This is a genomic window from Luteipulveratus halotolerans, assembly GCF_001247745.1.
Taxonomy (GTDB): domain Bacteria; phylum Actinomycetota; class Actinomycetes; order Actinomycetales; family Dermatophilaceae; genus Luteipulveratus; species Luteipulveratus halotolerans.
The window spans coordinates 1,300,987-1,356,225 of record NZ_LAIR01000002.1 but is presented as its reverse complement, the minus strand read 5'-3'; the positions used below and the strand labels follow the sequence as shown (position 1 = coordinate 1,356,225).

At 70.6% G+C, this 55,239-nt stretch carries 59 protein-coding genes (2 of these 59 cut by a window edge); 26 read left to right on the top strand and 33 right to left on the bottom strand.

All coding sequences use genetic code 11. The features are described from left to right. Positions 1–1,164 carry the 3' portion of a Stk1 family PASTA domain-containing Ser/Thr kinase gene (gene pknB / locus VV01_RS07025; RefSeq protein WP_050669269.1) on the top strand. Its footprint begins 804 nt before the window's first position, so the window shows 1,164 of its 1,968 coding nt (coding positions 805–1,968); its start codon lies off the left edge, out of view; its stop codon occupies positions 1,162–1,164. A gap of 63 nt (positions 1,165–1,227) precedes the next feature. Here the strand turns inward: pknB and VV01_RS07020 are convergent, their stop codons facing one another. Together VV01_RS07020 and VV01_RS07015 are read right to left on the bottom strand one after the other, a co-directional pair. Next, complete coding sequence (locus VV01_RS07020) at positions 1,228–2,607, bottom strand: class II 3-deoxy-7-phosphoheptulonate synthase (protein ID WP_082221190.1); 1,380 nt, start codon at positions 2,605–2,607, stop codon at positions 1,228–1,230. A gap of 61 nt (positions 2,608–2,668) precedes the next feature. After that, on the bottom strand, positions 2,669–3,571 hold the full coding sequence (locus tag VV01_RS07015; protein WP_071606315.1) for a lysophospholipid acyltransferase family protein: 903 nt from the start codon (positions 3,569–3,571) through the stop codon (positions 2,669–2,671). A gap of 79 nt (positions 3,572–3,650) precedes the next feature. Here VV01_RS07015 and VV01_RS07010 point away from each other — a divergent pair, with 79 nt between their 5' ends. After that, complete coding sequence (locus VV01_RS07010; protein WP_050669268.1) at positions 3,651–4,397, top strand: alpha/beta hydrolase; 747 nt, start codon at positions 3,651–3,653, stop codon at positions 4,395–4,397. Next, positions 4,394–4,909, top strand: a complete 516-nt coding sequence (locus VV01_RS07005) for a hypothetical protein (protein WP_050669267.1) — start codon at positions 4,394–4,396, stop codon at positions 4,907–4,909. Before VV01_RS07010 ends, VV01_RS07005 begins: the two co-directional genes overlap by 4 nt. Positions 4,910–4,921: 12 nt before the next feature. Here VV01_RS07005 and VV01_RS07000 read toward each other — a convergent pair whose 3' ends face one another. From VV01_RS07000 to VV01_RS06975, 6 genes are read right to left on the bottom strand one after another with little or no spacing between them, the layout of a single operon-like run. Then, complete coding sequence (locus VV01_RS07000) at positions 4,922–5,668, bottom strand: endonuclease/exonuclease/phosphatase family protein (protein WP_050669266.1); 747 nt, start codon at positions 5,666–5,668, stop codon at positions 4,922–4,924. Further along, complete coding sequence (locus tag VV01_RS06995) at positions 5,665–6,642, bottom strand: ROK family glucokinase (RefSeq protein ID WP_050669265.1); 978 nt, start codon at positions 6,640–6,642, stop codon at positions 5,665–5,667. Before VV01_RS06995 ends, VV01_RS07000 begins: the two co-directional genes overlap by 4 nt. Further along, positions 6,639–7,592, bottom strand: coding sequence for an ROK family glucokinase (locus tag VV01_RS06990; protein ID WP_050669264.1), 954 nt, complete (start codon positions 7,590–7,592; stop codon positions 6,639–6,641). Before VV01_RS06990 ends, VV01_RS06995 begins: the two co-directional genes overlap by 4 nt. A 12-nt stretch (positions 7,593–7,604) precedes the next feature. Continuing rightward, positions 7,605–8,054 (bottom strand): hypothetical protein, encoded by a 450-nt coding sequence (locus tag VV01_RS06985; RefSeq protein WP_050669263.1) that lies wholly within the window; start codon positions 8,052–8,054, stop codon positions 7,605–7,607. Next, on the bottom strand, positions 8,051–9,058 hold the full coding sequence (locus tag VV01_RS06980; protein WP_050669262.1) for a hypothetical protein: 1,008 nt from the start codon (positions 9,056–9,058) through the stop codon (positions 8,051–8,053). Before VV01_RS06980 ends, VV01_RS06985 begins: the two co-directional genes overlap by 4 nt. A 1-nt stretch (position 9,059) precedes the next feature. Further along, positions 9,060–9,500 carry an SRPBCC family protein gene (locus VV01_RS06975; RefSeq protein WP_050669261.1) on the bottom strand — a complete coding sequence of 147 codons (441 nt, stop codon included), beginning with the start codon at positions 9,498–9,500 and terminating at the stop codon, positions 9,060–9,062. An 88-nt stretch (positions 9,501–9,588) separates the two neighbouring features. Here VV01_RS06975 and VV01_RS06970 point away from each other — a divergent pair, with 88 nt between their 5' ends. Next, complete coding sequence (locus VV01_RS06970) at positions 9,589–11,382, top strand: AMP-dependent synthetase/ligase (RefSeq protein ID WP_050669260.1); 1,794 nt, start codon at positions 9,589–9,591, stop codon at positions 11,380–11,382. On the opposite strand, the gene VV01_RS06965 is transcribed toward VV01_RS06970, so the two are convergent. Genes VV01_RS06965 through VV01_RS06955 form a run of 3 tightly spaced genes read right to left on the bottom strand, consistent with a single transcriptional unit; the run spans position 11,373 to position 13,420 of the window. Further along, positions 11,373–12,176 (bottom strand): hypothetical protein, encoded by an 804-nt coding sequence (locus VV01_RS06965; protein WP_050669259.1) that lies wholly within the window; start codon positions 12,174–12,176, stop codon positions 11,373–11,375. The genes VV01_RS06970 and VV01_RS06965 overlap by 10 nt on opposite strands. A gap of 33 nt (positions 12,177–12,209) precedes the next feature. Further along, positions 12,210–12,428 carry a hypothetical protein gene (locus VV01_RS06960; RefSeq protein ID WP_050669258.1) on the bottom strand — a complete coding sequence of 73 codons (219 nt, stop codon included), beginning with the start codon at positions 12,426–12,428 and terminating at the stop codon, positions 12,210–12,212. Between the two features lie 35 nt (positions 12,429–12,463). Further along, a complete protein-coding gene (locus VV01_RS06955) occupies positions 12,464–13,420 on the bottom strand; it encodes a GNAT family N-acetyltransferase (protein ID WP_050669257.1) in 957 nt (318 codons plus the stop codon). A 111-nt stretch (positions 13,421–13,531) separates the two neighbouring features. Between VV01_RS06955 and VV01_RS06950 the strand changes: the two genes are divergently transcribed. Then, positions 13,532–15,313 carry a DEDD exonuclease domain-containing protein gene (locus VV01_RS06950; RefSeq protein ID WP_050669256.1) on the top strand — a complete coding sequence of 594 codons (1,782 nt, stop codon included), beginning with the start codon at positions 13,532–13,534 and terminating at the stop codon, positions 15,311–15,313. Between the two features lie 39 nt (positions 15,314–15,352). Continuing rightward, positions 15,353–15,631, top strand: a complete 279-nt coding sequence (locus tag VV01_RS06945; protein ID WP_050669255.1) for an Lrp/AsnC family transcriptional regulator — start codon at positions 15,353–15,355, stop codon at positions 15,629–15,631. Between the two features lie 4 nt (positions 15,632–15,635). Here VV01_RS06945 and trpD read toward each other — a convergent pair whose 3' ends face one another. Together trpD and VV01_RS06935 are read right to left on the bottom strand one after the other, a co-directional pair. Continuing rightward, positions 15,636–16,682, bottom strand: coding sequence for an anthranilate phosphoribosyltransferase (gene trpD, locus VV01_RS06940; RefSeq protein ID WP_231635177.1), 1,047 nt, complete (start codon positions 16,680–16,682; stop codon positions 15,636–15,638). A gap of 29 nt (positions 16,683–16,711) precedes the next feature. After that, the gene (locus tag VV01_RS06935) at positions 16,712–17,140 is read right to left on the bottom strand and encodes a response regulator transcription factor (protein ID WP_050669253.1); all 429 of its coding nucleotides are present in this window, start codon (positions 17,138–17,140) and stop codon (positions 16,712–16,714) included. A 194-nt stretch (positions 17,141–17,334) separates the two neighbouring features. Between VV01_RS06935 and ctaE the strand changes: the two genes are divergently transcribed. The 5 genes from ctaE to VV01_RS06910 all read left to right on the top strand — a co-directional run bounded on the left by ctaE (position 17,335) and on the right by VV01_RS06910 (position 22,207). After that, complete coding sequence (gene ctaE / locus VV01_RS06930) at positions 17,335–17,994, top strand: aa3-type cytochrome oxidase subunit III (protein WP_082220860.1); 660 nt, start codon at positions 17,335–17,337, stop codon at positions 17,992–17,994. A gap of 73 nt (positions 17,995–18,067) precedes the next feature. Continuing rightward, entirely contained in the window at positions 18,068–18,847 is a 780-nt protein-coding gene (gene qcrC, locus VV01_RS06925) for a cytochrome bc1 complex diheme cytochrome c subunit (protein ID WP_050669252.1), read from the top strand. Next, the gene (qcrA, locus tag VV01_RS06920; RefSeq protein ID WP_050669251.1) at positions 18,848–19,951 is read left to right on the top strand and encodes a cytochrome bc1 complex Rieske iron-sulfur subunit; all 1,104 of its coding nucleotides are present in this window, start codon (positions 18,848–18,850) and stop codon (positions 19,949–19,951) included. Then, positions 19,948–21,741: a cytochrome bc1 complex cytochrome b subunit gene (gene qcrB / locus VV01_RS06915; RefSeq protein WP_050669250.1), complete on the top strand. Its 1,794-nt coding sequence runs from the start codon at positions 19,948–19,950 to the stop codon at positions 21,739–21,741. Before qcrA ends, qcrB begins: the two co-directional genes overlap by 4 nt. Before the next feature lie 121 nt (positions 21,742–21,862). Continuing rightward, entirely contained in the window at positions 21,863–22,207 is a 345-nt protein-coding gene (locus tag VV01_RS06910) for a metallopeptidase family protein (protein ID WP_050671775.1), read from the top strand. Positions 22,208–22,256: 49 nt separating this feature from the next. On the opposite strand, the gene VV01_RS06905 is transcribed toward VV01_RS06910, so the two are convergent. The 9 genes from VV01_RS06905 to VV01_RS06865 form a co-directional block, all read right to left on the bottom strand. Then, positions 22,257–22,994, bottom strand: a complete 738-nt coding sequence (locus VV01_RS06905; RefSeq protein WP_082220859.1) for an alpha/beta fold hydrolase — start codon at positions 22,992–22,994, stop codon at positions 22,257–22,259. 87 nt (positions 22,995–23,081) lie between these two features. Then, positions 23,082–23,483, bottom strand: coding sequence for a cytochrome c oxidase subunit 4 (locus VV01_RS06900; protein ID WP_050669249.1), 402 nt, complete (start codon positions 23,481–23,483; stop codon positions 23,082–23,084). Continuing rightward, on the bottom strand, positions 23,480–25,237 hold the full coding sequence (ctaD, locus tag VV01_RS06895; RefSeq protein WP_050669248.1) for an aa3-type cytochrome oxidase subunit I: 1,758 nt from the start codon (positions 25,235–25,237) through the stop codon (positions 23,480–23,482). Before ctaD ends, VV01_RS06900 begins: the two co-directional genes overlap by 4 nt. Next, positions 25,237–26,109, bottom strand: coding sequence for an aa3-type cytochrome oxidase subunit II (gene ctaC / locus VV01_RS06890; RefSeq protein WP_050669247.1), 873 nt, complete (start codon positions 26,107–26,109; stop codon positions 25,237–25,239). Before ctaC ends, ctaD begins: the two co-directional genes overlap by 1 nt. Before the next feature lie 116 nt (positions 26,110–26,225). Beyond that, on the bottom strand, positions 26,226–26,903 hold the full coding sequence (aat, locus tag VV01_RS06885; RefSeq protein ID WP_050669246.1) for a leucyl/phenylalanyl-tRNA--protein transferase: 678 nt from the start codon (positions 26,901–26,903) through the stop codon (positions 26,226–26,228). Between the two features lie 15 nt (positions 26,904–26,918). Then, a complete protein-coding gene (locus VV01_RS06880) occupies positions 26,919–27,905 on the bottom strand; it encodes a carbohydrate kinase family protein (RefSeq protein ID WP_050669245.1) in 987 nt (328 codons plus the stop codon). Between the two features lie 114 nt (positions 27,906–28,019). Beyond that, entirely contained in the window at positions 28,020–28,385 is a 366-nt protein-coding gene (locus VV01_RS06875; RefSeq protein WP_050669244.1) for a HesB/IscA family protein, read from the bottom strand. An 87-nt stretch (positions 28,386–28,472) separates the two neighbouring features. Next, positions 28,473–29,591: a glycerate kinase gene (locus tag VV01_RS06870; RefSeq protein ID WP_050669243.1), complete on the bottom strand. Its 1,119-nt coding sequence runs from the start codon at positions 29,589–29,591 to the stop codon at positions 28,473–28,475. Then, a complete protein-coding gene (locus VV01_RS06865; RefSeq protein WP_231635176.1) occupies positions 29,591–30,313 on the bottom strand; it encodes a M50 family metallopeptidase in 723 nt (240 codons plus the stop codon). Before VV01_RS06865 ends, VV01_RS06870 begins: the two co-directional genes overlap by 1 nt. An 88-nt stretch (positions 30,314–30,401) precedes the next feature. Between VV01_RS06865 and VV01_RS06860 the strand changes: the two genes are divergently transcribed. Then, positions 30,402–31,598, top strand: a complete 1,197-nt coding sequence (locus tag VV01_RS06860) for a MarP family serine protease (protein WP_050669241.1) — start codon at positions 30,402–30,404, stop codon at positions 31,596–31,598. Between the two features lie 4 nt (positions 31,599–31,602). Here the strand turns inward: VV01_RS06860 and VV01_RS06855 are convergent, their stop codons facing one another. From VV01_RS06855 to VV01_RS06840, 4 genes are all read right to left on the bottom strand, one after another. Continuing rightward, positions 31,603–32,292: a class I SAM-dependent methyltransferase gene (locus VV01_RS06855; RefSeq protein ID WP_050669240.1), complete on the bottom strand. Its 690-nt coding sequence runs from the start codon at positions 32,290–32,292 to the stop codon at positions 31,603–31,605. Next, positions 32,289–33,299, bottom strand: a complete 1,011-nt coding sequence (locus VV01_RS06850) for a glutathione S-transferase family protein (protein WP_050669239.1) — start codon at positions 33,297–33,299, stop codon at positions 32,289–32,291. The genes VV01_RS06855 and VV01_RS06850 overlap by 4 nt, the downstream gene beginning before the upstream one ends. A gap of 40 nt (positions 33,300–33,339) precedes the next feature. Next, positions 33,340–34,641, bottom strand: coding sequence for a dipeptidase (locus VV01_RS06845; RefSeq protein WP_231635316.1), 1,302 nt, complete (start codon positions 34,639–34,641; stop codon positions 33,340–33,342). A 79-nt stretch (positions 34,642–34,720) separates the two neighbouring features. After that, a complete protein-coding gene (locus VV01_RS06840) occupies positions 34,721–36,109 on the bottom strand; it encodes a hypothetical protein (protein ID WP_050669237.1) in 1,389 nt (462 codons plus the stop codon). Positions 36,110–36,221: 112 nt separating this feature from the next. Here VV01_RS06840 and VV01_RS06835 point away from each other — a divergent pair, with 112 nt between their 5' ends. Continuing rightward, entirely contained in the window at positions 36,222–36,812 is a 591-nt protein-coding gene (locus VV01_RS06835) for a DUF3043 domain-containing protein (RefSeq protein WP_050671773.1), read from the top strand. A 4-nt stretch (positions 36,813–36,816) separates the two neighbouring features. Here VV01_RS06835 and VV01_RS06830 read toward each other — a convergent pair whose 3' ends face one another. The 3 genes from VV01_RS06830 to VV01_RS06820 form a co-directional block, all read right to left on the bottom strand. After that, positions 36,817–37,032 (bottom strand): hypothetical protein, encoded by a 216-nt coding sequence (locus VV01_RS06830; RefSeq protein WP_050669236.1) that lies wholly within the window; start codon positions 37,030–37,032, stop codon positions 36,817–36,819. 88 nt (positions 37,033–37,120) lie between these two features. Then, positions 37,121–37,936, bottom strand: coding sequence for an ABC transporter permease (locus VV01_RS06825; protein WP_050669235.1), 816 nt, complete (start codon positions 37,934–37,936; stop codon positions 37,121–37,123). Next, a complete protein-coding gene (locus VV01_RS06820) occupies positions 37,933–38,829 on the bottom strand; it encodes an ABC transporter ATP-binding protein (protein ID WP_197275006.1) in 897 nt (298 codons plus the stop codon). Before VV01_RS06820 ends, VV01_RS06825 begins: the two co-directional genes overlap by 4 nt. On the opposite strand from VV01_RS06820, the gene VV01_RS23810 reads away from it, so the two are divergent. The 4 genes from VV01_RS23810 (at position 38,828) to VV01_RS06805 (ending at position 41,543) form a co-directional block, all read left to right on the top strand. Next, positions 38,828–38,965 carry a hypothetical protein gene (locus tag VV01_RS23810; protein WP_197275005.1) on the top strand — a complete coding sequence of 46 codons (138 nt, stop codon included), beginning with the start codon at positions 38,828–38,830 and terminating at the stop codon, positions 38,963–38,965. The genes VV01_RS06820 and VV01_RS23810 overlap by 2 nt on opposite strands. Before the next feature lie 9 nt (positions 38,966–38,974). Next, positions 38,975–40,153, top strand: coding sequence for a sensor histidine kinase (locus VV01_RS06815; RefSeq protein ID WP_082220857.1), 1,179 nt, complete (start codon positions 38,975–38,977; stop codon positions 40,151–40,153). Beyond that, positions 40,150–40,824, top strand: a complete 675-nt coding sequence (locus tag VV01_RS06810) for a response regulator (protein WP_050671771.1) — start codon at positions 40,150–40,152, stop codon at positions 40,822–40,824. The genes VV01_RS06815 and VV01_RS06810 overlap by 4 nt, the downstream gene beginning before the upstream one ends. A 101-nt stretch (positions 40,825–40,925) precedes the next feature. Then, positions 40,926–41,543 carry a DUF937 domain-containing protein gene (locus tag VV01_RS06805; protein WP_050669233.1) on the top strand — a complete coding sequence of 206 codons (618 nt, stop codon included), beginning with the start codon at positions 40,926–40,928 and terminating at the stop codon, positions 41,541–41,543. A gap of 78 nt (positions 41,544–41,621) precedes the next feature. Here VV01_RS06805 and VV01_RS06800 read toward each other — a convergent pair whose 3' ends face one another. Continuing rightward, entirely contained in the window at positions 41,622–42,779 is a 1,158-nt protein-coding gene (locus VV01_RS06800; RefSeq protein ID WP_050669232.1) for an NAD(P)-dependent malic enzyme, read from the bottom strand. 467 nt (positions 42,780–43,246) lie between these two features. Here VV01_RS06800 and VV01_RS06795 point away from each other — a divergent pair, with 467 nt between their 5' ends. From VV01_RS06795 to VV01_RS06770, 6 genes are read left to right on the top strand one after another with little or no spacing between them, the layout of a single operon-like run. After that, positions 43,247–43,936, top strand: coding sequence for an SCO2322 family protein (locus VV01_RS06795; RefSeq protein ID WP_050669231.1), 690 nt, complete (start codon positions 43,247–43,249; stop codon positions 43,934–43,936). A gap of 18 nt (positions 43,937–43,954) precedes the next feature. Then, a complete protein-coding gene (locus tag VV01_RS06790; protein ID WP_082220856.1) occupies positions 43,955–45,076 on the top strand; it encodes an energy-coupling factor transporter transmembrane component T in 1,122 nt (373 codons plus the stop codon). Next, on the top strand, positions 45,073–46,680 hold the full coding sequence (locus VV01_RS06785) for an ABC transporter ATP-binding protein (RefSeq protein WP_050669230.1): 1,608 nt from the start codon (positions 45,073–45,075) through the stop codon (positions 46,678–46,680). Before VV01_RS06790 ends, VV01_RS06785 begins: the two co-directional genes overlap by 4 nt. After that, the gene (locus tag VV01_RS06780) at positions 46,680–47,519 is read left to right on the top strand and encodes an ECF transporter S component (RefSeq protein ID WP_082220855.1); all 840 of its coding nucleotides are present in this window, start codon (positions 46,680–46,682) and stop codon (positions 47,517–47,519) included. Before VV01_RS06785 ends, VV01_RS06780 begins: the two co-directional genes overlap by 1 nt. A 31-nt stretch (positions 47,520–47,550) precedes the next feature. Further along, positions 47,551–48,111: a bifunctional adenosylcobinamide kinase/adenosylcobinamide-phosphate guanylyltransferase gene (locus VV01_RS06775; protein ID WP_050669229.1), complete on the top strand. Its 561-nt coding sequence runs from the start codon at positions 47,551–47,553 to the stop codon at positions 48,109–48,111. Continuing rightward, positions 48,104–48,868: an adenosylcobinamide-GDP ribazoletransferase gene (locus VV01_RS06770; RefSeq protein ID WP_071606313.1), complete on the top strand. Its 765-nt coding sequence runs from the start codon at positions 48,104–48,106 to the stop codon at positions 48,866–48,868. Before VV01_RS06775 ends, VV01_RS06770 begins: the two co-directional genes overlap by 8 nt. 1 nt (position 48,869) lies before the next feature. Here the strand turns inward: VV01_RS06770 and VV01_RS06765 are convergent, their stop codons facing one another. Both VV01_RS06765 and gcvT read right to left on the bottom strand, forming a co-directional pair. After that, positions 48,870–49,448: a GNAT family N-acetyltransferase gene (locus VV01_RS06765; RefSeq protein ID WP_050669227.1), complete on the bottom strand. Its 579-nt coding sequence runs from the start codon at positions 49,446–49,448 to the stop codon at positions 48,870–48,872. After that, positions 49,445–50,551 (bottom strand): glycine cleavage system aminomethyltransferase GcvT, encoded by a 1,107-nt coding sequence (gcvT, locus tag VV01_RS06760; RefSeq protein ID WP_050669226.1) that lies wholly within the window; start codon positions 50,549–50,551, stop codon positions 49,445–49,447. The genes VV01_RS06765 and gcvT overlap by 4 nt, the downstream gene beginning before the upstream one ends. Positions 50,552–50,641: 90 nt before the next feature. Between gcvT and VV01_RS06755 the strand changes: the two genes are divergently transcribed. Next, positions 50,642–52,144 (top strand): leucyl aminopeptidase, encoded by a 1,503-nt coding sequence (locus VV01_RS06755; protein ID WP_050669225.1) that lies wholly within the window; start codon positions 50,642–50,644, stop codon positions 52,142–52,144. Positions 52,145–52,237: 93 nt separating this feature from the next. On the opposite strand, the gene VV01_RS06750 is transcribed toward VV01_RS06755, so the two are convergent. Then, positions 52,238–52,429, bottom strand: a complete 192-nt coding sequence (locus VV01_RS06750; protein ID WP_050669224.1) for a DUF5302 domain-containing protein — start codon at positions 52,427–52,429, stop codon at positions 52,238–52,240. Positions 52,430–52,637: 208 nt separating this feature from the next. On the opposite strand from VV01_RS06750, the gene lpdA reads away from it, so the two are divergent. Further along, positions 52,638–54,017, top strand: coding sequence for a dihydrolipoyl dehydrogenase (gene lpdA / locus VV01_RS06745; protein ID WP_050669223.1), 1,380 nt, complete (start codon positions 52,638–52,640; stop codon positions 54,015–54,017). Positions 54,018–54,088: 71 nt separating this feature from the next. Continuing rightward, positions 54,089–55,239, top strand: partial view of a 2-oxoglutarate dehydrogenase, E2 component, dihydrolipoamide succinyltransferase gene (gene sucB, locus VV01_RS06740; protein ID WP_050669222.1) — the 5' portion only. The gene runs 766 nt beyond the window's last position; only the first 1,151 of its 1,917 coding nucleotides appear in the window; the start codon lies at positions 54,089–54,091; the stop codon falls past the right edge of the window.

Here is a 55,239-nt window from a genome sequence, read left to right as displayed (position 1 = left end):
GGCGAGATGCTCTCCGAGACCCGCCAGGCCCGCAGCCGGCTCGACGACGCCGACCTCGACCACCGCCCCGGGCCGGCCCGTACTCCTGACTCGGCGCCGACCTCGACCGCGGCGATCGATCGCCGCGACGCCACGAGCAGGCTGCGCCGCCCTCCTGCGGCCGCACGTCCGGCATCCGCACGGACGACCGGTGCCCGGGCCGTCGGAGCGCGGCCGGCCCCGCGGCGTCCGGCTGGTGCCCGCGCCGACCGGTCGGGTGCACCGCACCGCGACGGTCCGCGTACGGGCTGGTGGGTCGCCGCGGCGATCGCCGTCGTGATCGCGGTGGTCGGCGGCGGAGCGGTGTGGTGGTGGGGCGCCGGCCCCGGCGCGTCCGCCTCGGTACCTGACGTCACGCACCTCAGCCGAGGCTCGGCCGTACGCGCGATCGACCAGTCCGGACTGTCGGCCCAGGTGCGGGAGGTCTTCAGCGAGACCGTGCCCCGCGACACGGTCGTGCGCACGGTCCCGGGCGCAGGCAGCGACCAGCGCAAGTCCGAGGCGGTGGTGCTGGAGGTCTCCAAGGGCCCCGAGCGGTACCTCGTCCCCCAGCTCACCGGGGTCGACCAGGCGACTGCTCGACAACGGCTCACCGCCGGTCATCTCGCGGTCGGCACCGTGACGCAGGCCTTCCACGAGACCGTTCCCGCCGGACAGGTCGTGAGCAGCCGTCCCGGCACCGGCGCCGAGCAGAAGAAGGGCGCTCGCGTCGACCTGGTGGTGAGCAAGGGACGGCAGCCGATCACCGTGCCGACCGTCACCGGACAGACGCAGGAGCAGGCTTCGGGTGCTCTCACCGACGCCGGGCTCGCGGTGTCGCTCGCGCCCCAGGCGTTCAGCGACACCGTCCCGAACGGCAGCGTCATCAGCCAGAACCCGTCGACCGGAACGCTGTTCCGTGGCGAGACCGTGACGCTCACGGTCTCCAAGGGCCCGCAGATCATCGCGGTCCCCCGCGTGATCGACATGAAGGTCGGCGAGGCGCGTCGCACGCTCGAGGCGGCCGGCCTCAAGGTGAAGGTGTCGCGGGTGTTCGGAGGCATCTTCGACACCGTGCGTGACCAGAACCCCGCCCCCGGCAGTCAGGTGCCCCGCGGCACGGAGGTCACCCTCTCGGTGGTCTGACCGACCGCGAGGGGCCCGGCCACCCGCAGCGCGGATGGCCGGGCCCTCGTGTCGGACAGCGACTCAGGCCAGGCGCTGGCCCAGCATCTCGGCGACGAGGAACGCCAGCTCGAGACTTTGCTGGTGGTTGAGACGCGGGTCGCACGCGGTCTCGTACCGACGCTCGAGGTCGGCGTCCAAGATCTTCTCCGAGCCACCGATGCACTCAGTGACGTCGTTGCCGGTGAGCTCGACGTGGATGCCTCCGGGAATCGTCCCGAGCGACTGGTGCACCTCGAAGAAGCCGCGGACCTCCTCGACCACGTCGTCGAAGTCACGCGTCTTGTAGCCCGTGGACGACTCGAACGTGTTGCCGTGCATCGGGTCGCTGACCCACACCACCTGGGCACCGCTGGCCGTGACCTTCTCGACCACGCGCGGCAGCGCCTCGCGGATCGTGCCGGCGCCCATGCGCGTGATGAACGTCAGGCGCCCCGGCTCGCGCTCGGGGTCGACCTTGTCGATGATGCGCAGCACCTCGTCGGGGTCGACCGTTGGTCCGAGCTTGACGCCCACCGGGTTGTGGATGCGCGAGACGTAGTCGAGGTGGGCACCATCGAGCTGACGGGTGCGCTCACCGACCCACACGAAGTGGCCCGACGTGGCGTACGGGTTGCCGGTGCGCGAGTCGATCCGCGTCAGCGGCTGCTCGTAGTCGAGCAGCAGCGCCTCGTGGCTGGCGAAGAACTCGACCGTGCGTGCGTTCATCGCGTCGAAGTCGGCTCCGCACGCCTGCATGAACCGCATGGCCTTGTCGATGTCACGCGCGGTCGTCTCGTAGCGGGCGTAGGCGGAGTTGGCGATGAAGCCACGGTTCCACTCGTGCACGCTGCGCAGGTCGGCGAAGCCGCCCGTGGTGAACGCCCGCACGAGGTTCAGCGTGGCCGACGAGGTGTGGTACGCCCGCAGCAGCCGCTCGGGGTCGGGGCGACGCGCCTCCGGGGTGAAGGCGAAGTCGTTGACCATGTCACCGCGGTACGCCGGCAGGGTCACCTCTCCCCGCGTCTCGATGTCCTTGCTGCGCGGCTTGGCGTACTGGCCCGCGATGCGCCCCATCTTGATGACCGGCGTGCTCGCGCCGTAGGTCAGCACGGCTGCCATCTGCAGGATGGTCTTGACCCGGTCGCGGATGTTGTCGGCCGTCGCGGACTCGAACATCTCGGCGCAGTCGCCGCCCTGCAGCAGGAACGCCTCGCCGCGGGACGCGTCAGCCAGTCGCGAGCGGAGTACGTCGCACTCCCCGGCGAACACCAGCGGCGGATACGAGGCCAGCGTCTCGCGCACACGGTCCAGTGAACCGTCCTGCGGCCAGGTGGGCTGCTGCGCAGCCTCGAGCTCGGGCCACTGCAGGCCCGCGCTGGCGGTGAGGGATGCCGATGGGGTCGTCGGAAGGGTGGTACTCACCCGACCAGGGTAGTTGGCGTTCGCGTCCGGGTCCGACGTGCCCAGCACGCGGACCGACTCGTCAGGCCGTGGCGCGCGAGCTGCCGCCCGCCGGCTGGGCCGGTCCGGCTGCTGCGGACTCGTCCTCGACGGAATCCTCGGTCGGGTCGGCCTCGCCGGCGTCCGACTGCTCGGCCTTCTCGGCGGCCTCGGCACGCCGCTGCTGGACGCGCTCGATCCGCGCGGCCGCCTCCTCCTGGAGGTGATGGGCCAGGGCAGCCGCACCGCTGCCGATCTCCTTGGCCCGGGCCGCGACCCGGTCCTTGACCGATGCGGCGTAGACGTCGACGTACTCCTGACCGGAGAGCAGCATCAGCTCGTACATGATCTCGTCGGTGATCGACCGCAGGACGAAACGGTCGTCCTGCATCCCGTCGTAGCGCGAGAAGTCCATCGGGCGACCGATGCGCACCCCGATCCGCATGATCTTGGGGATGACACGGCCCGTCGGCTGGGCCTTGTCGGTATCGATCATCGCGACCGGCAGCACCGGGACCTTGGCCTCGAGCGCCATCCGCGCCACGCCGGTCTTGCCCTTGTAGAGGCGGCCGTCGGGCGAGCGGGTGCCCTCGGGGTAGATGCCGAACAGGTCACCGCGGCGCAGCACCTTCAGGCCCGCCTCGATCGCCGCCTCGCTGGCCTGACCGCCGGACCGGTCGATCGGGATCTGGCCGACGCCGCGGAAGAACGCAGCGGTGAGCCGGCCCTTGATGCCCGTGCCCGTGAAGTACTCCATCTTGGCCGGGAAGGTGATGCGACGCTCGACCACGAGCGGCAGGAAGAAGGAGTCCGAGAACGACAGGTGGTTGCTCGCGAGGATCGCACCGCCCTGCTTCGGCACGTGCTCCTCGCCGTCGACCCAGGGTCGGAACAGCACATTGAGAAGAGGACCGAGAAGGATCTTCTTCAGGAACCAGTAGAACACCGCACCTCCGCTGCCGGTCGTGACGGCTGAACTCTACGGCACCCTCGCACGGGCATGGCGACGATGGAAGGATGCACGTATGCGCATCCTTCCGGGCGCCGAGCCCTGGTCCGTCGACGGCTCCGAGATCGGCGTCCTCGTCTGTCACGGGTTCACCGGGACCACCCAGTCCGTCCGTCCGATCGCCGAGCGCTGCGCCGCCGAGGGCTGGACCGTACGCATGCCTCGTCTGCCCGGTCACGGCACCACCTGGCAGGACCTCAACCGCACCGTCTGGACCGACTGGTACGCCGAGGTCGAGGCGGCGTACGCCGAGCTGCAGCAACGCTGCTCGCAGGTCGTCGTCGCGGGGCTGTCGATGGGCGGCAGTCTCGTCACCCTGCTCGCCGAGCAGCACCACGAGGTCGCCGGCCTGGTCCTGGTCAACCCGATGTACGAGCCGAAGGACCCACGCCTGCGGGCGCTGCCCGCACTCAAGCACGTCGTCCCGTCGCTGGCCGCGATCGGCAACGACATCAAGAAGGCCGGGGCGACCGAGCTGGCGTACGACCGGACACCGTTGAAGGCGCTGCACTCGGCCACCGAGCTGTGGCGACGTACGGCGCGCGACCTTCCCCAGATCACCCAGCCCGTGCTGCTGATGCACTCGCCGGAGGACCACGTGGTCGAGCCGTCCAACTCCGAGCTGCTGCTCTCGCGGGTGTCCAGCGCCGACGTGACCGAGATCCTGCTCGAGGACTCCTTCCACGTGGCCACCCTCGATCACGACGCAGGGCGCATCATGGATGAGACCGCCGACTTCGTCCGCAGGGTGTGTGCCTCATGACCTCTGATCCTCGAGACAACGAGCGCACGGACTACGACGCGCGGTTCGCCGCGATCATCGCCCAGTTCGACGACGACCCGCTGGACTCCTCCGCGCTCGACGAGCGACCGTCCGGCGCGGACGACGATGCCGGCGCGGGTGCCACGCCCGCACCCCTGCAGCCGGAGGACCCCCAACCTGCTCCCCCGGTCGACCCGATCGCCGAGCTGCCCGCTCAGTGGCGGATGCCCAGCCGCGAGGAGTCGGCCGCGCTGCTGGAGGACGACGGCACGTACGAGCCGCCTCCGCCTCAGCCGCTGCCCGCCGGCGACCTGCACTTCTGGGCGATCCTCGCCGGCCTCGTCGGCGGACCGTTGTGGCTGCTCTACCTGTTCCTGCTCGACCGCATGGCCAAGCCGATGTGGTGGGTGCTCGCCTGCGCGACCACGGCGGCCGGGGTCGTGCTGCTCATCCTGCGCCAACCGCACAGCCGCGAGGACCAGGACGACCACGACGACGGCGCAGTCCTCTAGCGAGAGCGCCGCTCAGCCACGACGCAGGGTGCTGAGGTCGAGGTCGAGGAAGAGCGGTCGATGATCGGTCGCCGCCACCAGGTCTGCCTCGTCGAGGTCGACCTGCGGGCGTACGGGCCGCAGCTGCGGCGAGGCGAAGATCGCGTCGATCCGCTTGACCGGGTTGCGACTCGGGAACGTCAGGACATCGCCGTTGGCGTCCTCGAGCTCACGCGAGAGCTCGGTCCAGGCCTTGCCCTGATGGGTCTCGTTGATGTCGCCGGCCACGACGAGCGGCACGTCGTCACCGAGCTCGGCCGCCTGTCGCAGCAGCGCCGCGTGCGCAGGACGCTCTGCGGGGCGCAGGCTGAGGTGCAGGCTCACCGCGGTGATCGGCTGGTGGCCCGGGAGCTGCAGTCGTGCGAACGCCCAGCCACGCGGCTCGTCCGGGCGGCGTACGGGCAGCTGACGGTGGCCGCTCGCGAGCACCTCGACCCGCAGAGCCGTGAACAGCGTCGTGCTCATCCGCCCGCGGTGACCACCCGCCCAGTAGAGCCCGAGGCTCGCGGCGAACTCGGCGATGCGGTGGCCGGAGAACGGGTGGCGAGGGACTTCCTGCAGGCACAGCACGTCCGGGTCGAGCCGGCGGATCACGCGGCGCAGGGCCTCGGTGTCGTCCTTGAACGCACGCACGTTGTAGGACACCACCCGCAACGTGCTCGTCCCCGTTCCGGCGCCCTTGGCGTCAGGGACGTCGTCAGCGCTCAGCGGGGTGCTCATGCCGGGACCACCGCGGCGCGAGCAAGGTCAGCGGCGCCGACCAGGCCCGCCTCGTTGCGCAGGCTCGCCTGCTTGATGCGTGCCTCCGGGCGGTAGCCACGGCCGGCGAGATGCTTGCGGAAGGACTCACGTGCCGGCTCGAGCAGCAGGTCGCCCGCATCGCTCACGCCTCCACCGATGATGAACGAACCCGGGTCGAAGGCGTTGGCGAGGTTGGCGAGACCAGTGCCGAGCCAGCCACCGATCTCGGCGAGCAGCTCAGCGGCGATCGGGTCTCCGTTACGGGCAGCCTCGGTGACCATCGGGCCGGTCACCGCACCGACGTCACCCTCGACCGAGGCGATGAGGTCGGCCGCGAGCGGCGACTGGGCGGCGACCAGCGACCGCGCTTCGCGGACGAGAGCGTTGCCGCTGGCGTACTGCTCCCAGCAGCCCCGGTTGCCGCACTCGCACCGGTGACCGCCGGGCATGACCTGCATGTGGCCGAACTCGCCGGCGATGCCGAACCGGCCACGCTGAATCCGGCCGTCGTGCATGACAGCGCCGCCGATGCCGGTGCCGAGGTTGACCATGACCAGGTGCGTCTCACCCTGGCCGGCTCCGAACCGCCACTCCGCCCAGCACGCGGCGTTGGCGTCGTTGTCGACGAAGACCGGCTGCTCGACCCTGCGCGAGAGCGCCTCGCGCAACGGCTCGTGGCGCCACGACAGGTGAGGGGCGAACACGACGGTGGCACGATCAGCCGCCACGAAACCGGCGGCGCCGATGCCGATCGCCGCGACCTCCTCGTCGCTGCCCTCGAGCAGCTCCTCGACGACGCTGACGATCATGTCCTCGACGACCCGTGGGGCCGTCGAGCGATGCGGCGTGTCACGACGCGCACGCAGCAGGACGGTGCCCTCGTGATCGACCAGTCCCCCGGCGACCTTCGTACCGCCGATGTCGATGCCGATCGCCCGTGGCGACCCGCTCATGTGCGCTCCTCCCGTGCCAGTGCAGCCGCACCGATCATGCCAGCGTCGTTGCCCAGCCGTGCGAGCACCATGTCGGCCACCGGCCGATGGGCTCCCCCGGTGAGGTGCTGCGCGTACGCCGTCCGGGCCGGCTCGAGGACCAGGTCGCCGGTGGCGCTCAGCCCGCCCCCGACCACGATCAGGCCGGGGTCGACCACTGCCGCGACGGTGGCCAGGCCCTCGCCGAGCCATCGACCGACATCGGCGAGCAGCTCGACAGACAGCACGTCACGCTCGGCCGCGAGACGGGAGACGTCGTGCCCGGTGAGGGCGGTGACATCGCCGTCGCAGGCGTCACTCAGCGCCGCTGCACCTGCCGCGCCCGATGCGACCGCCTCACGCGCACGAGCGAGCAGAGCCGTGCCGCTGGAGTAGGCCTCCAGGCAGCCGCGGTTGCCGCAGCCGCACAGGCGGCCGTCCCGCTCGACACGGACGTGGCCGAGCTCGCCGCCGACTCCGAAGGCGCCGCGATGGACCTGCCCGCGGTGCACGACCGCGCCCCCCACACCCGTCCCGAGCGTCACCATGACCAGGTCGTCGCTGCCCTGTGCGGCTCCACAGATCAGCTCGCCGTACGCCGCGGCGTCCGCGTCGTTCTCGATCACCACCTCGTGACCGGTCGCGTCGGCTAGCAGCCGCCGCAGCGGGAAGTCGCGCCAGGCGAGGTTGGGGGCGAATCGCACGGCCTCGCGTTCGGCGTCCAGGTATCCGGCGCAGGCGGCACCGACCGCGGGTCGGGTGCCCGCAGGTGACAGCTCGGCGACCAGGCCGGCCAGCGCGGCCACGATGGCGTCCGGGTCTGCTGCGGGTGAGGCCACGGTGCGACGCTGCAGGACGGTGCCTGCTGGGTCGATGAGCGCGCCCGCGATCTTCGTACCGCCGACGTCGAGGCCGATGGTCGGACCGGTCATGGTGTGTCGTCCTCAGGCCTTCGGGTCGGTCGGCGGTTCGTCGGCATCGGTCACCTCTACGACCTCGTCGCGGTCGCTGCGCGAGCGCGAGGGCTGCTGCGCGGCGGCCTCACTCGGGCGACGCCGGTCAGCGGCCATCGCCTGCAGCGACCCCGCCACCATGCCGAGCAGGTCCGCCAGACGTTCCATCGTCTCGGGCTGCACGCTGTGCAGCAGCCCCACCACGCGACACACCGGGCACACCCGGCACACCGAGGCGACCACGGGAACCTCGTCGCACGTGCATCCGGGAGAGGTCCGGGACGCGCGGTCCGCGGGCTCAGGCCCCGGCGGAGCGTCGGCGTGGCCGTCCTCCTGCGTACGGGCTCCGCCGAGTCCTGCGAGTGCCTCGACCAGACGCACGGCCTCGTCCGCCACCGAGGAGGACGGCGGCACGGGCGGGTCATCGGGCGGGCGGGTCACGGGGTCTCCTGCTGGTCGGGTACGAAGCGCACTTCGAGCGTCTGGTCACGGACGACGGCTGCCCGCGCCCGACATCGTCGAAGCGCGGTCGGCAGCACGGCCACCCGTCGTACGCCGACCGCCTCGATGACGAGGTCGTCGCCGGTACGGCGCACGGTGACGTCACGAGATCGTAGGTGCGGCAGGGGTATTCGCCACAGCCAGTCCTCGCCGTCGGCCGCAAGGCACTCGCGTCCGCGGCCGGGGCCCCGCTCGATGCGTTCGATGAGACGTTCCGTCGGCAGCGGCTCATCGGGGCTGACAGGGATCGCCCGCTCGTCACCGGTCGGCGCCTGCGGATCGAGCACGGCGCGGACCTCGACCCCGTGCAGAGCCAGGCCCACCTCGAACGACCGTGCCCGCTCGCGACCGTGCTGGGGCCTGACGAGCACGGCCACCGAGCGCGCAACGGACTGCTGGACGAGCGCTGCCGTCTCGTGCGCCGCGTGCAGCTGCGTGCTGAGCGCCTCGCCGGGCCACCAGCGTCCGAGCGCGGTCGCGACCAAGGGACGTGCTGAAGCCAGCCAGCCGCGGTGGGCGGGCAGCACCCGCCCCGTCAGCCAGGGCAGCCGGTCGGCCATCACGCACAGGTCGAGCGTCCTCGCCCCCGCGTCGACGACCACCAGGTCGGCACGCTCGGCATGATGTGCCGCTGCGACCAGCGCACCGACGAGATCAGCGCCCGGCAAGGACGCGACCTCATCGACGAGACGTGGGTCGAGGCCCACGCCGTCGAGCAGGTCGCGCAGGGTCCGGGCGCTCGGCCCGTCGGTGGTCGGACGGGCCTCGACGAGGGCGGGTGCGGGCTGCCCGGGCGCGAGGTGGTCACGTGCGCCGTACGACGGTGCCAGGTCGAGAAGTCCGACCGTGCGTCCACGCGCGACGGCCACCGTGGCGAGCGCGGCGGCGGTGGTCGACGACCCTGCACCACCCGGACCAGCGACCAGGACGAGCTGTCCCGGCACCTCAGGCCTCGGCGCGCTTCTTCAGTCCTTTGAGCGCGGTGTCGATGATGATCGACTCGGCCTTGCGCTTGAGCACACCGAGCATCGGCAGCGACACGTCGACCTTGAGCTGGTAGTCGACCTTGGTGCCCGCGCCCTCGGCGGTCAGGGTGTAGGTGCCGTCGAGGGTCTTGAGCAACGACGCCTTGACCAGGGTCCAGCTGACGGTGCCGGTGCCGTCCTCGACGACGTCCCAGTCGTACGACAGCGTGTAGGTGTCCTTGATGGGGCCTGCATCGAGCACGAACTCGACCTGCTCGGGCCAGCCGTCCGCGTCCTCGGCAACCACGGTGGCGCTCTTGAACTGCGTCCACTCGGGGTATCCGTCGAAGTCGGCGATGATGTCCAGGACGGCCTCGGGCGCGGCCTGGACCACGACGGAGGACTGGGTGCTCTCGGCCATGGGCGCACTGTAGTCCGCTGCTGCCGGCCGTGGCCGGATCCGACAGATACGCTGCGCATGACCGACCATCGGGCGAGGAGGCACTGCTGTGCGGGAGTTCGACGTCCCACCACTCGTCGTACCGACCCAGCAGGGCAACCTGGCCCTGCTGCCGGTACGCAACGCCGAGGCCGAGCCGCACGGTGTCGGATACGTGCGGCGTGCGTCCGACGGCAGCTGGAGCGAGGTCACCCACGCCGAGTTCGCCGCAGCTGTCGACGCTCTCGCCAAAGGATTCATCGCGGCAGGCATCAGCGCCGGCGACCGCGTCGGCCTCCTCTCCCGCACCCGCTACGAGTGGACCCTGACGGACTTCGCGCTGATGGCGGCCGGTGCGGTCGTGGTCCCGGTCTACGAGACGTCGTCGGCCGAGCAGGTCGCCTGGGTGCTGCAGGACTCCGGGGCGGTCGCTGTCGTCGTCGAGTCGAGCGCTCATGCCGCGACCGTCGCCTCCGTGCGCGACGACCTGCCAGCACTGCACGACGTGTGGCTGATCGACGGTGGCGGGCTGGACGAGCTGGTCGAGGGCGCGAGCGAGGTCACCGACGCCGAGCTGCGCAGCCGTCGTACTCTCGCCGACCGCTCGACCCCGGCGACGATCATCTACACCTCCGGCACCACCGGACGCCCCAAGGGTTGCGTCCTCACGCACGGCAACTTCCTCACCCTCACCGAGAACGCCGTCGAACGGCTCAAGACCGTCGTCGAGGCACCGGGCTCGTCGACGCTGCTGTTCCTCCCGCTCGCCCACGTGTTCGCGCGACTCATCCAGTGCGTCGCCGTGTACTCGCGGGTCCGGCTGGGCCACGCCGCCGACGTGCGGTCCGTGGTCGACGACCTCGGCTCGTTCCGACCGACGTTCGTCCTCGCCGTGCCGCGCGTGTTCGAGAAGATCTTCAACCACGCCGAGCAGGAGGCCGTGGCGAGCGGAAAGGGCCGGGCGTTCACGGCCGCGGTCGAGACCGCCGTCGCGTGGAGCACCGCGGTCGACGCCGGACGTCGTCCGTCCGTCCTGCTGCGCACGCGCCGTGCGGCGTTCGACCGGGTCGTCTACCGGCGGCTGCGCGACGCCCTCGGCGGGCGCCTCGAGTTCGCCATCAGCGGCGGGGCTCCCCTCGGCGAGCGACTGGGCCACTTCTTCGCAGGCGCGGGCATGCCGGTGCTCGAGGGCTACGGCCTCACCGAGACGACGGCGCCGGCGACGGTCAACACCCCCGAGCTGCGCAAGATCGGCACGGTCGGTCCGCCCCTGCCAGGCGTCGCCGTACGCATCGCCGACGACGGCGAGGTCCTCGTCTCGGGGGTCGGGGTGTTCAGCGAGTACTTCGCCAACCCCGACGCCACCTCTCGTGCCCTGCAGGACGGGTGGCTGCGGACGGGCGACCTCGGCAGCCTCGACGCGGACGGCTTCCTGCGGATCACCGGCCGCCTCAAGGACATCATCGTCACCGCCGGCGGCAAGAACGTCGCACCGGCCGGCCTCGAGGACGCCGTCCGCCTCCACCCGCTCGTGTCGCAGTGCGTCGTGGTCGGCGACCAGCGGCCCTACGTGGCTGCGCTGATCACCCTCGACGCCGAGATGCTCCCCGTATGGGCCCGGGCTCGCGGCATCGAGCCGATGTCGGTCGCAGAGGCACGCGAGCACCCTGCCGTTCTCGCCGCGCTGCAAGAGGCCGTCGACGGCGCCAACGCCGCGGTCAGCCGGGCCGAGTCCATCCGCAGGTTCCACGTCCTGCCGGTCGACCTCACCGAGGACAACGGCTATCTCACGCCGTCTCTCAAGGTGCGTCGGACGCTCGTCAGCAGGGACTTCGCGGGCGAGATCTCCCAGCTCTACGCCTGAGCCCGCAGCCAGGTCCGGTACGCCGCCGTCAGGCCGTTCGGCTCGACACCGTAGGCAGCACGGAACGCTCCGGGCTCACGGGCGTCCGCGCGTCGTACGAACGCCGTGAACACCTCGAGTCCACGACGCTGTGCGAGGAAGGAGCACCACGCCCAGGCCTTCTGGTACGCCAGCGTCGGCGACCCGTCGGTCGACCGGACCTCGTCGTCGGGCGGCGGGCCCGTAGGAAGCTCCCCGCTCGCCACCGCGCGGAACAGGGACGGTGCGACCTGCCGCGGCGACAGGCCGGTGCTCCGGTAGGCCGTCACCTCCGCCGAGCCCTCGATGACCCACAGGGGTACGCCGGTCAGTCGCCCCTGGCCGAGCGCCACGTGCGTGAGCTCGTGGGTGATGACGACCTGCCGACCGTCGGCGGAGGTCGAGGTCCACAGGGCCGGGTGGACGACGACCACACCGGCAGCGGTGGTGACCGCTGGAACGGTTCCGTTGGCAGGTCGACCGGTCAGACGGGCGAACTCCTCACCGCTGGTCGCGACGACCAGCCGCACACCGACAGTGCGCCAGTCGGTGTGCCACAACGAGGTGACCTCACGCATCGCGGTCGTCACGTGGGAGCGATAGGCGCGACGGCGTTCGAGCGGGATCGCACCGGTGACCTCCACCGAACCGGGCGGCGCCGACGGACGCGTGATGGTCGGCGAGGTGGAGGCGGGGGCTGCTCGCGTCGTGCGCGAGCAACCGGTGAGTGCCAGGGCGACCGCGCCGGCGATCACGGTGCGTCGGGCAGTGGCCACGTGCTCAGGCTACGAGCACGTCGCGCGCCTCTCTCAACCGGCGGATGCCAGACCCGGCCAGGGCTCGCGGCGAGCGGTGGCTCGACCGGCCTCCTGCGGATCCAGCAGGCCGACACCGACCAGTGTGGCCAGCGCGTCGTGCTCAGCCCGGTCGACCGGGAGGTCGTGGGTCGAGATGGTCAGCATCGCGTTGACGACGCAGTCCTCGCAGTGGGTACCTCGTACGGGGCAGGTCTGGCAGTCGACGATCATCGCCGTCCTCCTTCCGTCGTGTCCTGCTCCGCACGCTAGGCGGCACCACTGACAGCGCCGACCCGATAGGTCCTCGTCCGGGCGACCGGCGTCATCCCGAGGGTCGCGTACAGATGACGGGGCACGGGATACCCGTCGTCACCACGGGGGCACACCACGGCCTGGGTCGCGCCGGCCCTCGCAAGCGAGATCAGCAGCGCGGCGCACGCCGCCCTGCCCAGCCCACGGACGGCGTAGGACGGGTCGGTGCCGACGGGTTCGATCAGTCCGCTGCGCGACATCGGGTCGAACCAGCCGAGCGCCGATGCGACGAGCTGACCGTCGGGCGCCTCGACGACGAGGTCGAGGTCGCGCCGGTACAGCGACGTCGCGGTGACCCTCTCGTACGCGTCGCGCCCGAACGGCGACGCGGCGCCGGTGTCGACGACCGGACCGCCGACCATCTCCTGCAGGCGCGTCGGCGCCCACGACCGACGGTGGACCACGACCCGCGCCTCCTCCTCACCCGGATGCACCGCGCGTACGTGGTAGCCGCCCGGCAGGAGAGGCTGCGGGAGGGGCCCGCGCAGCGCCCGCACCTGGTGGACGAACCACGGGGCAGCCGTGTCCTCCTCGGCGCTGACCGTTCGCAGCGCGCTGAGCAGGTGCTGCTCGCGGTCCAGGACAGGGACCTCGACCACGGCCGAGCGTTCGTGGCACCAGGCGACGACGTCCTGCACCAGGCCCGACGGCGCCTCTGGAGACACGTGCAGGTCGACGTGACGGCGCGTCGCGTCTCCGTCGGCGTACGCCCAGGCGACGACCCGGTCCGCGACCGTCCACAGCCGTCGTACGGTCTCCCTCGCCGGATCGGCGGCCGACCACGCCACATCGCCGGCGTGGACCCGCTGCCGCGAGGACCAGGTACGACCGACGCACCGGATGCGCGCTTCGCGCACGTCCGCGCCCTCGCCCCCGATGGGCAGGTCGATCGTCGCCCAGGCCCTCGTCATCGCACGATCGTGACTCCGAGCACGCCCGCACGCCAACGGTTTTCCGGCTCTCGACGGCCAGGACGGGCGTGGCGCCACGACGCTGTCAGACCTCCCGCCTAGCGTCGACGCATGCCCTCCAGCAAGGCCCCGCTCGCGATCCAGGCGACGTTCGACGACCTCGGTACGCCGCTGCGCGACGTCACCTTCGTCGTGGTCGACCTGGAGACCACGGGTGGCAGCGCGACGGCGTCGGAGATCACCGAGGTCGGCGCGGTCAAGGTGCGTGGCGGTGAGGTTCTCGGAGAGTTCCAGACACTGGTCAACCCCGGCCTGCCCATCCCCGCGTTCATCTCGGTGCTCACCGGCATCACCGACCGCATGGTGGCGTCGGCGCCGCGGATCGACACGGTGCTCCCGGCGTTCCTGGAGTTCGCGCACGACACGGTGCTCGTCGCTCACAACGCACCGTTCGACGTCACCTTCCTCAAGGTTAACGCCGAGCGGCTCGGACTCCCCTGGCCCGGGCACCGCGTCGTCGACACCGCCCATCTGGCACGACAGCTGGTGACGCGCGACGAGGCGCCCAACCGCAAGCTGTCCTCTCTCGCTCAGCTGTTCGGGGCCGCCACGACACCGGACCACCGGGCCCTGCACGACGCCCGCGCCACCGTCGACGTGCTGCACGCGTTGCTCGGGCGCGTCGGCAACCTGGGCGTCCACACCCTCGAAGAGCTCGGGTCGTTCACCTCTCGCGTCAGTCCGCAGCAGCGGCGCAAGCGGTTCCTCGCCGACGGCCTGCCGTCCGCTCCGGGCGTCTACGTCTTCAAGGACTCCCAGCAGCGTCCGCTCTACGTCGGCACCTCCGTCGACATCCGCCGCCGTGTCCGCAGCTACTTCACGGCGAGCGAGCAGCGCACCCGCATGGCCGAGATGGTCGGGATCGCCGAGACCGTGACACCGATCGTGTGCGCGACGCCGCTCGAGGCCGAGGTGCGCGAGCTGCGTCTCATCGCCGAGCACAAACCTCGCTACAACAGGCGGTCCCGCTTTCCCGAGAAGTCCGTGTGGGTCAAGCTCACGGTCGAGGCGTTTCCGCGGCTGTCGGTCGTCAAGGACGTGCGCGACGACGGGGCCCAGTACGCCGGTCCGTTCGGCTCCCGGGCACAGGCGACCGAGGCGATCGCGGCGCTGCACGAGGTCGTCCCGCTGCGGCAGTGCACGGCGCGGCTGTCCACGCGCGGTCAAGGCAAGGCGTGCGCGCTCGCGGACATCGGCCGGTGCGGGGCGCCGTGCACCGGCGAGCAGTCCGTCGAGTCCTACGGCGACGTGGTGGCCCGGGCCACGGAGGCTCTTGCGGGTGACGCGCGCGCGGTGGTCGAGGCGCTGGAGCAGCGCATGAGCCGCCTCGCCGACAAGGAGAGGTTCGAGGACGCGGGCCACCTGCGCGACCGTCTGATGGCACTCGTCCGTGCCGCCGCACGCGCCCAACGCATCGCGCCACTCGCGGCGAGCCCCGAGGTGGTCGCGGCCCGCCGTCGTGACGACGGTGGCTGGGAGGTCGTCTGCGTACGCCACGGGCGGCTCGCCGGCACGACGATCACCCCTCGTGGTGCCGACCCCATGCCGGCGATCGAAGCGCTTCGCGCGGGTGCCGAGATCGTCCCGCCTCCGGTCGCGCCGGCACCGGCGGCGCTGCCCGAGGAGACCGAGAAGGTGCTGCGCTGGCTGGAGGCGCCCGGCGTGCGCATCGTCCATCTCGACGGCGAGTGGACCTGTCCGATGCACGGCGCCGGGGCAGCACGCGACCGCCTCGAGCCCCTGCTGCGATCGCGTGGTGAGGTCGCGGGTTTCGGCGAGGTGCCCGGCAGGTTCGAGACCCGACCGGCAGCAGCGGTTCCGTCGGCAGGGTGACGTGTGCCGCCGGGCGTCGGCACTGACTAGGCTGCCCGTGTGATCTCCGCCATCGTGCTCATCAAGGCCGACGTCAGCCGCATCCCCGAGGTCGCGCAGGCCATCGTCCAGATCGACGGGGTGACCGAGGTCTACTCCGTCACAGGCGATGTCGACCTGATCGCCGTGGCCAAGGTCGCGCGCCACGAGGACTTCGCCGACGTCATCGCCGACCGTCTCAACAAGGTCGAAGGGGTGCGCGACACGCAGACCCACATCGCCTTCCGCACCTACTCCGACGAGGACCTCGGCGCGGCGTTCAGCATCGGCGGCGACTGACCCGCTACTCCTCGCCGTACGCCGCCTGGGTCGCGTCGACCCAGGAGTCCAGCACCTGCGCAGCCCTGCCGGAGTCGATCGCCGACGCCGCTGCCTGCACCCCTGCCCCCACGAGACCGCTGAGGTCGTCGTACTCACCGAAGAGCGTGGTGTGCCCGTCCAGGCGGGTGAGGGCGACCGCGATGCCGGCGTTGAGCAGTACCGCGTCGCGGACCGGGCCGCCCTTGCCGCCCACCAGGTCGCGGACGACAGCGGCGTTGTGGGCGGGATCGCCGCCGCGCAGCGCCTCGATCGGAGCAGTCGGCAGGCCGACGTCAGACGGCCCGAGGCGATGCTCGGTGACCACCCCGTCGCGCACCCACCACACCGTGGACGAGGTCGTGAGCGTCAGCTCGTCCAACCCGTCGTCGCCACGGAAGACCGCGGCGTCCTTGCCGCGCCCCGCGAACACTCCCGCCACCTCGGGTGCGAGCCGACGGTCGGCGACCCCGACCGCGGCGAACCGCGGCTGGGCCGGGTTGGTGAGCGGTCCGAGGATGTTGAAGGCCGTCGGTACGCCGAGCGCACGCCTGGTCGAACCCGCGTGCCGGAACGACGGGTGGAAGGTCTGGGCGAAGCAGAACGTGATGCCGGCGCGTTCGCCGACGCGCTGCACCTGCTCGGGCGTGAGGTCGAGACGGACCCCGAGGGCCTCCAGCACGTCCGCCGACCCCGACGACGACGACGACGCGCGGTTGCCGTGCTTGACGACGGTCGCGCCGGCGGCCGCAGCGACGATCGACGACATGGTCGAGATGTTGACCGTGTGGGCCTGGTCGCCGCCGGTACCGACGATGTCGAGGGTCCGCCCGGGCACCTCGATGCGCACGGCGTGCGCGAGCATGCCCTCGGCCAGGCCCAGCATCTCGCCTGCGGTCTCGCCCTTGGCACGCAGCGCGATCAGGAACCCGGCGAGCTGGGCCGGGTCAGCGCGTTCGGTGAGCACCTGGTCCATGACCCACTCCGTCGTGCGGGAGTCGAGGTCGACACCGCCGAGCAGCGACGTCAGCACCTGTGCCCACGTGGGGCCGGCGCCCACGGCTAGGCCCGAGACGTCGTACGAGCCACCGATGCCATCGTCGACCCCAGCGTCAGCGGGTCGATCGGGTGCGGCACCGCGGCGTCGGCGAGAGACCAGGACGCGAGCCAGGCGTCCTGCGGCCGACCGGTCAGCACGATCACGGGCGGGCAGTCGGTGACCTCGTTCTTGAGCTGGCGGCACAGGCCCATACCGCCGACCGGGGCTGCCTCGCCGTCGAGCAGCAGGAGGTCGTATCCACCGGCGTCGACAGCCTCGATGACGGCATCGGCGGTCGCGCACTCACGCCAGCTGCTGACCTCCACGTCACGCGCGGGGCGGCGTCCGACCCCGACGCGCACGGCGTCGCGAGTCGCGATGTCGTCGCTGTAGAGGAGCACGGAGAGGCTGCGCACAGCCGGGCTGGTTGCGACGGAAGCGGTCGAGGCCATGGCCGCGATGCTACTCACCCGGAGCGGGAACTCGCGGACAGGCCGTCACGTTGGCCGACTCGAATGTTCTCGTCGGCGACCGTGTGTCGTACTACGCTTTGTCGTATGTGTTGTCGCACCGATGCCCGTCATGCCGGGCCAGGGGCGATCCCACCGGGGGGTCGCCCGCACGTCGCTGCGCGGATGGGGCCATAATGACCGACGTGGCGACCGCGACTGCTCAGACGAGCCAACCAGCAATCCCCGCCGGACACGGTCCGGTGACCCGCCCGAACATGACCGCCGTCGGCACGATGGTGTGGCTCGCAAGTGAGCTCATGTTCTTCGCCGGGCTCTTCGCGATGTACTTCACCATCCGCTCCGTGGCCCCGGACCTGTGGGACAAGAACACCGAGGTGCTCAACGTCCCGTTCGCCCTGGGCAACACGTTGATCCTGGTGATCTCCTCCATCTGGTGCCAGCTCGGCGTGTTCAAGGCCGAGCAGGGCGTCCCGTTCCGCACGGGCAAGCTGACGCAGGTCGGCCAGTGGGGCATGCGCGAGTGGTACGTCCTGACCTACCTGTTCGGCTCGGTCTTCGTCGCCGGCCAGGTCATGGAGTACTCCGAGCTGGTGCATGAGGGCATCCGCCTGGACTCCGACGCCTACGGCTCGATGTTCTACCTGACCACCGGCTTCCACGGCCTCCACGTCACCGGTGGCCTCCTGGCCTTCCTGCTGATCATCGGCCGCACGTTCACCTCGCGCCGCTACACCCACCACCAGGCCACCGGCGCGATCGTGACCAGCTACTACTGGCACTTCGTCGACGTCGTCTGGATCGCGCTGTTCGCCACGATCTACTTGCTCCAGTGAGCCACGTCATGACTGCGACTCACCTGCAGCATCACCCCTTCGCCCTCCGTACCGACGAAGACAGGACAACCACGTGAGCTCCCTTGCCGCTCGCCGCCGACACCCAGCAGCCATCGTGCTCGTGCTGCTGCTGGGTCTGGTCGTGACCGGCGGCCTGTACGCCGCACTCGCACCGAAGGACGCCAAGGCCGCGACGGCCACGGCGGACGACGTCAAGGCCGGCAAGGACCTGTTCCTCGCCAACTGCGCGAGCTGCCACGGCACCAACGCCAGCGGCACCAACGCCGGGCCGTCACTGGTCGGCGTGGGCGCTGCCGCCGTCGACTTCCAGGTCGGCACCGGTCGTATGCCGCTGACCCAGCCCGGCGTGCAGGCGCAGCGCAACAAGGTCGTCATGAACGACACGCAGACCAAGCAGCTGTCCGCGTACGTCGCCTCCCTCGGCCCCGGCCCGTCGGTGCCGGCCGAGAAGTACACCGAGGGTGGCGGTGACATCGCCAAGGGCGGGGAGCTCTTCCGCGTCAACTGCGCCATGTGCCACAACGCCGTCGGCTCCGGCGGTGCGCTGACCCGCGGCAAGTTCGCCCCGAGCCTGCGCGACGTGGAGGGCAAGCACATCTACGAAGCCATGGTCACCGGCCCGCAGTCGATGCCGGTGTTCAACGACAACAACCTGTCCCCCGAGGACAAGAACGACATCATCAGCTTCCTGCACAACATCGACAACGAGGCCAATGCCGGTGGTCACAACCTCGGCAGCCTGGGCCCGGTCTCCGAAGGCATGTTCGCCTGGACGATCGGGATCGGCCTGCTCATCGGTGCCGCAGTCTGGCTGGGACGGAAGGCTGCCTGAATGAGCGAGCACGACGACAACCTCCCGGAGCAGAGCACCGGGTCCTCCGTTGTCGATCTGACCCAGGGTCACGTCGAGGGCACCGGCCAGCTGCCGGAGCGCTTCGACAACCCCGGACTCCCGCCCCACGTCCACCGCCACGGTGACGACGACGAGGCGGCGGCCAAGCGTTCCGAGCGTCAGGTCGCAGCCCTGTTCATGATGTCGATGCTGGCCACCGTGCTGTTCGCGGTCGCCTACTTCGCGATCGACAAGAACGACGTCATCACGCTGCCGATCATCGGGCGCGCGAACGCCCTGCACGCCGCCCTCGGCGTCACGCTCGGTCTGTCGCTGCTCGGCATCGGCCTCGGTGCGGTGCACTGGGCCAAGACCCTCATGTCCGATGAGGAGATCGCTGAGGAGCGTCACCAGCTGCGCTCCGACGACGAGACGCGCCAGGGTGCTGTCGACGTCGTCATGGAAGGTGGAGAGTCGGCTCAGGTCCGCCGTCGTCCGCTGATCGTCTACACGCTCGGTGGTGCGCTCGGCCTGTTCGCCGTGCCGCTCGGACTGCAGCTGGTCGGTTCCCTCGGACCGCTGCCCAAGAACGACCTGTCCACCTCGCTGTGGAGCACGCGCCTGGGCCAGAAGGACGGCAAGGGCGGCCGAAAGCGTCGTCTGATGCGCGACCCCGAGAACACCGCCATCCGTCTGTCCGACGTGACGATGGGCTCGGTCTTCCACGTCCTGCCCGAGGGCATCAACGACACCGAGCACCCGCTCAACGAGAAGGTCAAGGCATCCGTCCTGCTGGTTCGGCTGGACGAGGCCAAGATCAAGAGCCAGCGTCAGCGTGACTGGGGTGTCGACGGTGTCGTCGCCTACTCCAAGATCTGCACGCACGTGGGCTGTCCCGTCGGTCTGTACGAGCAGCAGACGCACCACCTGCTGTGCCCGTGCCACCAGTCGACCTTCGACATGACCGACGACTGCAAGGTGATCTTCGGACCGGCCAAGCGCCCGCTGCCGCAGCTGAAGATCTCCGTCGACACTGATGGTTACCTCGTTGCTGACCAGGGCTTCGTCGAGCCCGTCGGCCCGAGCTTCTGGGAGCGTGGATGAGCACCGAGAGCCCCACCCGCAGCGCTGACGCGTTGCGCAAGGACGATGACACCGCTCCCCCCGCCAAGGGTGGAGGCGCCGTAGGCGCACTGGCCGGCTGGGTCGACGACCGCACCGGGACCGCCAAGGGTTTCCGGTACTTCATGAAGAAGGTCTTCCCGGACCACTGGTCGTTCATGCTCGGCGAGATCGCCATGTACTCCCTGGTGATCCTGCTGCTGACCGGCACCTTCCTGACGTTCTGGTTCGTGCCGAGCGCGGGCCACACCGTCTACGACGGCAGCTACGAGCCGCTCAAGGGCATCGCGATGTCCGAGGCGTTCGCCTCGACGGTCGACATCTCGTTCGACGTCCGTGGCGGCCTGATCATCCGGCAGATCCACCACTGGTCGGCGCTGCTGTTCATCGTCTCGATCATGCTGCACATGTTCCGTGTGTTCTTCACCGGAGCGTTCCGCAAGCCGCGTGAGATCAACTGGATCATCGGCCTCACGCTGCTGATGCTCGCGCTGGTCGAGGGCTTCGCCGGATACTCCCTCCCGGACGACCTGCTCTCCGGAACGGGTCTGCGTGCGGCGCAGGGCTTCATGCTCTCGATCCCGGTCCTCGGCTCGTACATCTCCTACATGGTGTTCGGTGGAGGGTTCCCGGGCGAGGCGATCATCCCGCGCTTGTTCACGGTGCACGTGCTGCTGCTGCCGGCGATCATCGTCGGCCTGTTCACCGCGCACATCATCCTGGTGATGGTCCACAAGCACACCCAGTACCCCGGCCCGGGCAAGACCGAGAAGAACGTCGTCGGCTTCCCGATGATGCCGGTCTACCTCGCCAAGGCCGGTGGGTTCTTCTTCATCGTCTTCGGCATCACGGCACTCATCGCCGGCCTGGTCACGATCAACCCGATCTGGGCGTACGGACCGTACGAGCCGACGCAGGTCACCGCTGGTGCCCAGCCGGACTGGTACATGGGCTTCGCCGACGGTGCGTTGCGACTCCTACCCGGCTTCCTGGAGTTCGAGCTGTTCGGGACGACGTGGAGCTTCAACATCTTCCTGGGTGCGATCGCGCTGATCCCGGTGCTGTTCACCATCGCGGGCGCGTACCCGTTCGTCGAGGCCTGGATCACGGGCGACAAGCGTGAGCACCACCTGCTCGACCGTCCGCGCAACGCTCCGACGCGGACGGCCCTGGGCATGGCCGCGATCAGCTTCTACGCGATCCTGTTCTTCGCCGCCGGCAACGACATCATGGCGATCAAGCTCCACCTGTCGATCAACGACATCACCAACGCTCTGCGGATCGCGTGCGTCGTGGTGCCGCCGCTGGTGTTCTGGGTGACCAAGCGGATCTGTCTGAGCCTGCAGCGGCGTGACCGTGACCTGGTGCTGCACGGTCGTGAGACCGGCCGCATCGTGCGGACCGCCGACGGCAAGTTCTTCGAGGCACACGAGCCGCTGGACGCGCACACGCGCTGGCCGCTCGTCGCCTTCGAGACCAACCGTCCGCTGGAGCTGTCCGAGGCCGCCGACGGCAACGGCGTGCGCCGGCTCGGTGCTGCCAAGGGCCGCCTGCGCGCGAAGCTCTCGAGCTTCTACTTCAGCGACCGCATCGAGGCAGTCACACCGGCCGAGCTCGCCGCTGCTCACCACCACGGTGAGCACGAGGCGCTCGAGACCGCGGTCGTCGAGGACAGCCACCCGAGCGAGTTCGGCGGCCACCTGCACGGTGGTGCCGAGGAGATCGGTGCTGGCCACGCATACGGCCACGTCGGTGACAAGCACGACGACTGATCAGTCCGTCCTCGTCGGGCGCTGATCGCGAAGGGCGGGCCGCACCTGCGGCCCGCCCTTCGTCGTACCCGCCGACGAGGCCGACCGCGTCACCGGCGACAATGCGAGGGTGGCCGTTGACGTGAGTGACGACGAGTTCGATGTCATCGTGGGTGAGGCCCTCGATGCCGTGCCCCCGGCCTTCCTGGACCGGATGGACAACGTCGCCATCCTCGTCGACGACGAACCCCCCGCTGACGGGCCGGTGCTGCTCGGGCTGTACGAAGGCACTCCCCTCCCCGAACGCGTCGGCGGCTGGGGCTACGGCTCACTCCCCGACCGCATCACGGTCTTCCGAGGCCCGCTACGACGGATGGCGCGCGACGTCGAGGACCTCCGCCACGAGATCACCGTGACCGTCGTGCACGAGCTCGGTCACCACTTCGGGATCGACGACGCGAGGTTGCACGAGCTCGGATGGGGCTGACTGCTCGCAGCGCGGACGCAGCGCGGGACGTCGGCCGGCATCCGCCCCGTCACGATGGGCGGGCGTGCTCCCTCGACGCGATCGACGCAACGGCTCGCGTACAGACGTCGCGCCACGTGTCCGGGTTCGCCGACCAGAAGTCGTGGCCGACGCCCTCAACGACCTCGAGACGCCCTGCTGGCAGCAGCGCCGCCAGCTGCCGAAGGGGCCAGTCCGGTCGGATGTCCTCCCCCGCGGCGACGAACGTCATGGGCACGCTGCTGTCAGCCAGGCGCCGCCACAGCGGCGGTTCGTGGATCCAGTCCTTGAACGAGCCCCACAGCGCAGCGTGGACCTGCGGCACGAAGTCGATCTCAACCGGGGTCTCCACCGCTTTGCCAGCCTCGTAGGCGGCCGACCACTCACAGTCGCGATGAAGCCCGTGCCCGGCAACTCCCACGACCCCTCTCACACTGCTCGGATGATCCAGGGCGTATCGGACCGCCAGATCCGAGCCCCACGAGTGCCCGAGAACGATCCAGCAGCCGAGCCCGATGGCACTCCGGACCGCTTCGAGGTCGGCGATCGCACGGGCCATGTCGTGAGGGCCGCCGTCCGAGGCGCCGACTCCGCGAGGATCGGGGAACCAGCACCTGACGCCGGACGGTGCCAGATCCTGGTCTGCCAGGTAGTGGACACAACCTGGTCCGCCGGACAGCACCAGCACGTCCGCGCCCCCACCGCACGTGCGTACGTGCAAGGCTGCTCCGTCGTCGGCAATGACTCTGGTCGACTCCACGTGCGGCATTCTCACAGCCCGCGGCCAGTCCATCTAAGCAAGAGGGCCTCACCCGTCACGGGTGAGGCCCTCTTGCTGCTAGATGGAAGAAGCTGATCAGATGGCGTTCTCGCCGCGGAAGTACTCGAACACCCAGCCGACCGTCGAGATGGCGAGCAGCGGCATGCCGAGGATGACCAGCCACCAGCCGACCGCCAGGCCGAGGAAGACCAGCGCACCCGACGCGGCCAGGAACAGCGGCCACCAGCTGTGCGGGCTGAAGAAGCCGTAGTCGCCCTCGACGTCAGAGATCTCGCCGTCGAGGTCGTCGTCCGGACGCGCACCGAGCTTGCGGGAGGTCCACCAGATGAAGCCGCCGATCATGGCGCACAGACCGAACGTCAGAAAGAGTCCGACCGCGCCCACCGGCTCCTTCCACTCGGTCCAGATGCCGTACCAGATGCCGACTCCGAGGCAGAAGACCGCCAGGACGGTGAAGAGCTTGTACTCGACCTTCATCGGTCACTGTCCTCCGTGTACGTGCCGTCGGCCGAACCGTGGTCGGCCGGACCCATGACCTTGGCCAGGGTGTCGGGCGCGGGGACGACCGAGGTGGCCGCGGCCTCCGGGTGGTTGATGTCGAACGCGGGCCGCTCGGAGCGGATGCGCGGGATGGAGTCGAAGTTGTGCCGCGGCGGCGGGCACGACGTCGCCCACTCCAGCGAACCGCCGTAGCCCCACGGGTCGTCGGTCTCGACCAGCGGCGCCGTGCGCCACGTCTTCCAGACGTTGTAGGCGAACGGGATCATCGAGGCGCCCAGCAGGAACGCACCGACCGTGGAGACCTGGTTCATCCAGGTGAACCCGTCCTCAGGCATGTAGTCGGCGTAACGACGCGGCATACCCGCGACACCCAGCCAGTGCTGGATGAGGAACGTCATGTGGAAGCCGATGAACAGCATCCAGAAGTGGATCTTGCCCAGGCGCTCGTCGAGCATCCGACCGGTGAGCTTGGGCCACCAGAAGTACCAGCCCGAGAACATCGCGAACACGACGGTGCCGAACACCACGTAGTGGAAGTGAGCGACCACGAAGTAGGAGTCGGTGAGGTGGAAGTCCAGGGCCGGGCTGGCCAGGATGACGCCGGTCAGACCGCCGAACAGGAAGGTGACGAGGAATCCGAGCGCCCACAGCATCGGCGTCTCGAACGTGATCGAGCCTCGCCACATCGTGCCGATCCAGTTGAAGAACTTCAGACCGGTGGGCACGGCGATGAGCATCGTCATGACGGCGAAGAACGGCAGCAGGACCTGGCCGGTGGCGTACATGTGGTGAGCCCACACGCTGACCGACAGGGCGGCGATGCCGATGACGGCGAACACCATCGTGCGGTAGCCGAACAGCGGCTTACGGCTGAAGACCGGGATGACCTCGGAGATGATGCCGAAGAACGGCAGCGCAATGATGTAGACCTCGGGGTGACCGAAGAACCAGAACATGTGCTGCCACAGCATCGCTCCGCCGGTCGCGGCGTCGAAGACGTGGGCATTCATCACACGGTCAGCACCCAGGCCGAACAGTGCGGCGGCCAGCACCGGGAAGACGATCAGCGCGAGCAGCGACGTGATCAGCACGGTCCAGGTGAACAGCGGCATCCGGAACATGGTCATGCCCGGAGCGCGCATGCAGATGATCGTGGTGATGAAGTTGACCGAGCCGAGGATCGTGCCGAAACCACCGAGGGCGAGTCCGAAGACCCACAGGTTGCCACCGAGACCGGGGCTGTAGGTCGTGTCCGACAACGGCGAGTAGGCGAACCAGCCGAACGCAGCCGCGCCCTGGGGCGTGAGGAAGCCGGCCGACGCGATGAGGCCACCGAACAGGTAGAGCCAGTACGCGAACATGTTCAGCCGCGGGAACGCGACGTCAGGAGCACCGATCTGCAGCGGCATGAGCGCGTTGGCGAACCCCGCGAACAGCGGTGTCGCGAACAGCAGCAGCATGATCGTGCCGTGCATGGTGAACAGCTGGTTGAACTGCTCCTTGTTGTCCACGACCTGCAGGCCGGGGTCGAACAGCTCGGCGCGGATCACCAGGGCCAGGATGCCGCCCAGCAGGAAGAACGCGAACGAGGTGATGAAGTAGAGGTTGCCGATGACCTTGTGGTCGGTGGTGGTGATCCACTTGACCACGGTCTGACCGGGTCGGCGGACCCGCTGCGGCTGTGCCGGCAGGTCGCCGGTGCCCGTCTGGGGCGTCACGATGCTCGCCATTACTTCTTGCCCTCCTCGACGATGCTGGACGAGTCGACGCCCGGCGGCAGGAACTGCTGCTCACCGGGGACCAGCTCGGACCGGTTGAGGCTGTTGCTGAGGAAGCCGGTCTGGCCACGCTGCTTCAGCGACGCGACGTGCTTGTCGTACTCGGCCTGCGGGACGACCTTCACCTGGAAGAGCATCTCGCTGTGGTAGGCGCCGCAGAGCTCGGCGCACTTGCCGGTGAAGGTGCCGACCTCGGTCGGCACGACCTGGAACTTGTTGACACGGCCCGGCATCATGTCGAGCTTCTGCAGGAACTGGGGCACCCAGAACGAGTGGATGACGTCGCGGGCCGTGAGCACGAACTCGGTGCGCTTGTTGACCGGGAGGTACAGGGTCGGGAGGGTCTCCTCGACGCCCTTCTTGCCGGTCAGGTGAGCCTGAACACCGGAGTCGTAGACGCCCGCCTCGACGTAGTTGAAGTCCCAGCTCCACTGCTTGCCGACGACGTTGATGGTCACGTCGGGCTTCTTGGAGGTGTCGGTGAGGGTGTTGTCCATCTCGACGGTCTTGCCGAAGAGGACGGCGACCATGAGCACCGGGACGACCGTGTAGAGGATCTCGATCGGCACGTTGTACTGCATCTGCGGCGGCAGACCGGTGTCGGTCTTGCGGCGGCGATAGCGCACCACGCACCAGAACGTCAGAGCCCAGACGAGGACGCCGACGCCGAGCGCCCACAACCAGGTCTGGTTCCAGAAGGAGGTGAACTCCTCGGACGTGGATGTCACGCCCTTCGGGAGAAAACCTCTCTCGACCAGGTCACTGCACCCGGTCAGTGACGTCATCAGAAGACCTGCAAGACCAGCCGCAGCCAACCGGCGCATACGCGTCGGGGCGGATGGATCGATGGGCCGGCGCACGAGGCCTACCTTCCGCAATTCCGTAGAGGGCACAGGGGAACCCTACCGGAGGTAGTAGACGTTCTGCGTCCGGCCCCACGCTATGTCGCGAACGCCTCCGGGAGCCCCAGCCCGAGGGCCGTGGGGAGGGCCGAGAGGTAGGCCGGACGAGGCATCTCGCGCACCCCCAGTGTCGCCAGATGTGGTGTCTTCCACTGCACGTCGATGATCCGGCCGGCGTCGCCGTCGGCGTAGACCAGCTCGTGCAGGGCGTGCACGGCCGCCTTGGACGCGTCGGTCGCCCGGTGATACATCGACTCGCCGGCGAAGAGGCCGCCGACGGCGATGCCGTAGAGACCTCCGACCAGGTGCCCGCTCTCCCACACCTCGATCGAGTGGGCCCAGCCGAGGTCGTGCAGCCGACGGTACGCACGGTGCACGTCACCCGTGATCCAGCGGCCCGTACGCGCGGGGTCGGCGCACCCGTCGACGACGTCGTCGAAGCAGGTGTCGACCGTCACGTGAAAACGACGCAACGACCGCCGCAACGACCTGCTGACGTGCAGGTCGTCGCGCAGCAGCACTCCCCGGCGTACCGGGCCCCACCACCCGATGGGTGCCCGGCCGTGGGCGCCGAGCCCCATCGGGAAGAGCCCCAGGCGGTACGCCGACAGGATCGTCCCCGGCTCGAGGTCGGCCCCGACGGCGACGAGGTCGTCAGCGACGTCCATCCGAGCCGAGGCGAGGTCCCACGGTGTGGGCGGCGGCTCGACCGGCATCGTGTGGACGGTGGCTCAGCGGCGGTGGCAAGACAGGTGCGGTGCGATGGCGTCGGCCGTGCCGGTGCCGTAGGCCGCGCAGATGCGCTGGAGGAACTCCGCCTGCCCCAGGACGTACTCCTGGGTGCCGACGGTCTCGATGACGTAGGTCGCGAGCATCGAGCCGACCTGGGCGCACTGCTCGAGGTCCAGCTCCCAGGACAGGCCGGCGAGGAACCCGGCACGGAAGGCGTCACCGACACCGGTCGGGTCGGCGCGCTTGACCTCGGCCGCGACCGGGACGTGGATGTCGGGCTGACCCTTGCGCAGGATCACCGCACCGTCCTTGCCCTGGGTGATGACGCGTACGCCGACCCGGTCGAGGATCTCCTCGCCCGACCAGCCGGTCTTCTGCTCGGTCAGGTGGGCTTCGTACTCGTTGGTGAACAGGTAGTCGGCACCGTCGATCAGGCCCTGGATGAACGGGCCGTCGGAGAAGGCCAGCTGCTGGGACGGGTCGGCGATGAAGGGGATCTTGCGGGTGCGGCACTCCTGGGTGTGCCGGCGCATGCCCTCGGGGTCGTTGGCACCGATCAGCACGAGGTCGAGCGCGCCGACACGAGCCGCGACCGGCGCGAGCTCGATCTCGCGCGCCTCGCTCATAGCGCCGGCGTAGAACGTCGCGATCTGCGCCATGTCGTCGTCGGTGGTGCACACGAACCGGGCGGTGTGGCGGGTGTCGGACACGTGAACCGACTCGCAGTCGACTCCGTGACGCTCCAGCCAGGAGCGGTAGTCGACGAAGTCCTGGCCGACGGCACCCACGAGCACCGGCGAGAGCCCGAGGTTGGCCATGCCGAACGCGATGTTGGCGGCCACTCCCCCACGCCGGATCTGCAGCTCCTCGGCGAGGAAGGACAGCGAGATCTTGTCGAGCTGCTCGACGACCAGGGAGTCGGAGAACCGCCCCTTGAAGGTCATCAGGTGGTCAGTCGCGATGGAACCGGTGATGGCGATGTTCACGCGGGCGACCCTACCTGCGTACGACGTGGGACATGAGAAGCCGCCGGCTCCCGAGTCGGGAACCGGCGGCCGTCAGGTCCTGCCGTCGATCAGCTGCTGTGCTGTTGCACCTGATCAGCTGAAGGAGTCACCGCACGCGCAGCTGCTGCCGGCGTTGGGGTTATCGATCGTGAAGCCCTGCTTCTCGATGGTATCGGCGAAGTCGATCGTGGCGCCCTCGAGGTAGGGGGAGCTCATACGGTCGACGACGACCTCGACACCACCGAAGTCGCGGACGAGGTCACCGTCGAGGGTGCGCTCGTCGAAGTACAGCTGGTAGATCAGGCCGGAGCAGCCGCCCGGCTGCACGCCGACGCGCAGCCGCAGGTCATCACGGCCTTCCTGCTCAAGGAGGCTCTTGACCTTGCCGGCGGCGACCTCGGTCAGCTCGACGCCGTGGGTCTTCTCCGCCGTCTCGGCGGTCGTGGTCTCGACGCTCATCGTGTCAGTCCTTCGCTTGTGCATCGTGGCCCGGAGGCTCCCGTCAGGGAGTGCAACCAGGCAGGCCCGGGCAATGTTCCCGAGTCATCAATGTACGTCGTCGGCCCCCGGTGGTGTCCACGTGCCCGCGACACGCCCGACCAGTGCGGCCAGCCTGTCCTCGAGGTCTGTCGCCGTCGGCGTCGCCGGTGCCAGACGTCCCGAGGGGATCACGCTGTAGGACCCGGCGATGCCCAATGCCATGGACTCGCGCCGTCCGACGTGCTGGTCACGGGCGATCATCACCACCGGACGCGCGGCGGCCGCGGCCGCACCGCTCACCGTGGCGACGACGCTGTGCTCCAGGCTGCGCCAGTCGTACGTCGTCTCGCCGGTCACCACGACGTCGGCGGCACGCACCCGGTCCGCGAGCCCGACGGCGTGGGCGAGCACCTCCGCGCCGTTGCGGATCTGCGCGCCGAGGACGGACAGGCCGTACGCGAGACCGCCGCCTGCGCCTGCCCCCGGGACGCGGTGGAGGCGCACGGGCAGACCGGAGAGCAGGTCACGCCGTGGGGGCAGGACCCGCTCGACCGCGTCGATGAGGTCACCCATCGCGCGCTCCCGTGACTGCGCCTCTGCGGAGTCGACGCCGAGGAGTCCATAGGTGGCGCCCTGAGCGCCGACGAGCGGGGTGTCGTGGTCGACCGCTGCCACGAGCTCGATCTCGGACCAGTCGCCGATCACCGCGTCGAGGTGAGCCGGGAGCTCGTACTCCGTTGTCGCCGCAGAGTCAGCGACGCCCCGCAGCATGCCCGCACCTCCGTCGAGAGCTGCCAGGTCACCGACCCCGACGACGATGCGTCGTGCACCCGCGTCGCGCGCGGCCCGCAGGAGCCGACCGACGCCGTACGACTGCAGGGTGCCGTCGTACGGCCCGGGTGCGGCCTCAGCAGCCTCGACGTACGCGACCGGGCCGGACCTGGTCGACACCACCAGGACGGTCGCCGGTCGCTCCTCGCCGTCGGGACCCGGCACCGGTACGACGAGACGACGCCCGCCGAGCGACGCCTCGACGGCGTCGACGAACCCGACCCCGCCGGCCGACATCGGCAGCCGCTCGACCGTCGTACCGGGTGCGCGCTGTGCCCACGCGTCGGCCACGAGCCGCGCCGACTCGACCGGCGACAGGTGACCGATCGTCGTGGTCGCGACGAGGACGGACATCAGCTGATCCGACCGAGCATGAGCAGCGCGCCGAGGACAAGACAGCCGACGGTGACGACGAAGAACACCGTGACCCAGCCGCCTCCGGGCAGGAACGTCAGGCGTCCGAGCTGGTCGGCGTCGGACTCGTAGCCGCGACCGCGCCGCCGTGAGCGCTGCAGGTCGACCACGGCCCACGGTGAGGCGAGCAGCAGGAACCACATGAGCAGGTACGCGAACGCCGTCTGCGCCTCACCCGGCAGCCACCACGTGACACCGAACAGCACCGCGCCCGCGATGAGCATGACTCCGAGGCCCCACCAGTTGCGGATCTGCAGGAGCAGCAGCGCGAGCACCAGCAGGAGCAGCCACAGGAGCGCGACGGAGTAGCCGCGACCCAGGACGAACGCACCGAGCAGACCGAGCAGCGCCGGTCCGACGTAACCCGCGGCCAGCGTGGCGACCAGCCCTCGACCCCTGGCCAGACCGCGCGTGACGGTGAGGCCTGAGGTGTCCCGATGCAGCCGTACGCCGTGCAGCGACCGTCCGCACAGCAGCGCGACGAAGGCGTGGGCGCCCTCGTGGGCGATCGTGATGACCTGCCGCGTGATGCGCCAGGCAGGCGGCCAGGCGACCAGGCCGATCGCGAGCACACCCATCAGCTCGACCACACCGCGTGCCGGCACGGGTTGCACCGTGGTGATGCGGTCCCAGATCTCGCCCATGGCGCCGGATCGTCGCATGCCCGCTTGGGTGCGGTGTGGGCGGTACCTGATGGTTCTCCCAGACCCGGGCGATGTGGTTCACAGCGATGTCCTCCATGATGCACGCGTGATCGACGTCATCCTGGTGCTGGCCATCAGCCTCGCCGCCCTCGGTGGGTGGCGTCGCGGGTTCGTGACCAGCGCGCTGTCTGCGGCCGGCTGGCTCGCCGGGCTCGTCCTCGGGCTGTGGGCCGTGCCCCGCCTGCTCGACCTCGCGGACCTTCGGCCGCAGAGCGAGGTGACCTCGGCTCTCGTGGTCCTGCTCGGCGCCCTGGTCCTCGCGACCGTCCTCGCCGGACTGCTCAGCATGGTCGGGGTCCGGGTGGCCACCGCGTTGCACTGGCGACCCGTGCGACTGATCGACTCCGGCCTGGGAGCCCTCGCGATGGCGTTCGCCGCGATGCTCGCCGGCTGGGCGGTGCTGTCCTCGGCGCGTCCGCTGATGTCCGACGACGTCGTGCAGCACATCGACGGCTCACACGGCTGGCGGGCGCTGGACCGCACGGTCCCCGACAGCGCCCGCTCGGCGGTCGACGACCTCAACACGCGGCTGGAGTCCTCACCGTTCCCGCAGGTCTTCGAGCACAACGTGCCGAGCCACCCGGCGGCGATCCCCGACGCCGCCTCGGTGGCGACCCCGGCGGTCGATCGAGCGCGCGAGAGCGTCCTGAAGATCCGCAGCTCGTCGCAGGACTGCCGCGGCGTGGCGTTCGGGAGTGGCTGGGTCGTGAGCGACAACCGGGTCGTCACCAACGCCCACGTGGTCGCCGGCGGCGAGCGCATCACGGTGCAGCCCGGAGGCGACGGACGACGGCTGCGGGCGACCGTCGTGGCGTTCGACCCGCAGCTCGACCTGGCGATCCTGCGCGTGCCCGACCTCGACGAGCGGCCGCTGCCGCGCGCGGCCGATCTCGCCGAGGGCGCCCCGGCCGTCGCGGCGGGGTTCCCCAACGGCGGCGACTACCACCTGTCCCCGGCCGCGGTCAGCGACGAGTCGGTGACCGGTGGGCGTGACATCTACGACGACCGGCTCGTCAACCGCGACATCTTCACCCTCAGCACCACGGTCATCCCGGGCAACTCCGGTGGGCCGCTGATCACGCCCGACGGTCGTGTCGCGGGCACGATCTTCGCCAAGGCCCAGGCCAACGACACCATCGGCTTCGCCCTGACCGACGACGCGACGGACTCCGTGCTCGACCGTGCGGCAGCGCTGCGCGATCCGGTGTCGACCGGGTCCTGCCTCGCGCACCGGGCCGAGTGACGACTCAGGCCGTACGCCGGACCTCGGCCTCCCAGAGCCGGACGCCCGGCCGCGCGGGGTGCTCGCCCTCGGACAGCCCCTGCAGGTGCAGCCCGTCCGCGTCCGCGAACGCCTCGACCTCCTGACGGGTGAGCGGCCAGGGAGGACCCTCGTCGGGGTCGTCACCCTCCGCCAGCACGGCCTGGACGGCCAGCAGGGTGCCGTCGGGAGCTATCAGCTCGGTGACCGCACGGGTCATCGCGGTGCGCATCGACCGCGGCACCGCCTGCACGGTGTAGATCTCGACGACCAGGTCGAACCCGTGCTGCCACCCCGCCGGCGGGTCGAGGAGGTCGGCCACGACGTAGTCGACCGACGACGACACGTGGCGTGCCCGTGCCTCGGCGACCGCTGCCTCGGACAGGTCGAACGCCGTGGTGGCGTAACCGAGCCGCGCCAGGTGCTCGGCGTCGGCCCCGAGCCCGCACCCGATGACGACGGCCGTCGCGCCTGCCGCCGGCGCGGCCCGTCCGCTGCTCCAGGCGGCGAGCACCGGGTGCGGGTCGTCGTGGTCCCAGGGCATCGTGACCTCGCCGGAGCGACCGGCCTCGTAGAGCCGGTCGAACCAGGCCGTGGGTTCGCCGGCGGCAACGGCCTCGCGAGCCCACTCGTCGGCCTGCTGCTGCCAGCCCTTCGGCTGCGGCGAGGCGGTCACGGGTTCACGCCGTGGGCCGCGGGTATCTCTTCGCCCGATGCGACCGGACCGGGCGGCGTACCGTCGCCGAAAGGCTTGCCGCCCAACGCTTCTCGGCCGTGGCTGGTGAGCCAGCCCGAGAGGTCGGGCCCCTTGGGGACGACCCCGGTGGGGTTCACGTCGCGGTGCACCTCGTAGTAGTGCGACTTGATGTGCACGAAGTCGATCGTGTCGCCGAACCCGGGCGTCTGGAACAGGTCGCGCGCGTAGGCCCACAGCACCGGCATCTCGCTGAGCTTGCTGCGGTTGCACTTGAAGTGGCCGTGGTAGACCGGGTCGAACCGTGCGAGCGTCGTGAACAGCCGCACGTCGGCCTCGGTGATCGACTCCCCCATCAGGTAGCGCCGGCTCTCGAGCCGCTCGGACAGCCAGTCCAGCGCGACGAACAGGCGGTCGTACGCCGCGTCGTACGCCTCCTGCTCACCGGCGAACCCGCAGCGGTACACACCGTTGTTGACCTCGGTGTAGACGCGGTGCATGACCTCGTCCATCTCGTCGCGCAGCGCCTCCGGGTAGAGGTCAGGCGCACCCTCACGGTGGTGGGCGGTCCACTGCGTCGACAGGTCGAGAGTGATCTGGGCGAAGTCGTTGGTGACGACCTCACCGCTCGGCACGTCGACGATCGCCGGCACCGTGATCCCGCGCGGGTAGTCGGGGAACCGCTTGAGGTAGGCGTCCTTGATGCGCGGGATGCGCAGCACCGGGTCGACGCCCCCAGGGTCCAGGTCGAAGGTCCAGCTGTCGGCGTCGTGCGTCGGTCCGCACACGCCCATCGACAGCGCCTGCTCGAGCCCGAGCAGGCGCCGCACGATGATCGCCCGGTTGGCCCAGGGGCATGCCCGGGCCACCACGAGGCGATAACGCCCCGCCTCGACCGGCCAGCCGTCGGCACCGTCGACGGTGATGCGGTCCTCGATGTAGGTGGTGTCGCGCTCGTAGGTCTTCTCGACGTAGGTCCCTTGCGCCATGGTCCGACCGTACGCCGCAGCTCGCCGTGCGGGGCAGGCTTCAGGAGTGCATTCGTCCGAGCCGCTCGAGCAAGACGGTCTCGGCGACGCAGACCTTCTCGAACTCGCCCAGGTGCAGGCTCTCGTTGGCGCCGTGCGCGCGGGTGTCGGGGTCCTCGACGCCGGTCACGAGGATCGCGGCGTCGGGGAACTTCTCGGCGAACGCCGCGACGAACGGGATCGAGCCGCCCACGCCGATGTCGACCGGGTCGGTCCCCCAGGCGTCGGCGAACGCCGCGCGTGCCTCGTCGTAGACCGGGCCCTCGGCGTCGGCGTCGAAGCCGGCGCCCTCGTCGTCGAGGACGACCTCGAGCTGCGCACCCCACGGCACGTGCTGCTCGAGGTGCTTCTTGACCGCGTCGTACGCCGCACGCGGGTCCTCGTCCGGCGCGAGGCGCACCGAGACCTTGGCACGCGCACTCGGCACGAGCGTGTTGGACGCGGTGTCGACCGGCGGAGCGTCGATGCCGATGGTGGTCACCGACGGCTTGGTCCACTGGCGGGACAGGATCGAGCCGGTGCCGATCGTCTCGACGCCGTCGAGCAGCCCGCTCTCGCTGCGGAGCCGGCTCTCGGGGTAGTCCAGGTCGGCGGCCTCACCCTGCGAAAGTCCTTGGACCGCAACGTCGCCCGCGTCGTCGTGCAGGCTGGCCAGCAGACGTACGAGCGCACTGAGCGCATCGGGAACGGGACCGCCGAACATGCCCGAGTGCACCGAGTGGCTGAGGGTCCTGACCGTCACGGCGACACGGATCATGCCGCGCAGGGTCGTGGTGAGGGCCGGCGTACCGATGTCCCAGTTGGTCGAGTCCGCGAGGACGATCGCGTCCGCCTTCAGCTTGTCGCCGTGGCGCTCGAGAATCGTTGCGAGAGAGTCGGATCCGACCTCCTCCTCGCCTTCGACGAAGATCGTGACACCGACCGGAGGCTGCTGGTCGTGGGCGCGCAGTGCGGCGACGTGGGCCATCACGCCGGCCTTGTCGTCAGCCGCGCCGCGTCCGTAGAGCCGACCGTCACGCTCGGTGGGCTCGAACGGCTTGGAGTCCCAGTCCTTCTCGTCACCGGGCGGCTGCACGTCGTGATGGGCGTACAGCAGCACGGTGGGCGCGCCGTCGGGCGCCGGGCGGTGACCGATGACGGCGGGACGCCCTCCCTCACGCACGATCTCGACGTCGAGGCCCTCGGCGCGCAGCAGCTCGGCAACGGCGTCGGCGCTGTCGTCGACGTGCTTCTGGTCGAAGGAGTCGAGCGAGACGCTCGGGATGCGGGTCAGTCGCTCGAGGTCCTCGCGGACGGCGGGCATCAGGTCGGCGACCTTGGTGCGCAGCGCTTCGAGTCGGTCAGCAGGCAGGTCAACGTGGCTCACCGGGCCACCGTAGCCATCAGCGTCGGATCCGCACGAAGCCGGACACCGTGCCCTGGTACTGCGTACCGTCGGGCGCGATGCTGCCGACCATCTGCAGGCTGTCCGAGAACAGGCCCCACCCGATCCAGCGCTCGCCCTTCAGCTCGCCCGTCGCCGAGTCGATCGCCGCGGTTCGGAACGCGCCCCACGCGTCGCGGGTCGTCGTGTAGATCAGCCCGTCAGCCGTGGACAGGCGCGGGACCGCGGCCGAACGCACCTCGTTCGCCCACACGCGGTGGCAGCCCTGGCCGTCGTCGTCGACGTCGATGCGTTCCATGCCACCGGTGAACGGTGCAGCCACCGGGTCCGACGTCCCCGCGCCGTCGGGGTACGCCGGGTACGGGTAGCCGTACGTGCTCGCCACGTAGACCGACCGGTCGTACCCGATGGGCGAGTTCTCCGATCCCGACCGGTCCGGCGTCAGCACCGGGACCCAGCAGATCAGCCGGCCGGTCCCGGCGGCGTAGACCAGGGCGTGGGCCTGCGGCCGCGCGTTGTCGGTGATCGCGACGTAGTCGGCACCCGTGCGCGGGCCGAAGAAGGTCGGGGTCGCTCCACTGCCCCAGCTCAGCTGGCCGGGCTTGCGCGCCGAGCCCCGGTCGTACGCCGCGCGCCACCGCACCGTGGGCACGCCCCGGTCGGTGCGCACGAGATAGGTCGCGTGCGAGGTCGTGATGAGCGCACCGGCTGGTGAGGACGCGATCGTGTTGTCGATGCGCTCGCCGACGCCGAGCGTCAGGGCATGGGTGCTGCCGGTGGTGCCGTCGTGGACCAGGACGCGCCCGGCCGCGGTCGCCATGACCACCCGCCCAGACCAGTCGGGCACCAGGCCGACCACTGCGTCGTCGCCGAGCACGGACGCGAGCGGCGTACGCCGTACTGCCGCGAGCGTGTAGCGGCCGGCGGCGTCTCGTGCGTGGGCGATGCGCAGGAGGTCGCCGTGACCGTCGACCACCACCAGCCGGTCGTCGCGGTCGAGGAAGGCGTAGACACCGCCCAGCAACGAGCCCTTCGCCAGCTCGAGCTCGGCGAGCAGCCGACCGTCGGGAGCCGAGAGCTGGGCCACCGGCGTACGACCGAGGATGCGCGTGCAGAGCGAGACCAGCAGTCCGTCGCTGCCGATCAGGATGGTGGGGCAGGCGGCGCCGCGGCTGACTGTCGTCACCTGCGACGGACTGGCTCCGGGGCCGGCGTACGGCGTCACGTCGGACGACCCCGCGTCGCCGTGCATCGTGGCTGTGCCGACCGGCCCGAGGTAGGGGTTGGTGGGCGGCTCGGGCGCTGCGGCGGCTCGTGCGCTCGTGGGGCCGAGCGGGACGGCAGCGAGCAGCAGGACGGCGAGGAGCCGGGTCAGGTGTGCGGGCATGGCAGCATCTTGCTGTGCCCGCGTTATGATTTCGGTAATTCAGCATTATTCGATGTCGTGAGCCCTGTCACCGATTCCACCCCATCACCCCGCGCGGATTAGGGTGTCCCACGTGTTTCGCCGCCAGAAGGACAACGACAAGACGCCGGTCGACCCTGAGCCCGAGGTGACCGAGCGTCCGGGCGCCAAGAACCGGCCGACGCCCAAGCGGCGAGACCAGGAAGCCGCCCGTCGCAAGCCGCTCGTGCCCACCGACCGCAAGGCGGCGCAGAAGGCCTCCCGCGAGGCGGCGCGCGAGGAGCGCGTGCGCAAGCGTGAGGCCATGAACCGGGGCGATGAGTCGGCACTGCCGGTGCGCGACCGTGGTCCGGTGAAGCGGTACATCCGCAACACCGTCGACTCGCGCTGGAACGTCGGCGAGATCCTGCTGCCCCTGATGCTGCTCGTCCTCGTGATGATCATCATCGGCGGCAGCGTGCCGGTGCTGCAGGGTGTCGCGATGATCGCCGTCTGGGGCATCGTGCTCATCGGGATCGTCGACGCCTACCTGCTGTGGCGTCGTACGAAGAAGGCGATCGTCGCGAAGTTCGGCGAGGAGCCTCCGCGCGGATCGGCGTCCTACACCGTGATGCGGTCCTTCCAGATGCGCATGTCACGGATGCCGAAGCCGCAGGTCTCGCGCGGCGACACGTCGTGGAAGTGACGCCCTAGCTGCCGTCGGACAGACTCATCGGGCCGTAGACCACGGTCTCGCCCTCGTGCAGGGTCACCGCGCTGACGCCGTGCGCGGCGAGCTCGCGCCACTGCTCCCCCAGCCACGACTCGGCATCGCTCTGGGTCGGGAACCCTGCCGTCACCAGCTGGTCTCCGCTGACCGGCGCACCGGTCTCGTCCTCATAGGTCCAGCGCCACGCTCCGGTCATGGCCTCACCCTAGGCCGACCCCGGCACGCGTGAGCCGGTGGGATCCCCCGAGGTTCCCACCGGCTCACGCGTGACTGCGGGCGAGGTGCTACTTCACCTCGCTACGACGCAGCAGCCACATGCCGACCAGCAACGGGACCACGACCCAGACCAGGCCGGCGACGCCGACCTTGGCCCACTGGTCGCCGTGGATCGTGCCGTCGAACATCGGCTGCAGGGCCTGGTTGATGTCGAGCCACGTCGCGGCGTCCTTGAGCCAGCTGACGGACTCGCCCAGCACCGACCACAGCGTCGGGAGGACGAGGTAGGCGACGACTGCGGCCGGGGTGTTGCGCAGGATCATGCCGAACGCCACGCCCTGCAGGACCACGAAGACCTGACCCAGCAGGACCCCGGTCAGTGGCTTCCACTCGACCCACGACGGGTCGCTGCCACGGACGACCTGGCACAGGGCGGTCGCCACGGCGGCGAGGACGAGTGCGGCGACGACGACGGCGAGGCCGAGGATGACGGCGGCGACCAGCTTGGACCAACCTGCTCGGGCCCGGTGCGGCTCGAGCGTAAACGTCACCAGGCCCGTCCGCTGTGACCACTCGGACGTCACCGCCAGGATGCCGAGGATCGGCAGCAGGATGTTCTGCGGGATCACGGTCGCGCTGACGAAGTCTGCGAAGTCCTTGCCGTCCGTCGCGCTGCCGGCGAAGAAGACGATGCCGACGACGAGAGCCGTGAGGGCGCCGATGCCGATGAGCAGCCAGCGTCCGGCCCGGGTGTCGACGAGCTTGCGCAGCTCGACGGCGACCAGCCGGCCGAACGGCACTCCGCCGGCCTCCGGCGGCGCCAGGCGCGACGGCAGCCGAACGCCTCCGGCCCGCGCGGGCGCTGCGGGCTCGACCGTGCTCATGCCGCCACCTCCTCACGTGCGTCGTAGGCGGTGAGCTGGAGGAACATCTCCTCGAGCCCGGCTGAGCTCGCCTGACGCAGCTCGGTGAGGACGACGCCGTGGCGGGCGGCGACCTGACCGATCGCGAGCGGATCCGCCTCGACCTGCAGCCCGGATGCCGTCGGGGTCACGCCCAGTCCGGCCTGCTGGAGCAGCCCGGCGAAGGCGGCGTCGTCGGTGGTGCGCACCGTCGTACCGGAGGCCGCCATGAGCTCGGCCTTGGTGCCCTGGGCGACGATGCTGCCGCGCCCGATGACGACGAGCTCGTCGGCGACGACCTCGATCTCGTGCAGCAGGTGAGAGGACAGCAGCACGGCGCCGCCCTCGTCGGCGTACCCACGCAGCAGGCCGCGCATCCAGCGGATGCCCGCCGGGTCGAGTCCGTTCGCCGGCTCGTCCAGGATCAGCACCTGCGGGTCACCGAGCAGCGCGTGCGCGATGCCGAGCCGCTGCCTCATCCCCAGCGAGTAGTTGCGGATGCGTCGGCTCGCCTCGGACTCCGAGAGCCCGACCAGGTCGAGCATCTCGTCCACCCGGCTGCGGTCGATGCCCATCACCATCGCGCCGAGCGTCAGCACCTCGCGGCCGGTACGCCCGGCGTGCTGCGCCGAGGCGTCGAGCAGGACGCCGACGTGACGTCCGGGGTTGGGCAGGGCGGCGTACGGCTTGCCCAGCACGGTGGCCGTGCCCGAGGTCGGCGGGGTGAGCCCGCACATCATCCGCATGCACGTCGACTTGCCGGCGCCGTTCGGTCCGAGGAACCCGGTCACGGCCCCCGGACGGACAGCGAAGCTCACATCGTCCACGGCGGTGTACCCGCCATAGCGCTTCGTCAGGTTCTCTACCGAAATCATGACCACCAGCCTGCTGATCGACTCCTCCGAGCGCATCGGCCGCGGGTCGGGGACAGGGCAGACTTTCGTCGCGACCTGGCTGCCCTTGGTCCACCCTCGGTCGAACGACGGCGACCCGGCCCCGCAGCCGTCGTAGCCTCAGGGCGTGTCAGTCCTGCCGATGAGTCGACGCCGCCGCGTGTGGGGCGAGGTGTGGCGCCTCGGCCTCGGCGGGTTCTGCGGAGTGATCGCCTGGCTCGGAGTCATGGCCGAGGGCAGGACGCGGTTCTACCAGGACGGCGACCTGTGGCCGTTCGTCGACCTCGCGCTCGGTGCGCTCAGCCTCGTCGTGCTGCTGTACCGCCGGCGGTGGCCGTGGGCGGTGGCGACGGTCCTCGCCGTCATCTCGGCGTTCGCCCTCAGCCCGGTCGGTGCGGGCGGCATCGCCATGATCTCGCTGTGCACGCACCGCAACTGGCGGCAGATCGTCCCCACCGGCGTGATCTGGACGGTCGCGGGCATCGTCTTCGCCGTCATCTTCCCCAGCGACGACACGTTCACCGACCGGCTCACCAACCTGGTGTTCGCGGTGCTCGCCAGCGCGTTCTGCATCGCAGCGGGCCTCGCGATCGGCGCCCGACGAGAGCTCGTCGCCGGGCTGCGCGAACGCGTCGAGACCGCCGAGCGGGAGCAGTCGCTGCGGGTTGCGCAGTCCAAGGTCGCCGAGCGTGCCCGCATCGCGCGCGAGATGCACGACGTCCTCGCGCACCGGATCTCGTTGGTGGCGATGCACTCTGGCGCTCTGACCTATCGGGAGGACCTCAGCCGCGACGAGGTACGAGAGGCAGCAGCCGTGATCCAGAGCAACGCTCACACTGCGCTCACCGAGCTGCGCGAGGTGCTCGGCGTCCTGCGCGCCACTGACCAGGACGACGCCCGGCCCGAGGCGCCACAGCCGATCCTCGGCGACTTGCCCGATCTGATCGATGCCGCCCGGATGGCGGGCACCGACGTACGACTCGACCTCGCCGCCGATGTCGCCTCCATGCCAGAAGTGTTGTCCCGTAATGCATTTCGCATCATCCAGGAGGGTCTCACCAATGCTCGCAAGCATGCGCCGGGCCAGCCGGTGACCATCGCGGTGCACGGTGAGGCAGGTGACCGGCTCTCGCTCGAGGTGACCAATCCCGTACCCCACGAGGACACCGCGACCGCCGTCCCCGGTGCCGGTCTCGGGCTGCTCGGCCTGACTGAGAGAGCGGTGCTCTCCGGGGGCGAGCTGCGCTATGGCGTCGACCGCAAGCAGGACTTCACTCTCAGCGCGTGGCTACCGTGGTCGACGTGAACGACGCCCGCTCCACCGTGACCCGTGTCCTCCTCGTCGACGACGACGGACTCGTCAGGGCAGGGCTGCGGATGATCCTCGGCGGCGCTCCGGACATCGAGGTGGTCGGCGAGGCAGGCAACGGCGAGGACGCCTTGAGCGCCGCGAGCGAGAGCGCGCCCGACGTCGTCCTGATGGACATCCGGATGCCACGGATGGACGGCATCGCCGCGACCGAGCGCCTCGTGGCCGAGCACGGCGACGACCTGCGCGTCATCGTCCTGACGACCTTCGACACCGACGACATGGTGGTCCAGGCCGTCCGCGTCGGCGCCTCGGGATTCCTGCTCAAGGACACCCCGCCGGAGCGGCTCGTCGCGGCGGTGCGGGCTGTGGCCGACGGTGAACCGATCCTCTCGCCGCAGGTCACCGCCTCGCTGATGGCGCGCATCAGCAACGGCGGCGACACCTCGCGCCCCGAGCGCGCCCGACAGCGGCTCGCCGTGCTCACCGAGCGCGAGCACGAGGTCGCGGTCGCCGTCGGCCAGGGGCTGTCCAACGCCCAGATCAGCCAACAGCTCTACATGAGCGTGCCGACCGTGAAGGCCCACGTGTCGAGGCTCCTCACCAAGCTCGATGCCGCCAACCGGGTGCAGGTCGCGATCCTGGTGCACGACGCGCAGCTGAGCTGAGCGATCGGCGTACGCCGCGCGCCGGGTGACGTGGCCGACACCTGTCCCTACTGTGGGGGCTCACGGTCGGCACCGGGCCGACCACGTGAGTGAGGACCGTGATGAGTGCAGTCGAGGACATTCTCGCGCAGGTTCCGATCAACCAGCTGGCCCAGCAGGTCGGCGCGGACGAGCAGGCAACGCGTGGTGCCGTCGAGCAGGCCGTTCCCGCCCTGCTGAGTGGTATGCAGGCCAATGCCCAGGACGAGGGCGGCGCAGCGTCGCTCACCGAGGCTCTCGGTCAGCACCAGGGCGGCATCCCCGCTCCCGACCAGGTCGACCCGGCTGAGGGCGACACGATCGTCAACCACGTGTTCGGCGCCAACCGCGACGCGGTGGTCAACCAGCTCGGCGGCATCGGCGGCGCGGGTGGCAACGACCTGATCAAGAAGCTGCTGCCGATCCTCGCGCCGATCGTCCTGTCGTACCTGTCCAACAAGATCCTCAAGGGCGGGACCGCCGGCGGTCAGCAGCCGGCGCCGCAGACCCCGACGCCCGCACCGCAGCAGACGCCCGCGCCGCAGGACCAGCAGGCGCCGGCGCCCCAGCAGGGTGGTGGCGGCCTCGGTGACATCCTCGGCGACCTGATCGGCGGTGGTCAGCAGGGCGGCGGGCAGTCCGGCGCGGGCGGCCTCGGCGGCATCCTCGGCGATCTCCTCGGTGGTGGCCGCAAGGCCTGAACCCACCGAACGGCACGAAGGCGCCGTACGCGCGGAGCATCTCCGGCGTACGGCGCCTTCGTCGTGCTGTGGCCCGGCTCAGGCCAGGTCGGCAACCGCCTGCGCGACCGCGGGAGCGACCCGCTCGTCGAACACCGACGGCACGATCTCGCCCGCGGTCGGTGTCTCGACCAGCGCAGCGATCGCGCGAGCCGCGGCGACCTTCATCGGCTCGGTGATCGCCGACGCACCGGAGTCGAGAGCGCCGCGGAACAGACCGGGGAAGGCGAGCACATTGTTGATCTGGTTGGGGAAGTCCGACCTTCCGGTGGCGACGACGGCTGCGTGCCGCGCGGCGACGTCGGGGTGGACCTCGGGGTCGGGGTTGGCGAGGGCGAAGATGATCGCGTCATCGGCCATCGTCGCGACGAGCTCCTCCGGCACGGTGCCACCGGACACCCCGACGAACACGTCCGCGCCCTCGAGCGCCTCGCCGATGGAGCCCTGCAGACCGCGTGGGTTGGTCGTCGCGGCGATGCGGCGCTTGTGGTCGGCGAGCTGCTCACGGCCGGGCTCGATGATCCCGCGCGAGTCGCAGACGACGATGTCGTGCACGCCGCTGCGACGGAGCAGCGCCGCGATGGCCACACCCGCGGCCCCCGCTCCCGAGATCACGACGCGCAGGCCCTCGAGCGACCGATCCACGACCTGGGCCGCGTTGATCAGCGCGGCCAGCACCACGATGGCGGTGCCGTGCTGGTCGTCGTGGAAGACAGGGATGTCGAGACGCTCCTGCAGCCGGCGCTCGATCTCGAAGCACCGCGGCGCCGAGATGTCCTCCAGGTTGATGCCGCCGTAGGTCGGCGCGAGCCGGGCGATCGCCTCGACCAGCTCGTCGACCGACCCGCTCTCGAGGCACACCGGCACGCTGTCGACGCCGCCGAAGTGCTTGAACAGCACCGACTTGCCCTCCATCACCGGCAGGGCCGCGACCGGACCGATGTCACCCAGGCCGAGCACGGCGGTGCCGTCGGTCACGACGGCCACGGTGTTGCGGCGCGTGGTGTAGCGGAAGGACAGCGACGGGTCCTGGGCGATCGCGCGGCACACGTCGGCAACACCGGGGGTGTACAGCAGCGAGAGGTCCTTGCGGTCGCGCAGGGCCTTGGTGGGCGTGGACTCCAGCTTGCCGCCCTCGTGGGCGTCGAAGACGGGTCCGGTGGTGTCGGGGCCGGGCTCAGGGGCCAGTGCCGTCATGGCAGATCACCTCGGGAAGCAGATCGAGCAGATGGCAGGCGTGCGCGACTCCGGGAAGGAGTCGGGACCGGTGGGCTGCCTGGTGTGGCGATCGGTCGAGGCGGGGTCATCCGCGGCTGCCGCCACTTTCGCACACCGGTCGAAAGAACTCCAGAACTTGCGGTCTGCGCGTCTCGTCAAGGGAGATGCGAACCAGCGCCGCGGTCAACATCGGGCCTTCTTGACGGACCTGCGGGACTTTGACAATCGCAGGGGCGAGTGGGACCGTTCAGCCACCGAACACCTGTCGGACGAGGGAAAGCCGGTGAGACGCCGGCGCTGACCCGCAACCGTGTGCGCCTCACCGCGCGAGCCGGAGCACCTCCCGTCAGGCTCGGCTCCATCGAAGATCCGTCGCGGAGTGCGGACGAGCCGGCCCCTGAGACCTCGGTCTCTCCTGCCGCCCTCGATCCGGCAGGAGGCTCATCATGACCGTTCGTCCCCTCACCCGTGCGGTGCCCGTGCTCGCGGCCGCCGCTGCCCTTGCGGTGCTGCTCGGGCTGCTGAGCGCGCCGACGGCGTCCGCGGCTGCGTACCGCTACTGGGGCTACTACCAGCTCAAGGGCACGACGTGGTCCTTCTCCCCCAAGGGCGCTGCTCAGACCCGTCCGGCTGACGGCTCGGTGGAGGGCTGGCGTTTCGCCGTCGCCGGCGAGACCGACACCCGTACCCCGCGTGGCGTGGTCACCTTCGAGGCCGCCTGCAAGGACACCCCGGCCAAGGACGGTACGAAGCGGGTCGCGGTGGTCCTCGACTACGGCCGGGCCGCGGATGCCGAGTCGGGCACCCCGCCCCAGCCCAAGGCGGCCTGCGCTCAGGTCCCGACCAACGCCACCGGCGCCGACGTGCTGTCGGCCGTCGCCACTGTGCGCACCGAGAAGGCTCAGGTCTGCGGTGTCGACAGCTGGCCGGCGTCCGGGTGCAGCGGCGAGGTCAAGAACGTCAGCGCGGCGGCCAAGGCCGCCGACGACAAGATCGCGATCAGCACCGACGCCGCCTCGTCGTCCGACGACTCCAGCAACCGCACCCCGCTCCTGATCGGTGGCGCGGTGCTCGTCCTGCTGCTCGCCGGTGCCGCGCTGACCCTCGTGCGTCGGCGGCGTACCGAGTCCGCCTGAGGCGTCGACCGTCCTGTCGTGAGTCCGGCCGACCTGCTGTCCCGACCGCGTCTGCTGCACCCAGCGGCGTGGTGGGTCTGGGGTCTGCTGCTGGCCGCGGCCGCGTCCCGCACGACCAACCCCGTCTACCTGCTGGTGCTGCTCGCCGTCGTCGGCTGGGTGGTGCTGCTGCGCCGCGAGACCGGCGCGAGCGGCACGCTCGGGGTGTTCCTCACCATCGCGCTGGTCGCGATCGTCATCCGTGTGGTGATGACGGTGCTGCTCGGCAGCGGCGTCGGCGGTCGGACGACGCTGCTCACGCTCCCGGAGGTCCCGCTGCCCGACTGGCTCGCCGGCGTACGCCTCGGCGGACCCGTCCAGCTCGAGGGTCTTCTCGACGCGGCGTACCACGGGCTCCAGCTCGCGACGATCCTCGTGTGCGTCGGTGCCTGCAACGTGCTCGCCGACCCGCGTCGCCTCCTGCGCTACGTCCCCGCGACGCTGTACGACGTCGGCACGGCTGTCGTGGTCGCCCTCACGTACGTGCCGGCGCTGGCCGATGACGCGGCCCGCATCCGCACGGCGCGTCGGCTGCGCGGTCACAGCGGCAACGGCATCCGTGAGATGTCTCGCCTCGTCGTCCCCGTGCTCGAGAGCTCGTTGGAGCGTTCGCTGTCGCTCGCGGCGTCGATGGAGTCGCGCGGCTACGGTCGCATGACTCTCGGTCGCGCCGCGCACCGGCGTTCGGTGGCGCTGACGATGGTCGGGCTCGTCGGCGTGCTCGTCGGTGTCTACGGCCTGCTCGACGCCTCGACGCCCACCGCTCTCGGGCTGCCCGTGCTGCTGCTCGGCTGCCTGTGCGCCGGCGCCGCGCTGCTGACCGGCAGCCGACGCGACCGCCGTACGCCCTACCGCCGTGACCCGTGGAGGCTGCCCGAGACGCTGGTGGTCGCGAGCGCCGGTGTCGCCACGACGGCAGTGTTCGTCGTCGGCGCGCGCGGCAGCGCCGGGATCACTCCGCCGCAGGTACCGGCGACGTGGCCGGTGGTGTCCACCACGCTGCTCATCGCGCTCCTGGTGCCGCTGCTGGCCGGCGCGCTGGCCCCTCGCCCGCCACGCCGTGCAGCGCTGGAGGACCGCGCGTCGGAGGCGGCCTCATGATCGAGCTCGACGACGTGCGGGTGACGTACGACGACGCGCCCCGACCCCATCTGAGCACCGGTCGCGTCCGGGTGCCCGAAGGCGACCTGGTCGTCGTGGTCGGACCGACCGGCAGCGGCAAGTCGACACTGCTGCGCTCGCTCAACGGGCTCGTCCCCCACTTCACCGGAGGCCACCTGCAGGGCCGCGTCGTCGTCGACGGACGTGACACCCGGGACCACCGCCCCCGCGACCTCGCCTCGGTGGTCGGGTTCGCCGGGCAGGACCCAGCCGCGGGTTTCGTCACCGAGACCGTCGAGGAGGAGATCGCCTACGGCATGGAGACGATGGGACTGCGTCCGACGGCGATGCGTCGACGGGTGGAGGAGAGCCTGGACGTCCTCGGCGTCGCTGACCTGCGCGACCGACCGCTGCGCGAGCTCAGCGGTGGGCAGCAGCAGCGGGTCGCCGTCGCGTCCGTACTCGCTGCAGGGCCACGTGTACTCGTCCTCGACGAGCCGACCTCCTCGCTCGACCCCGTCTCCGCCGAGGACGTCCTCGCCGCCGTCCACCGGCTCGTGCACGACCTCGGCGTGACCGTCGTGCTCGCCGAGCACCGACTCGAACGCGTCGTGCACCACGCCGACAGCGTGCTGCTGGTGACGGACGGTGTCCTGTCGCCCCTGCTCGACCCGGCCGAGGCGATGGCGCAGTCCACCATCGCGCCACCTGTGGTCCGCCTCGGCCGCCAGCAGCGCTGGGCTCCGCTCCCCCTGTCGATCCGCGACGCCCGGCGACGAGCCGAGCCGCTTCGGGCGAGCCTGCCGTCGCCCACGGATCCGGTCGGGCCCACGGCAGCGGACCCCCTCGTCACGACTCGTCGTCTTCACGTCCGCCGACGGGGCACGACCGTGCTCGGCGAGGTCGACCTGGCACTGCCGCCAGGTCGAGTGACGGCGCTCATGGGACGCAACGGGGCCGGCAAGTCGACGCTCCTGGGCTGCCTCGCAGGCGTCGTCTCACCGACATCAGGCACTGCGCGGGTCGACGGTGCGGACCCCACTCGTACGCCGCCACGCCGCCTGATCCACCACGTCGGGCTCGTCCCCCAGGACGCCGCGTCCTTGCTCTACCACGACAGCGTCGGACGCGAGTGCTCCGCTGCCGACGACGACTTCTCCCGACCTGCGGGCACCTGCGCAGCGCTCCTGCACCGGCTCGCCCCGCACCTGTCCGCCGACCAGCACCCGCGTGACCTGTCCGAGGGCGGACGCGTTCTGCTCGCGCTCGCGGTGGTCCTCACAGGCGCACCTGCGGTCGTCCTCCTCGACGAGCCGACCCGCGGACTGGACTACACCGCCAAGGAACGGCTCGGAGCCGTCGTCCGCGACCTCGCAGCCGAGGGCCGCACGGTGCTCATGGCCACGCACGACGTCGAGATGGCTGCCGAGGTGGCCGACGACGTCGTACTCATCGCCGACGGTGAGCTGATCGGCCACGGACCGGCGCGCGAGATCCTGTGCGAGTCACCGGCGTTCGCGCCGCAGGTCGCCAAGATCATGCATCCGCTGCCCTACCTCACGGTGACCGAGGTGCCCGACCCGCCCGGCCTCCAGGAGTCGTGATGCGCCGTCACGAGATCGTGCGCTGGACGTGGACCTCGAGCGTCGCGATGACCCTCGTGACCGTCATCGGCGTCCTGTCGTTCACCTGGCCGTTCTTCGTCGACTCCCAGGCGGCGCTCGCGGGCGACCACTCCATGCCGTGGCTCTTCCCGGCGTTGATCGCCCTGATCGGAGCGGTGCTGCTCGCCGAGCTCAGTCGCGGTGGGATGGACGCCAAGGTCGTCGCCACCCTGGGTGTCCTCGCGGCGATGGGCGGTGCGCTCCGGGTGCTGTCCGCGGGCACCGCCGGGCTCGAGCCGATGTTCTTCCTGGTGGTGCTCGGCGGTCGGGTCCTCGGCCGCACGGCCGGGTTCCTGCTCGGCGCGCTCGCCATCATCACGGGAGCGTTCCTCACCGGCGGTGTCGGCCCCTGGACGCCGTTCCAGATGGTCGCCACGGGCTGGGTCGGTCTCGGCGCTGCGCTCCTCCCCCGGGTCCCCGAGCGGGCCGAACGCTGGATGCTCGCGGCCTACGGGCTGCTGAGCGGCCTGCTCTACGGCGTCGTGATGAACCTGTGGTTCTGGCCGTTCCTCGGCACGTCGGCGCCCGCCGGCGCCGGGTTCGACGCCGGTGACGGACTCACGACCCAGCTCGCGCACTACGCGGTGTTCTACGGTCTGACCTCCCTCGGCTGGGACCTGCCCCGCGGCGTCCTCACGGCAGTGCTCGTGCTCGTGGCCGCGCGCCCGGTCCTCGCCGCGCTGCGGCGCGCCGTACGCCGGGCGTCGTTCTCCCCGACGGTCCGTACCACGGGCGACCGGTCGGCGTACGAGGAACGGCACGAACCGGGGTTACAGTGACTCGCAAGGTCCTCGGGTGACAGGAGGAGTCATGACCACGACGCTGGTGCTCGGTGGTGCGCGCAGCGGCAAGAGCCGCTACGCCGAGTCGTTGCTCGACGATGCCGACGCGGTCACCTACATCGCCACGGGGCCGCTCCCCGACGAGGACGACGGCGACTGGAAGGCGCGCGTCGAGGAGCACCAGGCCCGACGCGCCGAGGGCTGGACCACGGTCGAGAGCACCGATGTGACCCGGGCCATCCTGAGTGCCCGGGCACCCTCCCTGGTCGACTGCATCGGCAACTGGGTGACCGGCACCATCGACGCGGCCAAGGCCTGGGACAACCGCGACAAGGCGCTCACGATCGTCCAGGAGCGCACAGCAGAGCTGGTCGCGCTGTGGACCAACGCGCCCTACGACATCGTGGCCGTCACCAACGAGGTCGGCATGAGCGTGGTGCCCGAGACCGCGTCGGGTCGTCTGTTCCAGGACGCACTCGGGCGTGTCAACGCCACCCTGAGCGCCGTCAGCGACCGCGTCCACCTGATCGTCGCCGGGCGGGTCATCGACCTGAGCAGCAGCCCTGTCGTGCCGGGCGCACTTGCCTGACGCCGCCCGCCTCGCCGTCGGCACGCTGACGGCCTTCCCCGTCCCGGCGCCCCGCTCGGTCGACCGTCGTACGGCCGGCCGCGCGATGCTGCTCGCACCGCTCGTCGCCGTGCTCCTGCTCGTGCCGGTCGCGGTCGTCCTCATGCTCGCACGTGTCGTCGACCTGAGCCCGCTCGTCCAGGCCGTCCTGGCCGTGGCGGTCCTCGCTCTGTCGACCCGCGCGCTCCACCTCGACGGCCTCGCCGACACCGCCGACGGACTCACGGCGTCCTACGACCCCGAGCGAGCCCTCGAGGTGATGCGCACCGGCGACGTCGGACCGGCTGGAGCGTCGACGCTCGTCGTGACCCTTGCGCTCCAGATCGCTTGTGGCACAACGCTTCTCGCCACGACATCGGGTACGACGGTGGCCGCCGTCGCGGTGGTCGCAAGTCGCCTGGCCATCACCTTCGCGTGCACTCGCGGGTTTCGTGCCGCACGGCCCGAGGGTCTGGGATCGCTGGTGGCAGAGAGCGTTTCGCGGTCAGGCCTGGTGGGTGTGGCGCTCGCCGTGGCCGCGCTCGCCACTGCCACAGCCGGCGCAGCCGAGGCACCGTGGTGGTCGGGCCCGGTCGTCGTGTGCGCTGCCCTGCTCGCTGCTGCGACCGTGGCGCTGCGCGTCGTACGGCGCATCGGTGGGATCACCGGCGACACGCTCGGGGCGGTCGTCGAGATCGCCTGTGCCACAACGCTGCTCGTGGCCGCCGCCATCGTGTGAGTCAGGCCTGTCGCGCGCGCCACTCGGGCTCGAGCACCGCCATCAGCACCTCGTCGTGGAACTGACCGCCGTGGAAGACCGCGTCACGACGACGTCCCTCGACCACGAACCCGGCGCGCTCGTACGCCGCGATGGCCCGGCCGTTGTAGGCCCACACCGCGAGCTGGATGCGGTGCAGCCCCATCTGGTCGAAGCCGTAGCGCAGCATCATGCGGGTGACCTCAGGCCCGAGTCCGCGCCCTTGGTAGCCCGGCCCGAGCTGCACGGCGTAGGTCGCCGACCGCATCGGCAGCATCGAGCCGAAGAGCACTGCGCTGCCTGCGAGCTCACCGCTGGACCGCTCGACCACCGCGAAGCCGACATCGCCCTCGTTGGCGTGCCACCGCGTCAGCGTCTCGGTCATGCTGCCCCGTGGCTGCGGACGGATCACGGCGTTCTGCAGCACCATCTCGGCCGGCTCGTTCCACCAGCCGTCGAGCACCTCGAGCTCGCCCTCGCGCAGCGCGCGCAGCTCGACGCGGTCGCCGACGAGCAGCCCGGCCGCGTAGGACCGGGCTGCGTCGGTCGACCACTCGGTCATGCGGTCTCGACCTGCACGAACGGCGGCTTGACGACGGTGGCGGCCAGCTCGCGACCACGGACGTCGACGACGACCTCGTCACCCTCGGCCACACCTCGGTCGAGCAGCGCGAGCGCGATGCCCTGCTTGAGGGTCGGCGACATCGTGCCGGAGGTGACCACGCCGATCACCTGACCGTCAGCGCCTCGCACCTCGCAGTCGGCGCGCGGGATGCCACGCCCGGTCGCGAGCAGGCCCCAGGCGAGACGGCAGGACTTCTCTGCCCGCTGAGCCTCCAGGACCTCCTTGCCCCAGAACGCGTCCTTCTTCCAGCCGACCGCCCAGCCGGCGCGAGCCATGTTGGGAGTGATGTCCATCGACAGCTCGTGACCGTGCAGCGCGTAGCCCATCTCGGTGCGCAGCGTGTCGCGCGCACCGAGGCCACACGGCAGACCGTCGTACGGCTGCATCGCCTCGACGAGGGCGTCCCACAGGGCCGGGGTGTCCTCCCAGCGCGGCACCAGCTCGAACCCCTTCTCGCCGGTGTAGCCGGAACGCAGCACGATGACCTCACGGCCCTGCCAGTCGGCGGTCGTGAACGACATGTACTCCAGGTCGGTCGGCAGGCCGAGCGCCTCGACGACCTCGAGCGACTTCGGGCCCTGGACGGCGATGATGCCGTACGACGTGTGCTCGTCGGTGATCGTCAGGCCCTCCGGCGCCGTGGCCTGCATCCGCCGTACGACCTCGGCCGTGTTGGCGGCGTTGGGCACGAGGAACAGCTCGTCATCGCTGCGGAAGTACTGGATCAGGTCGTCGACGACGCCGCCGGTCTCCTCGTCGCAGCACATCGTGTACTGCGCCTTGGGCGGCTGCACCTTGCGCAGGTCGTTGGTGAAGCAGGAGTTGACGAAGTCCGCGGCACCGGCGCCCTTCACGAGCGCCTTGCCGAGGTGGCTCACGTCGAAGATGCCGACCCGCTCGCGCACGGCGGTGTGCTCACGCAGGACTCCGCCGCCGGGGTACTCGATCGGCATCTGCCACCCGCCGAAGTCGGCCAGCTTGGCGCCGAGGGCGACGTGCCGGTCGTGCAGGGGCGAGGTCTTCAAGGGGTCACCTGTCATGGGCGCACCGTACCGATCGGACCGATCGTTATTCTCCCCTGGGACCCGCAACGCTGCTGGTTCATCCACGAGGAGCCTGGAGGCACAGCTGTGACGACGCTGACACTGACGGATCGGGCAGCCGGTGAGGTGAAGGCAGACGTCCTGGTGCTGCTGTCCGTCAAGACCGACGACGGCGTACGCCTGGCGCCCGCTCACGGGCTGCCGCAGGAGTCGGTCGACCACGTCGGTGCGACTCTCGCCGCGATCGGCGCCAAGGCCGGTGCCGACGAGGCCATCAAGCTGACCGGCGTCCCCGGCGTCGAGGCTCCCATCGTGGTGGTGGCCGGCACCGGCCTCGACCACGAGCCCACCCCTGACGACCACGAGGCCGTACGCCGGGCCGTCGGCTCCGCGACCCGCGGTCTCGCCGACACCGCACACGCCGCCGTCGCCGCACCGGGCACGGATGCCGCCCTGGTCGGCGCGTCCGCCGAGGGTGCGCTGTTCGGGGCGTACGCGTTCACCACCTACCGCAGGACGGGTTCGACCAAGGCGCCGGTCGCCGAGGTCACGCTGCTGTCAGCGACGGCCGGCGAGCAGGCGACCCGAGACGCCGCTGCGCGGGCCGAGGTCGTCGCGGACAGCCAGGCATGGGCACGCGACCTGGTCAACACCCCGCCCAACGACCTCTACCCCGACTCGTTCGCCGAGGCGGTGCGCAAGCGCCTGCAGGGCACCAAGGTCAAGGTCGACGTCATGGACGAGAAGGCCCTGGCGAAGGCCGGCTGCGGCGGCCTGATCGGTGTGGGTCGCGGCTCGTCGCGGCTCCCGCGACTGGTGACGCTGACGTACAAGCCCGCCAAGGCCTCCGCCCACGTCGCCGTGGTCGGCAAGGGCATCACGTTCGACTCCGGTGGTCTGTGCATCAAGCCTGCGACAGGCATGGTCACGATGAAGTGCGACATGGCCGGTGCCGCGGCCGCCGCTGCGGCGGTCGACGCCGTCGCCCGGCTCGGGCTGCCCGTCGCCGTGACGGTCTACCTGTGCCTGGCCGAGAACATGACCGGCGCAGACGCTCAGCGTCCGGGCGACGTCGTCACGATGCGCAACGGTAAGAGCGTCGAGATCATCAACACCGACGCCGAGGGCCGCCTGGTCATGGCGGACGGACTGAGCTTCGCGTCCGAGCAGCAGCCCGACCTCGTGGTCGACATCGCCACCCTCACGGGTGCCGCGGTGATGGCGTTCGGCGGTCGAGTCGCTGCGGTCATCGGCAACGACGACGCCACGCGTGACAGGGTCATCGATGTTGCGGGTCGGGTCGGCGAGGACTCCTGGTCGCTGCCGCTGCGCGAGGAGCTGCGCAAGGCGATGGACTCCGACGTCGCTGACCTCAAGCACACGGGCCAGAAGGAGGGCGGCGCCATCACGGCCGCGCTGTTCCTGCGCGAGTTCGTCGGCAACGGCAAGGACGGCAAGCAGCTGCCGTGGGTCCACGTCGACATCGCCGGCCCCGCCTTCAACGAGTCGGGCCCCCACGGCTACACGCCCAAGGGCGCGACCGGCTTCGGCGTACGCACGCTCGTCGGCCTGGTCGAGGACCACGGCTGACGACGCTGCCTGCCGTACGTCCTCCGGCGTACGACGACGGGGCCGGTCCGCACCTGAGGTGCGGGCCGGCCCCGTCGCATCAGCCTGCGCGGCTCAGCCGCCGGACTTGCGCCGGAACATCTGCTGAGCACCACTGGTCTCGGCGCCGTGGGTGCCGTTGACCTTGCTGCGCGCGCTGTGGTCGGAGACGTCGCTGCCCCCGTGCGCCTTCTTCTTGTCCAGCGCCTCGCGGAACTTGCGCTTGGTGTCGTCGTCGACCGAGTCGTGCGATCCACCGTCAGCCATCGTGTCCTCCTGCAGGTTGGGCTCCCGGACGTCCCGTCACTGTCGCACGTCGTCGTTCGCGCTCGCTACGGGTTTGGTCGCCGGACCGGCGTGGCCCACCTCGTGACCGGCCTCCAGGCAGGCAGTGCCAAGATGGCTCCAGCGTCGGGCTGGTCATCACGCCGGTCCGCGCCGGACGACAGCAACGACGCAAAGGAGCGTTGGCACCATGACGGCAGATGCCGCACCGCCCTACGACATCGTCATTCTCGGAGGCGGCAGTGGCGGCTACGCCTGCGCGTTGCGCGCGGCCGAGCTCGGCCTGTCGGTCGCTCTCGTCGAGAAGGGCAAGCTCGGCGGCACCTGCCTGCACCAGGGCTGCATCCCCACCAAGGCGCTCCTGCACGCGGCCGAGGTCGCTGACACCGCTCGTGAGGGCGCCGCGTTCGGCGTCAAGACGACGTTCGAGTCGGTCGACATGTCCGGTGTGCACGCCTACAAGGACGGCGTCATCAGCCGTCTCCACAAGGGCCTGCAAGGACTGGTGAAGTCCCGCAAGGTCGAGCTCGTCGAGGGCGAGGGCCGCCTGACGAGTCCCACGACCGTCGCTGTCGGCGACCGCACGCTGACCGGCAAGCACGTCGTCCTCGCCACGGGCTCCTACGCCAAGACGCTGCCCGGTCTGGAGATCAGCGGTCGCATCATGACCAGCGACCAGGCGCTCACGATCGATCACGTCCCGAGCCGAGTCGTCGTGCTCGGTGGTGGCGTCATCGGCGTCGAGTTCGCCTCTGTCTTCAGGTCTTTCGGTGCTGAGGTCACCATCGTCGAGGCGCTCCCCCGCCTCGTCGCGGCTGAGGACGAGGCCGTCTCCAAGCAGCTCGAGCGCTCCTTCCGCAAACGCAAGATCGCCTTCAAGACCGGAGTGAAGTTCGCCGGCGCAGAGCAGCACGGTGACGTCGTCACGGTCAGCCTCGAGTCCGGCGAGTCGATCGAGACCGACCTGCTGCTCGTGGCCGTCGGCCGCGGCCCGGTCACCGAGGGCCTCGGCTACGCCGAGGCGGGCGTGGCGATGGACCGCGGCCACGTCCTCACCGACGAGCGCTGCCGCACCAACGTCGAGGGCGTCTACGCCGTCGGCGACATCGTCCCGGGCCTTCAGCTCGCGCACCGCGGATTCGCCCAGGGCATCCTGGTCGCCGAGCAGATCGCCGGGCTGTCCCCCGCGCCGATCGTCGAGTCCGGCATCCCACGCGTGACCTACTGCGAGCCCGAGATCGCCTCGGTCGGACTGACCGAGGCGCAGGCCAAGGACGTTCACGGCGAGGTCGAGACGGTCGAGTACAACCTGGGCGGCAACGGCAAGAGCCAGATCCTCGGCACGCAGGGCTTCATCAAGCTCGTCCGCGCCAAGGACGGCCCGGTCGTCGGCGTCCACATGGTCGGCTCGCGGATGGGCGAGCAGGTCGGCGAGGCCCAGCTCATCGTCGGCTGGGAGGCACTCCCCGACGATGTCGCCCAGCTGGCCCACGCTCATCCCACCCAGAACGAAGCGCTCGGTGAGGCGCACCTCGCGCTCGCCGGCAAGCCCCTGCACATGCACAGCTGAGCCCATGAGATTCACGACACCCGCACTGACAACACTGCACATCCGCCACCAGATCCAGGAGACTGTCACCCATGTCTGAACGCGTGACCATGCCCGCTCTCGGAGAGTCCGTCACCGAGGGCACCGTGACCCGGTGGCTGAAGAACGTCGGCGACCAGGTGGCCGTCGACGAGCCGCTGCTCGAGGTCTCCACCGACAAGGTCGACACCGAGATCCCGTCGCCGGTCGCCGGCACCCTCCAGGAGGTGCTCGTCGAGGAGGACGAGACCGTCCCGGTCGGAGCCGACCTCGCGGTCATCGGAGACGGCGCCGCTCCCGCCGGCGGCGGTGACGCGCCCGAGCAGGCCGCACCGGCGGCCGAGGCCGACAAGCCGGCTGCGGAGGACAAGCCGGCCGAGTCCGCCCCCGCTGCCGATGACAAGCCCGCCGAGTCCGCGCCCGCAGCGGAGGCCACGCCTGCCGAGCCTGCTCCCGCCGAGCAGCCGGCCGCGTCCGGTGGCGGCGAGGTCACCGGTGGCGAGACGATCACGATGCCTGCACTGGGCGAGTCGGTCACCGAAGGCACCATCACCCGCTGGCTCAAGGCCGAGGGCGACGACGTCGCGGTCGACGAGCCGCTGCTCGAGGTCTCCACCGACAAGGTCGACACCGAGGTCCCGTCCCCGAGCGCGGGCAAGCTCACCAAGATCCTCGTCCAGGAGGACGAGACCGTCCCGGTCGGAGCCGACCTGGCCGTCATCGGCGGTGACGCGAGCGGCTCGGCTTCCGCAGCCCCCGAGAAGCCGGCACCGGCACCGGCCGACGACAAGCCGGCTGAGCAGCAGCCCGCGGAGCAGCCCGCCGCCGCGGCGCCGGCCGCGCCCGCCGAGGCACCGTCCACCGAGCAGCCCGCCCCCGCGGCCGAGCCGAAGCCCGACGCCCCCGAGCAGGACCGCTCCCAGGAGCCCGCATCCGAGGGTGCACCGCAGCAGCCGGCAGCAGCCCAGCCGCCCACGCAGCAGGCCGCAGCACCGGCAGGGTCGAGCGCGCCTGCGTCCGGCTCGGCGTCCGAGGACCGCGACCCGGCTGCATACGTCACCCCGCTCGTGCGCAAGCTCGCGTCGGAGAAGAACGTCGACCTCGCCAGCGTCACCGGCACCGGCGTCGGCGGTCGGATCCGCAAGCAGGACGTCCTCGCGGCCGCTGAGGCTGCAGCTGCGCCGGCGCAGCAGGAGTCCGCTCC

Coding starts and splice junctions, on each gene's coding strand:
- VV01_RS06905 (WP_082220859.1), bottom strand. CDS start 22,994: ATGCCGCACGTGGAGTCGACCAGAGTCATTGCCGACGACGGAGCAGCC.
- qcrB (WP_050669250.1), top strand. CDS start 19,948: ATGAGCACCGAGAGCCCCACCCGCAGCGCTGACGCGTTGCGCAAGGAC.
- VV01_RS06820 (WP_197275006.1), bottom strand. CDS start 38,829: ATGATTTCGGTAGAGAACCTGACGAAGCGCTATGGCGGGTACACCGCC.
- lpdA (WP_050669223.1), top strand. CDS start 52,638: ATGACGGCAGATGCCGCACCGCCCTACGACATCGTCATTCTCGGAGGC.
- aat (WP_050669246.1), bottom strand. CDS start 26,903: ATGCCGGTCGAGCCGCCGCCCACACCGTGGGACCTCGCCTCGGCTCGG.
- VV01_RS06825 (WP_050669235.1), bottom strand. CDS start 37,936: ATGAGCACGGTCGAGCCCGCAGCGCCCGCGCGGGCCGGAGGCGTTCGG.
- VV01_RS06955 (WP_050669257.1), bottom strand. CDS start 13,420: ATGACGAGGGCCTGGGCGACGATCGACCTGCCCATCGGGGGCGAGGGC.
- VV01_RS06780 (WP_082220855.1), top strand. CDS start 46,680: ATGCGCCGTCACGAGATCGTGCGCTGGACGTGGACCTCGAGCGTCGCG.
- VV01_RS06865 (WP_231635176.1), bottom strand. CDS start 30,313: ATGCGACGATCCGGCGCCATGGGCGAGATCTGGGACCGCATCACCACG.
- ctaE (WP_082220860.1), top strand. CDS start 17,335: ATGACCGACGTGGCGACCGCGACTGCTCAGACGAGCCAACCAGCAATC.
- qcrA (WP_050669251.1), top strand. CDS start 18,848: ATGAGCGAGCACGACGACAACCTCCCGGAGCAGAGCACCGGGTCCTCC.
- VV01_RS06830 (WP_050669236.1), bottom strand. CDS start 37,032: ATGACCGGAGCGTGGCGCTGGACCTATGAGGACGAGACCGGTGCGCCG.
- VV01_RS23810 (WP_197275005.1), top strand. CDS start 38,828: ATGACCACCAGCCTGCTGATCGACTCCTCCGAGCGCATCGGCCGCGGG.
- VV01_RS06845 (WP_231635316.1), bottom strand. CDS start 34,641: ATGCCCGCCGTCCGCGAGGACCTCGAGCGACTGACCCGCATCCCGAGC.
- VV01_RS06850 (WP_050669239.1), bottom strand. CDS start 33,299: ATGGCGCAAGGGACCTACGTCGAGAAGACCTACGAGCGCGACACCACC.
- VV01_RS06975 (WP_050669261.1), bottom strand. CDS start 9,500: ATGGCCGAGAGCACCCAGTCCTCCGTCGTGGTCCAGGCCGCGCCCGAG.
- VV01_RS06935 (WP_050669253.1), bottom strand. CDS start 17,140: ATGGCCTCGACCGCTTCCGTCGCAACCAGCCCGGCTGTGCGCAGCCTC.
- VV01_RS06870 (WP_050669243.1), bottom strand. CDS start 29,591: ATGTCCGTCCTCGTCGCGACCACGACGATCGGTCACCTGTCGCCGGTC.
- VV01_RS07010 (WP_050669268.1), top strand. CDS start 3,651: ATGCGCATCCTTCCGGGCGCCGAGCCCTGGTCCGTCGACGGCTCCGAG.
- VV01_RS06800 (WP_050669232.1), bottom strand. CDS start 42,779: ATGACGGCACTGGCCCCTGAGCCCGGCCCCGACACCACCGGACCCGTC.
- VV01_RS06775 (WP_050669229.1), top strand. CDS start 47,551: ATGACCACGACGCTGGTGCTCGGTGGTGCGCGCAGCGGCAAGAGCCGC.
- VV01_RS06990 (WP_050669264.1), bottom strand. CDS start 7,592: ATGACCGGTCCGACCATCGGCCTCGACGTCGGCGGTACGAAGATCGCG.
- VV01_RS06840 (WP_050669237.1), bottom strand. CDS start 36,109: ATGCCCGCACACCTGACCCGGCTCCTCGCCGTCCTGCTGCTCGCTGCC.
- VV01_RS06950 (WP_050669256.1), top strand. CDS start 13,532: ATGCCCTCCAGCAAGGCCCCGCTCGCGATCCAGGCGACGTTCGACGAC.
- VV01_RS06900 (WP_050669249.1), bottom strand. CDS start 23,483: ATGAAGGTCGAGTACAAGCTCTTCACCGTCCTGGCGGTCTTCTGCCTC.
- VV01_RS06960 (WP_050669258.1), bottom strand. CDS start 12,428: ATGATCGTCGACTGCCAGACCTGCCCCGTACGAGGTACCCACTGCGAG.
- VV01_RS06995 (WP_050669265.1), bottom strand. CDS start 6,642: ATGAGCGGGTCGCCACGGGCGATCGGCATCGACATCGGCGGTACGAAG.
- VV01_RS06795 (WP_050669231.1), top strand. CDS start 43,247: ATGACCGTTCGTCCCCTCACCCGTGCGGTGCCCGTGCTCGCGGCCGCC.
- VV01_RS06750 (WP_050669224.1), bottom strand. CDS start 52,429: ATGGCTGACGGTGGATCGCACGACTCGGTCGACGACGACACCAAGCGC.
- VV01_RS06805 (WP_050669233.1), top strand. CDS start 40,926: ATGAGTGCAGTCGAGGACATTCTCGCGCAGGTTCCGATCAACCAGCTG.
- gcvT (WP_050669226.1), bottom strand. CDS start 50,551: ATGACAGGTGACCCCTTGAAGACCTCGCCCCTGCACGACCGGCACGTC.
- VV01_RS07005 (WP_050669267.1), top strand. CDS start 4,394: ATGACCTCTGATCCTCGAGACAACGAGCGCACGGACTACGACGCGCGG.
- ctaC (WP_050669247.1), bottom strand. CDS start 26,109: ATGCGCCGGTTGGCTGCGGCTGGTCTTGCAGGTCTTCTGATGACGTCA.
- VV01_RS06785 (WP_050669230.1), top strand. CDS start 45,073: ATGATCGAGCTCGACGACGTGCGGGTGACGTACGACGACGCGCCCCGA.
- VV01_RS07000 (WP_050669266.1), bottom strand. CDS start 5,668: ATGAGCACCCCGCTGAGCGCTGACGACGTCCCTGACGCCAAGGGCGCC.
- ctaD (WP_050669248.1), bottom strand. CDS start 25,237: ATGGCGAGCATCGTGACGCCCCAGACGGGCACCGGCGACCTGCCGGCA.
- VV01_RS06875 (WP_050669244.1), bottom strand. CDS start 28,385: ATGAGCGTCGAGACCACGACCGCCGAGACGGCGGAGAAGACCCACGGC.
- VV01_RS06765 (WP_050669227.1), bottom strand. CDS start 49,448: ATGACCGAGTGGTCGACCGACGCAGCCCGGTCCTACGCGGCCGGGCTG.